This window comes from Streptomyces iakyrus, from assembly GCF_000717055.1.
GTDB lineage: Bacteria > Actinomycetota > Actinomycetes > Streptomycetales > Streptomycetaceae > Streptomyces > Streptomyces iakyrus.
On the sequence record NZ_JNXI01000005.1, the window covers coordinates 1 to 56,145 of the forward strand.

A 56,145-nucleotide genomic window follows, 5' to 3' on the forward strand; every position below is an offset into this window, starting at 1 on the left:
GGCGGGTGGGTGGGCAAAGCCTCCTAGACCCCCGCCGCGGCGAACGCCCCCCGGGCCATCCGGTGCAGCAGCTCCGCCGTGGCCCCCCGCCCGGGGAGCGACCCGCCCCTCCCCAGATGCGGCGTCGAGTTCAGCAGCCCGAACACCGAGTGCACGGCGGACCGGGCCGCCGGCTCACCGAGCCCCGGGTACACCTCCCGGACGACCCCGACCCACAGCTCCACGTACTGCCGCTGGAGCTGCCGCACCATCTTCCGGTCGCTGTCCCGCAGGCGGTCCAGCTCCCGGTCGTGCAGGGTGATCAGAGGCCGGTCATCGAGCGCGAAGTCGATATGCCCCTCGATCAGCGAGTCGAGCACCTGCTCAGCCCCACCCCCGTCCGCCTCCGCCAGCCTCCGCTTCGCCCCGGTCAGCAGCTGCCCGCTGATCCCCACCAGCAGCTCCGCGAGCATCGCGTCCTTGCCCGCGAAGTGCCGGTACAGCCCGGGCCCGCTGATCCCGACCGCGGCGCCTATCTCGTCGACCCCGACCCCGTGAAAGCCCCGTTCGGCGAACAGCCGCGCGGCCTCCTTGAGGATCTGCTCGCGGCGGGTGGGGGCGTCGGTTCTGGTGGCCATGAGAACGATTCTAGACAGGGAGGTTAGCGGTCGTTAACCTGAAGGAAATGCGTTAACGCTCATTAACAAGGTGAGGGGACCCGCAGGATGCACGAGGCACCGGAGCTCACGAGCGCGGCAGACCCCGCGTCGGAGGCCTTTCGGGCCAACGAGGAGGCGCACCACGCCCTCGTCGAGGAGCTGCGCACCAAGCTCGCCGCCGCCGCACAGGGCGGTGGCGAGAAGGCCCGTGCGCGCCACACCGCGCGCGGCAAGCTGCTCCCCCGCGACCGCGTGGACACCCTCCTCGACCCGGGCTCGCCGTTCCTGGAACTGGCCCCGCTCGCGGCCGACGGGATGTACGAGGGCCAGGCCCCGGCCGCCGGCGTCATCGCCGGCATCGGCCGGGTCAGCGGCCGCGAGACGGTGGTCATCGCCAACGACGCCACGGTCAAGGGCGGCACCTACTACCCGATGACGGTCAAGAAGCACCTCCGCGCCCAGGAGGTCGCCCTCGACAACCGCCTCCCCTGCGTCTACCTGGTGGACTCCGGCGGTGCCTTCCTCCCCATGCAGGACGAGGTCTTCCCCGACCGCGACCACTTCGGCCGCATCTTCTACAACCAGGCCCGCATGTCCGGCGCCGGCATCCCCCAGATCGCCGCCGTCCTCGGCTCGTGCACGGCCGGCGGGGCGTACGTCCCGGCGATGAGCGACGAGGCGGTGATCGTCCGCAACCAGGGCACGATCTTCCTCGGCGGCCCGCCCCTGGTGAAGGCGGCCACGGGCGAGGTCGTCACGGCGGAGGAGCTCGGCGGCGGCGAGGTCCACTCCCGCGTCTCGGGCGTCACCGACCACCTCGCGGAGAACGACGCGCACGCCCTGCGCATCGTCCGCACCATCGTCTCCACCCTCCCCGCGCGCGGGGCGCTCCCCTGGGAGGTCACGGAGGCGACGGAACCCAAGGTCGACCCGCACGGCCTGTACGGCGCGGTCCCGGTCGACTCCCGCACCCCCTACGACGTCCGCGAGATCATCGCCCGGGTCGTCGACGGCTCCCGCTTCGCCGAGTTCAAGTCCGAGTTCGGCCAGACGCTGGTCACGGGCTTCGCCCGGATCCACGGGCATCCGGTGGGCATCGTCGCCAACAACGGCATCCTGTTCTCCGAGTCCGCCCAGAAGGGCGCCCACTTCATCGAGCTGTGCGACCAGCGCGGCATCCCCCTCGTCTTCCTCCAGAACATCTCCGGCTTCATGGTCGGCAAGGACTACGAGGCGGGCGGCATCGCCAAACACGGCGCCAAGATGGTCACGGCGGTGGCGTGCACGCGCGTGCCGAAGCTGACGGTCGTGGTCGGGGGCTCGTACGGCGCGGGCAACTACTCCATGTGCGGCAGGGCGTACTCCCCCCGCTTCCTGTGGATGTGGCCGAACGCCAAGATCTCGGTCATGGGCGGCGAGCAGGCCGCCTCGGTCCTCGCGACCGTCAAGCGGGACCAGCTGGAGGGCCGCGGCGAGTCCTGGCCCGCGGAGGACGAGGACGCCTTCAAGGCCCCGATCCGCGCCCAGTACGAGCGCCAGGGCAACGCCTACTACGCGTCGGCCCGCCTCTGGGACGACGGTGTCATCGACCCGATGGACACCCGTCAGGTCCTGGGCCTGGCCCTGACCGCCTGCGCCAACGCGCCCCTGGGTGACCCCCAGTTCGGCGTCTTCCGGATGTGAGGGGACGGACGACGATGTTCGAGACAGTACTGGTGGCCAACCGCGGCGAGATCGCCGTCCGGGTGATCCGTACGCTGCGGTCGATGGGCGTGCGCTCGGTGGCCGTCTTCTCCGACGCGGACGCCGACGCCCGGCACGTCCGCGAGGCGGACACAGCGGTGCGGATCGGCCCGGCCCCCGCGTCCGAGAGCTACCTCTCGGTGGAGCGCCTGCTGGAGGCGGCGGCCCGCACGGGCGCGCAGGCCGTCCACCCCGGCTACGGCTTCCTCGCCGAGAACGCCGCGTTCGCGCGCGCCTGCGCCGAGGCCGGCCTGGTCTTCATCGGCCCTCCGGCCGACGCGATCGCGCTGATGGGCGACAAGATCCGCGCCAAGGAGACGGTCCGGGAGGCCGGGGTGCCGGTGGTGCCCGGCGGCCGTGACCCGGAGCTGGCCGAGGCGGCCCGCGACCTGGGCGCGCCCGTCCTGCTGAAGCCCAGCGCGGGCGGCGGCGGCAAGGGCATGCGCCTGGTGCGGGACCTCACCCGGCTGGAGGAGGAGATCGCCTCGGCCCGCCGGGAGGCCCGGGCGTCCTTCGGCGACGACACGCTCCTCGTCGAGCGCTGGATCGACCGCCCCCGCCACATCGAGATCCAGGTCCTGGCGGACGGCCACGGCAACGTGGTCCACCTCGGGGAGCGCGAGTGCTCCCTCCAGCGCCGCCACCAGAAGATCATCGAGGAGGCGCCGAGCGTGCTCCTCGACGAGGAGACGCGTTCCGCGATGGGCGAGGCGGCGGTCCAGGCGGCTCGCTCCTGCGGCTACCGGGGCGCGGGCACGGTGGAGTTCATCGTCCCCGGCAACGACCCCTCGTCGTACTACTTCATGGAGATGAACACCCGCCTCCAGGTGGAGCACCCGGTCACGGAGCTGGTCACCGGCCTGGACCTGGTGGAGTGGCAGCTGCGCGTGGCGGCCGGGGAGCCCCTGGCCTTCACCCAGGAGGACGTACGGCTGACCGGTCACGCGGTGGAGGCCCGCATCTGCGCCGAGGACCCCGCCCGCGGCTTCCTCCCCTCCGGCGGCACGGTCCTCAGGCTGCGCGAGCCGCAGGGCGACGGCGTCCGCACCGACTCGGGCCTCACCGAGGGCATGGAGGTCGGCAGCCTCTACGACCCGATGCTCTCCAAGGTCATCGCCTACGGCCCCGACCGTGCGACGGCCCTGCGCAAGCTCCGGGCGGCCCTGGCGGAGACGGTCACGCTCGGCGTGCAGACGAACGCCGGGTTCCTGCGCCGCCTGCTCGCCCACCCGTCGGTCGTCTCCGGCGACATGGACACGGGCCTGGTCGAGCGCGAGGTCGAGGGGCTGGTCCCCACGGACGTGCCGGAGGAGGTGTACGAGGCGGCGGCAGCCGTACGCTTGGAGGCCCTGAAGCCGGAGCCGGGCGGCTGGACGGACCCGTTCTCGGTGCCGAGCGGCTGGCGCCTGGGTGGCGAACCGAAGCCGGCCGCCTTCCACCTGCGGGTGCAGGAAGCCCTGGAGTACACCCCGCGGGGCACCGCCACGGTCACCGGCGACCGGGTGGCCGTGACCCTCGACGGCGTCCGCCACACCTTCCACCGCGCCGCCGACTGGCTCGGCCGCGACGGCGACGCCTGGCACGTCCGCGACCACGACCCGGTCGCCGCGTCCCTCACCCGCGCCGCCCACGCGGGCGCCGACTCGCTGACCGCGCCGATGCCGGGCACGGTGACGGTGGTGAAGGTCGCGGTCGGCGACGAGGTGAGCGCCGGTCAGAGCCTGCTGGTGGTGGAGGCGATGAAGATGGAGCACGTCATCGCCGCGCCGCATGCGGGCAAAGTCACCGAGCTGGACGTGGCCCCCGGCACCACGGTCGCCATGGACCAGGTGCTGGCGGTCATCGCACCGCACGAGGGGGCGGCGGAATGACCGTTCCAGGGCTCCCGATGGCCGTCCCGAGCAGGGACCTGCCCACGCGCGTCCGCATCCACGAGGTCGGCGCCCGCGACGGCCTGCAGAACGAGAAGGCGACGGTCCCCACGGAGGTCAAGGCCGAGTTCATCCGCCGGCTGGCCGAGGCCGGCCTGACCACGATCGAGGCGACGAGCTTCGTGCACCCCAAGTGGGTCCCCCAACTGGCGGACGCGGAGCAGCTGTTCCCGATGGTGCGCGACCTCCACGCCGCCCTCCCGGTCCTCGTCCCGAACGAACGCGGCCTGGACCGTGCCCTGGGGCTGGGCGCCCGGCGGGTGGCGGTCTTGGCCAGCGCGACGGAGTCCTTCGCCAAGGCCAACCTCAACCGCACGGTGGACGAGGCCCTGGCCATGTTCGAGCCGGTGGTGAGCCGCGCGAAGGCCGCTTCGGTCCACGTCCGGGGTTACCTCTCGATGTGCTTCGGCGACCCCTGGGAGGGCGCGGTCCCGATCCCCCAGGTGGTGAAGGTCTGCCGGGCCCTGCTGGACATGGGCTGCGACGAACTGAGCCTGGGCGACACGATCGGCGTGGCGACCCCGGGCCATGTGGTGGCGGTCCTCGCCGCCCTGGACGAGGCGGGCGTCCCGCCCACGGCCCTCGGCGTGCACTTCCACGACACCTACGGCCAGGCCCTCGCCAACACGCTCGCGGCGCTCCAGCAGGGCGTCACCACGGTCGACGCCTCGGCGGGCGGCCTGGGCGGCTGCCCGTACGCGAAGTCGGCCACCGGCAACCTCGCCACCGAAGACCTCGTGTGGATGCTGCGGGGCCTCGGCATCGACACCGGAATCGACCTCGGCCGTCTCGTCGCCACGAGCACCTGGATGGCCGCCCAGCTGGGCCGACCGAGCCCGTCCCGCACCGTCCGAGCCCTGTCCCACGAGGACACCGAGGAGCACTGATCACCATGGACTACCGTCTCTCCCCCGAGCTGGAGGAACTCCGCCGCACCGTCGAGGAGTTCGCACACGAGGTGGTCGCGCCGAAGATCGGCGACTTCTACGAGCGGCACGAGTTCCCGTACGAGATCGTCCGCGAGATGGGCCGCATGGGCCTGTTCGGGCTGCCGTTCCCCGAGGAGTACGGCGGCATGGGCGGCGACTACCTGGCCCTCGGCGTGGCCCTGGAGGAACTGGCGCGGGTCGACTCCTCGGTGGCGATCACCCTGGAGGCCGGCGTCTCGCTCGGCGCGATGCCGCTCCACCTCTACGGCACCGAGGCCCAGAAGCGCGAGTGGCTCCCCCGCCTCTGCTCGGGCGAACTCCTCGGCGCCTTCGGCCTGACGGAACCGGACGGCGGCAGCGACGCGGGGGCGACGCGCACGACGGCCCGTCTGGACTCCTCCACGAACGAATGGGTGATCAACGGCACGAAGTGCTTCATCACCAACTCGGGCACGGACATCACGGGCCTGGTCACGGTCACGGCGGTCACGGGCCGCAAGCCCGACGGCAGGCCGCACATCTCCTCGATCATCGTCCCGTCCGGCACCCCGGGCTTCACGGTCGCGGCCCCTTACTCCAAGGTCGGCTGGAACGCCTCGGACACCCGCGAGCTGTCCTTCACGGACGTCCGCGTCCCGGCAGCGAACCTCCTGGGCGAGGAGGGCCGCGGCTACGCTCAGTTCCTGCGCATCCTCGACGAGGGCCGCATCGCGATCGCGGCCCTGGCGACGGGTCTGGCACAGGGCTGCGTGGACGAATCCATCAAGTACGCCAAGGAACGCCACGCCTTCGGCAAGCCCATCGCCGCCAACCAGGCCATCCAGTTCAAGATCGCCGACATGGAGATGAAGGCCCACACGTCCCGCCTCGCCTGGCGCGACGCAGCGGCCCGCCTGGTCGCCGGCGAGCCCTTCAAGAAGGAAGCGGCCCTCGCCAAGCTCCACTCCTCCACGGTCGCGGTGGACAACGCCCGCGAGGCCACCCAGATCCACGGCGGCTACGGCTTCATGAACGAGTACCCGGTCGCCCGCATGTGGCGCGACTCCAAGATCCTGGAGATCGGCGAGGGCACGAGCGAGGTACAGCGGATGCTGATCGCGCGGGAGTTGGGGCTGGTGGGCTGAGAAACGAAACGGGGGCCGAAGACCCCCGGCCGTACGGGCGCAGTGACTCGGATCACTGCGCCCGTTCGCATTCCCCCGCCCCGCCCGGGCACACACCCGAGGGGCCCACTGGACATGATCTGAGGTTAGGCTAACCTAATCCTGATCTCAGCCAAGCGGCTTTCAGCCGTGCCCGCAGTGGCTCCGTACGCACGAAAGCAGACCCCGTCATGTCGAACGCCAGAACCGCCCGTTTCTCCCGTCGCGGCCTGCTCGCCGCCGGTGGTGCTCTCGGACTCGGCGCCCTCGTGACCGCGTGTGGCAGTGAAGACTCAAAGGACGGCGGCTCGGACGCGAAGGGCGCCGCCAAGTCCGGCCCCTGGTCCTTCAAGGACGACCGCGGCAAGACCGTGAGCCTGGACCAGGTTCCCACGAAGATTGTCGCGTTCACCGGCGTCGCCGCCGCCCTGTACGACTACGGCATCGAGGTCGAGGGCGTCTTCGGCCCGACCAAGACCAAGGACGGCAAGGCCGACGTCCAGGCCGGCGACATGGACGTCAGCAAGCTGACCGTCTTCGGCAACCGGTTCGACCAGTTCAACGTCGAGCAGTACGCGGCCTTCCAGCCCGAGGTGCTCATCACCACCACCTTCGACGACGCCGGCACCCTCTGGTACGTCCCGGAGGCGTCCAAGGACAAGATCGCCAAGCTCGCCCCGAGCGTGGCCCTCTCGGTCTTCGACCGTCAGATGCCGCAGCCGTTGCAGCGCATGGCGGAACTCGCCCAGTCGCTCGGCGCCGACCTGAAGGACGCGAAGGTCGTCGAGGCGAAGAAGCGCTTCGAGGCCGCCTCAGAGCGGCTGCGCAAGGCCGCCAAGTCCCGCCCCGAGATCAAGGTGCTGGCCGGTTCCGCCTCGGACGCCATCTTCTACGTCTCCGGCTCCAACTTCTCCATCGACCTGGAGTACTTCAAGGCCCTCGGCGTGAACCTCGTCGAGCCTCCGAAGAAGGCCATGGAGGCCAACGGCGGCTGGTTCGAGAACCTCAGCTGGGAGAACGTCGACAAGTACCCGGCCGACGTCATCATGATGGACGACCGCGCCTCGGGCATCCAGCCGGCCGACATCACCGAGGCGACCTGGAAGAAGCTGCCCGCGGTCAAGGCCGGCCAGGTCATCGCGCGTTCGCCCGAGCCGATCCTGTCGTACGACAAGTGCACGCCCTTGGTCGAGAACCTCGCGAAGGCGATCGAGAGCGCGAAGAAGGTCTCCTGACGCCCCCCGCGGGGCGTTTGAGGGGGTGTCGCGGGCGCGGGCCGGATGCGGCCGGTCGCGCCCGCGCGGCGGAGCCGCACGCCGACACGGCCCCGCGCCCCCCTGGGCGCCTCCACTCACCCCTGACGATGAATCAGGAGCCCCCATGACCACCGCCGTGGCCGCCCCGTTCCGATTCTTTTCCCTCCACGTCGTGCGGACGAGGCGGCTCGGGCCGTCCCTGGTCCGGGTCACCTTCGGAGGACCCGATCTGCACGCCTTCCACTCCGACGGGCACGACCAGTCCCTGTCCCTGTTCCTGCCGCACCCCGGGCAGCCCCAGCCGGTCGTCCCGCTCGAACTGGGGGACGGCTGGTGGCAGGGCTGGCGCGAACTCCCCGAGGACGTCCGGGCTGTGATGCGGTCGTACACCCTGCGCGGCCTGCGCCGGGATCCGGACGAGATCGACATCGACTTCGCCCTGCACGGCATCGGGCCGGGCGCCTCGGTCCAGGCCGGCCCCGCCTCCCGCTGGGCCGCCCGGGCCGCCGCCGGGGACCGGGTCCTGCTGCTCGGCCCGGCCGTGGCCGACAACCGGGCGATCCGCTTCCGGCCGCCGCAGGACACCGACCTCGTCGTCGTCTGGGGCGACGAGACCGCCGTCCCCGCCGCCTCGGCCATCGTCGAGGCACTGCCGGCCGGCACCCGCGCCCGGGTCATCCTGGAGGTCCCGCACGCCGGCGACATCCAGGACCTGGTGACCGAGGCCGACGCCGAGATCACCTGGCTCGTCAGGGAGGAACAGGGCGCCGAGGGGGCTCCCATGGCCCTCGACGCCCTCCGCGCCGCCCATCTGCCGCCCGCCGAGCGGCCGTACGTCTGGATTGCCGGCGAGTCCGGGTGCGTGAAGGAGCTGCGCCGGCACTTCGTGCGCGAGCGCGGCATCGACCGCCGCAGGGTGACGTTCGTCGGCTACTGGCGCCGCGGCGTGAGCGAGGAGCAGCTGCGGGCGGAGGCGTAGCCCGCAGCTCACCGGCCCTGTGGTGACACGAGTGACCACGGTCACGGCAGGGCCCGCCCTCACCCCGATCAAGTTAGGTTAGGCTTACCTAAGTTCTGGACGCCGGAGACCAGCCCATCCCGTCCCACACCGGACTGTCCCCACCGGAGGACCCCCACATGCGCTCGCACCTGCTCAACGACACCACCGCGGAGCTGTACCGCCGCTCCGTGACCGACGGAGTCGAGCGGGTGGCCGCCAAACTCGCCACCACCGACCGGCCGTTCACCGGCATCACCGTCGACGCCCTCTCCCCGCGCATCGACGAGATCGACCTCGACCAGCCGCTGCACGACACCACGGCGGTGCTCGACGAACTGGAGGACGTCTACCTCCGGGACGCGATCTACTTCCACCACCCCCGCTACCTGGCCCACCTCAACTGCCCGGTCGTCATCCCGGCCGTGCTCGGCGAGGCCGTCCTGTCCGCCCTCAACTCCTCGCTGGACACCTGGGACCAGTCGGCCGGCGGCACGCTCATCGAGCGGAAACTGATCGACTGGACGACCGACCGCATCGGCCTCGGACCCGCCGCCGACGGCGTGTTCACGTCCGGCGGCACCCAGTCCAACCTCCAGGCGCTGCTGCTGGCCCGCGAGGAAGCCAAGACCGACAGCCTCGCCGAACTGCGCATCTTCGCCTCCGAGGTCAGCCACTTCAGCGTGAAGAAGTCCGCGAAGCTGCTCGGCCTCGGGCAGGACGCCGTGGTCTCCATACCCGTCGACCACGACAAGCGCATGCAGACCGTCGCGCTCGCCCGCGAGCTGGAGCGCTGCGCGCAGGACGGCCTCGTCCCCATGGCCGTCGTCGCCACCGCCGGCACCACCGACTTCGGCTCCATCGACCCGCTGCCCGAGATCGCCGAGCTCTGCGAGCAGTTCGGCACCTGGATGCACGTCGACGCGGCGTACGGCTGCGGTCTGCTCGCCTCCCTGAAGCACCGGGACCGCATCAGCGGCATCGAGCGCGCCGACTCGGTCACCGTCGACTACCACAAGTCCTTCTTCCAGCCGGTGAGTTCCTCGGCCGTACTCGTGCGGGACGCCGCCACGCTGCGCCACGCCACCTACCACGCCGAGTACCTCAACCCGCGCCGCATGGTGGAGGAGCGCATCCCCAACCAGGTCGACAAGTCCCTGCAGACCACCCGCCGCTTCGACGCCCTCAAGCTGTGGATGACCCTGCGGACCATGGGCGCCGACGGCATCGGGCAGCTCTTCGACGAGGTGTGCGACCTGGCCCGGGAGGGTTGGAAACTGATCGCCGCCGACCCCCGTTTCGACGTCGTCGTCGAGCCGAGCCTGTCCACGCTGGTCTTCCGCTACATCCCGGCGGCCGTCACCGACCCCGCCGAGATCGACCGCGCCAACCTCTACGCCCGCAAGGCCCTGTTCGCCTCCGGTGACGCCATCGTCGCGGGCACCAAGGTCGGCGGCCGCCACTACCTGAAGTTCACCCTGCTCAACCCCGAGACGCAGGCGTCCGACATCGCCGCCGTCCTCGATCTGATCGCCGGCCACGCCGAGCAGTACCTGGGAGAGTCCCTTGACCGCGCGTCCTGACAACCCGACCAGAACCCATGACTTCGTGGGGATCGGGCTCGGCCCGTTCAACCTCGGCCTGGCCTGCCTGACCGAGCCGATCGACGAGCTCGACGGCGTCTTCCTAGAGACCAAGCCCGACTTCGAGTGGCACGCCGGCATGTTCCTGGACGGCGCCCACCTCCAGACCCCGTTCATGTCGGACCTGGTCACCCTCGCCGACCCGACGTCCCCGTACTCCTTCCTGAACTACCTGAAGGAGAAGGGCCGACTCTACTCGTTCTACATCCGCGAGAACTTCTACCCGCTGCGCGTCGAATACGACGACTACTGCCGCTGGGCCGCGAACAAACTGAGCAGCATCCGCTTCGGCACGACGGTGACCGAGGTGACGTACGAGGACGAGCTCTACGTCGTCAAGACCACAGCCGGTGACACCTACCGGGCCCGTCACCTGGTCCTCGGCACCGGCACCCCGCCCCACATACCCGAGGCCTGCCAGGGCCTGGGCGGCGACTTCCTGCACAACTCCCGTTACCTGGACAGCAAGGCGGAGCTGCAGAAGAAGGAGTCGATCACGCTGGTCGGCTCGGGCCAGTCGGCCGCCGAGATCTACTACGACCTGCTCAGCGAGATCGACGTCCACGGCTACCGGCTGAACTGGGTCACCCGCTCCCCGCGGTTCTTCCCTCTGGAGTACACCAAGCTCACGCTGGAGATGACGTCCCCCGAGTACGTCGACTACTTCCGCGAGTTGCCCGAGGCGACGCGCTACCGGCTCACGGCCGAGCAGAAGGGCCTGTTCAAGGGCATCGACGGCGACCTCATCAACGAGATCTTCGACCTGCTCTACCAGAAGAACCTCGGCGGCCCCGTCCCCACCCGGCTGCTCACCAACTCCGCCCTGACCAGCGCGCGTTACCAGAACGGCATGTACACGCTCGGCTTCCGCCAGGAGGAGCAGGGCAAGGAGTTCGAGCTGGACTCGCAGGGCCTGGTCCTGGCCACCGGCTACAAGTACGCCGAGCCGGAGTTCCTGGCCCCCGTCAAGGACCGCCTGGTCTACGACTCCCACGGCAACTTCGACGTCGCCCGCAACTACGCGATCGACGTCACCGGCCGGGGGATCTTCCTCCAGAACGCCGGCGTGCACACGCACAGCATCACCAGCCCGGACCTGGGCATGGGCCCGTACCGGAACGCGTACATCATCCGCGAGCTGCTCGGCAGCGAGTACTACCCGGTGGAGAAGACCATCGCGTTCCAGGAGTTCGCCGTATGAGCGCCACCACCGGCATCGGAACGCTCACCGTCCGCCCGCTCGACCCCCTGAGGGACGCCGAGCTGCTGCACTCCTGGGTCACCCACCCCAAGGCGGCCTACTGGATGATGCAGGACGCGAAGCTCCAGGACGTCGAGCGCGAGTACATGCGGATCGCCGCGCACGAGCACCACCACGCCTACCTCGGCCTGCACGAGGGCCGCCCGGCGTTCCTGATGGAGAAGTACGACCCCCGGTACGTCGAGCTGGAAGGCCTGTACGACCCGGAGCCCGGCGATGTCGGCATGCACTTCCTGGTCGCGCCGACCGACCGCCCGGTCCACGGTTTCACCAAGGCCGTCATCACCGCCGTGATGGACGAGCTGTTCGCCGACCCGCGCACCCGCCGGGTCGTGGTGGAGCCCGATGTGAGCAACAAGGCCGTCCACGCGCTCAACGAGGCCGTCGGCTTCGTGCCCGAGCGTGAGATCGACAAGCCGGAGAAGCGCGCGCTGCTGAGCTTCTGCACGCGCGCACAGTTCCTGGCCGCCCGAGGAGTAGCCGTATGACCCTGTCCGACGCCGTAGCGCATCTGTCCCCCCACCGCTGGGCGCGGGCCAACCGCCTCCTGATCCGCAAGGCCCTCGCCGAGTTCGCGCACGAGCGGCTGATCACCCCCGAGGAGGACGGCGGGCAGTACGTCGTCCGCAGCGACGACGGCCTGACGAACTACCGCTTCACGGCCACCCGCCGGGCCCTGGACCACTGGCAGGTGGACGCCGAGTCGATCACCCGCCACCGGAACGGCTCACAACTCCCGCTCGCCGCGCTGGACTTCTTCATCGAGCTGCAGAAGTCCCTCGGCCTGAGCGAGGACATCCTGCCGGTCTACCTGGAGGAGATCTCCTCCACCCTCTCCGGCACCTGCTACAAGCTCACCAAGCCGGACATCACGGCGGCCGAACTCGCCCGCGGTGACTTCCAGGCCATCGAGACCGGCATGACCGAGGGCCACCCCTGCTTCGTCGCCAACAACGGGCGGCTCGGCTTCGGCATCCACGAGTACCTGTCGTACGCGCCGGAGACGGCGAGCCCGGTCCGCCTGGTCTGGCTGGCCGCCCACCGCTCACGGGCGGCCTTCACGGCCGGGGTCGGCATCGAGTACGAGTCGTTCCTGCGCGAGGAGCTGGGCGCGGAGACCGTCGAGCGCTTCCACGGCGTCCTGCGCGAGCAGGACCTCGACCCGGCCGACTACCTGCTGATCCCGGTCCACCCCTGGCAGTGGTGGAACAAGCTCAGCGTCACCTTCGCCGCCGAGGTGGCCCGCAGGCACCTGGTGTGCCTGGGCGAGGGCGACGACGAGTACCTGGCCCAGCAGTCCATCCGGACCTTCTTCAACCGGACCAGCCCCGAGAAGCACTACGTCAAAACCGCCCTGTCGGTCATCAACATGGGCTTCATGCGCGGTCTGTCGGCCGCCTACATGGAGGCCACCCCGGCCATCAACGACTGGCTGGCCCAGCTCATCGAGGGCGACCCGGTACTGCGGTCCACGGGCCTGTCGATCATCCGGGAGCGGGCGGCCGTCGGCTACCGGCACCTGGAGTACGAGCAGGCGACGGACCGCTACTCGCCCTACCGCAAGATGCTCGCCGCGCTGTGGCGGGAGAGCCCGGTGCCGTCCCTCCAGGAGGGCGAGTCCCTGGCCACGATGGCGTCCCTGGTCCACGTCGACCACCAGGGCGCCTCGGTGGCGGGCGCACTGATCGAGCAGTCGGGCCTCACTCCGACGGAGTGGCTGCGCCGCTACCTCCAGGCGTACTTCACCCCTCTCCTCCACAGCTTCTACGCCTACGACCTGGTGTTCATGCCGCACGGGGAGAACGTCATCCTCGTGCTGAAGGACGGGGTCGTGCAACGGGCGATCTACAAGGACATCGCCGAGGAGATCGCAGTCATGGACCCGGACGCGGTGCTGCCCCCGACGGTGGAGCGGCTGCGCGTGGAGGTCCCGGACGACAAGAAGCTCCTGTCGATCTTCACGGACGTCTTCGACTGCTTCTTCCGCTTCCTCGCGGCGAACCTCGCCACGGAGGACATCCTGGAGGAGGACGACTTCTGGCGCACGGTCGCGGACGTCACCCGCGCCTATCAGGAGTCGAAGCCCGAACTCGCCGACAGGTTCAAGCAGTACGACATGTTCGCCCCCGAGTTCGCCCTCTCCTGCCTCAACCGCCTCCAGCTCCGCAACAACGAACAGATGGTCGACCTGTCCGACCCGTCGGGCGCCCTCCAGCTGGTGGGCAACCTGAGGAATCCGATCGCCCAGTTCTGACCCCCCGGACAGACGCGCACCCCGGAGTACGGTCCTCCGGGGTGCTCGTCATCTTGTGTGCAGGGGGCGCCCTTCAGGGGCGCGGGGAACTGCGCGACAAGCCCCCACCGGCCCGCAGACAGATCACTTGCCGGTACCGCCCCACGGCACTTGGGGCGACCGGTAGTAGTCGATCCCCAGCGCTTCCCACCGCTCAGCCTGCGCAGCAAGCCGAACCTTGTACCGCTCCCAGTCGAGAGAAGCCGCCGACGACCACCCCAACTCGGCAACCCCCGGCAACCGCGGAAAGGCCATGAACTCGATGTGCCCGGAGTTCTCCAGCGTCTCCGACCACATCGGCGCCTCGACCCCCCGCACCGCACTCTCCGGCACCCCCGGCAGATACGCCCCGGGATCCCAGTCGTACGACCGCTTCACCTCGACATACCCGGCCCAGGACAGTCCCAGCGGCGTCTCCTTCGTGTACTTCATGTCGAGGTACACCCGGTCCGCCGGGGACAGAATCACCCCGGTCCCGTTCCGCGCGGCCTCGGCGACCCGCTCCTTCTCCTCCGCACTGGTGCCGTCCAGCCCCCAGTACTGAGCGAGCGCCCCCTTCGCCGGGGTCGCCCCGGTCAGCTGGTGCCACCCGACCACGGTCTTGCCGTACTTCGCGACGATCGGCTGCACCCGGTCCATGAACGTCACGTAGTCCTCATGGCTGGTGGAGTGCGCCTCGTCGCCCCCGATGTGGAGGTACCTGCCCGGCGTGAGCGCGGCGAGTTCCCGGATCACGTCGTCCACGAAGTCGTACGTGATCTCCTTGCCGACGCACAGCGAGCTGAAGCCGACCTCCGTGCCGGTGTAGAGCGGCGGCGCCACGCCGTCGCAGTTCAGGTCGGCGTACGACGCCAGCGCCGCATTCGTGTGGCCGGGCATGTCGATCTCGGGCACGACCTCCAGGTAGCGGGAGGCGGCGTACCGCACGATCTCCTTGTAGTCGGCCTTGGTGTAGTAGCCGCCGGGGCCGCCGCCGACCTCCGTGGAACCGCCGTAGGCGGCCAGGCGCGGCCAGGAGTCGACGGCGATGCGCCAGCCCTGGTCGTCGCTGAGGTGCAGATGCAGCTTGTTGATCTTGTAGAGGGCGAGCTGGTCGATGTAGCGCTTGACCTGGTCGACGGTGAAGAAGTGCCGGGAGACGTCGAGCATGGCGCCGCGCCAGCCGTAGCGCGGGGTGTCCGTGATCGTGCCGCCCGCGACCAGCCACGGGCCGGGCTGGACGGAGTCCTTCTCGACGGCCGCGGGGAGCAGCTGGCGCAGGGTCTGCACGCCGTGGAAGAGGCCGGCGGGCCGGGCGGCGGTGATGGTGACGCCGTGGCGGCCGCTGTCGAGCCGGTAGCCCTCGGCGCCGAAGCGGCCCTCGGCCAGGCGCAGTCGGATCCCCCCGGCACCCTGGGCGGTGACGGGGAGGCGGTAGCCGGTCGAGGGGCGCAGGATCCTCGCGAGGTACTCGCCGACGCCCCGGGCCTCGCGGGAACCATCGACGCGGATGTGCGTGCCGCGGGTGATCCGGTACGGGGATCCGCCCGGGTCGGCCGAGGCGGGCGCGGGGACGACCCGGTCGAGCGGGGTCGGCGATGCCTGCGGCGTGGGGGCGGCCCCGGTGACCGAGGCGGCCATCGCGACCAGCAGCAGGGAACCGAGCAGGCGGAGCGTTCTGCGGTGCTGTCTCACACGGCCATCTCTCACAAGCGTGTCCCTTCACGAGCCGTTGAGCTCCAAGAGGTCTGGACCACTCTCTCGTGAGACGGGTGGAACAATCCACCCCATGGCGGAAATCATCCAGAAGGACGGCACATGGGCCTTCGACGGGGACGCACTGCGGCTGACTCCGGGACGGGACAAGAACGTCAGCCTGTTACGCAAGGAGCTGGGTGAACTGGTCGTGCCGCTGGGGGCGTTGGCCGGTGTCTCCCTGGAGCAGGGCAAGAAGGCGGGGCGGCTCAGGCTGCGGCTGCGCGACGGCGCCGACCCGCTGCTGCACGCCACGGGCGGCCGGCTCACCGAGCCCCACGACCCGTACCAGCTGATCGTGGAGTCCGACCGCTACGGCGTCGCCGAGTACTTCGTGGACGAGGTCCGCAACGCCCTGCTCCTCGACCAGGTCCCCGCCGGACCGGTCGACGCGTACCTGCTGCCGGGCCCCTCCGTCCCCCTGTCGGTCTCCGCCGGGGACGGCACCGCCGGTTTCGACGGCGAGCGCATACGCCTGGAGTGGAACTGGAAGACGGAGGACGCCAAGGCCGCCGCCGGCGCCCGCACGCTCGCGCTCGCCGACATCACGGGCGTCGAGTGGCACCCGGCGGCCGGCCTGGAGAACGGCCACCTGCGCTTCACCGTGCGGCACGCGCCCACCAAGATCCCGCCCAAGTACGACCCCAACGCCGTGGAGCTGTGGGGCTTCAAGAAGGACCCGCTGATGGCGCTGGTGGCGGCGGCGGTCCAGGCCAGGCTTCCGCACCCGGCCCGGGCCGCCGCCGGCGACCCGGTGGACGCGCGACCGGAAATGCCTTCTGCTCCGGTCGCGGCCTCCGAGGACGATCACGACGCCCTGTTGCGCCGCCTGCGCGAGCTCGGTGAACTGCACCGCTCGGGCGTGCTGACGGAAGAGGAGTTCGCCCTGGCCAAGCAGGCGGTCCTCAAGCGGATGTAGGAGGCGCGCCTACTTCGCCCGGCGGGCCACCGTGAAGTGGTCGACCTGGTCACCGTTCTCGGCGATGCCGCGCACCGTGAGCGTGGCCAGGCGCCCCTTCGGCGCGGGGGTGACATCGACGCGCAAGAAGGAGTAGTCGAGGTAGCGCACCCGTGACCAGGCGACGGTCTCGTTCTGCTTGCCGCCCTTGACGTTGACGAACGAGGCGACGGACTCCACGTCGTGCTCGTTGCCCTCGTACGACAGCGGGGCGCTGAAGGCGTAGAGGCTGCGGCCGGCCGCACCGGCCGTCACGTAGACCACGCCCTCGGTCTCGGGGTAGGCCGTGCCGCCGATCGGGAGCTTCTTGGTGACCTTGTCGCCCTTGATCACGTCGGTGCGCTCGTACTGGTGGTTGTGGCCGTTGATGACGAGGTCCACCGTGTACTTCTCGAACAGCGGCACCCACTCCTGCCGGACCCCGCCCTCGGAGGCGTGGGAGGTGGAGGTGCAGTAGGCGCAGTGGTGGAAGAACACGACGATGAAGTCGATGTCGCGCGCGGCCCGGTACTTCCTGAGCTGCGCCTCCAGCCATGTCGTCTGGGTGCCGCCGGAGATGCCGAGGTTGGCCGGGATCTCGAAGGAGATGTCGTTGGCGTCGAGCGAGATGACGGCCGTGTTGCCGTAGGCGAAGGAGTAGACGCCCGGCAGGTTCTTCTTGTCGGGGCCGTTGTCCGGGAGGGTCCAGCGGGCCTCCTCCCCGCCGTAGCCGTTGGGCGCGTACCAGGCCTCCATGTCGTGGTTGCCGTAGGCGGGCATCCACGGCACGGACTTGGCGACGGACTCCGTCTGGGCGAGGAACTGGTCCCAGATCCGCGAGTCGAAGCCGGTGTCGTCGGTCCTGCCCTGGCCGGCCGGGTCGCCGTACGCGATGTCGCCCGCGTGCAGGTGGAAGGCCGGGTTCTGGCCGAGGAGCAGGCTGTTGTTGGCGAGCGCGTGGTAGCTGACGCCCTCGTCGCCGAAGGCCGTGAAGGTGAACGGCTCCTTGTGCGCGGGGGCGGTGGTGAAGGTGCCGAGGGTGCCCAGCAGGTGGGGTGCGGCCGGGTCGAAACCCTGGTGGCCGACGCCGTAGTAGTACGTCCGGCCCGGGCGCAGGTGGGTCAGCCGGGCGTGGACGTAGTACTGGGTGTGGTTGCCGCTCGCGCCGACACCGGCGGGCGTGAAGAGGGTGCGGACCTCGGCGTCGATCTTGCGGGAGAGGTCCCAGGGGTGGGCGCCGATCCGGATGAACGGCTTCTTCACGGCGACCGGGACCTGCCAGGAGACGGTCATCTCCGTGCGCGGGTCGGTGCCGTAGGCGAGGTGACGGCCGAAGGGGGCCACGTGGGCGCCGTCGACGGTCTCGGTGGCGGGGGCGGTGCGGACGGTCGGTGCGGCCGCCTGTGCGGTGGCGCCGGGCACGAACGCGCCACCCGCGACGGCGCCGAGCGTGACGGCACCGCCTCTGATCATCGTGCGCCGGGAGAACCTGGCGCGCAGGTACTCGTGCTGCTCGGCCATGCTCATGCGCTCGGCGAGCCGCTCGGGTACGCCCATACGAGGAGTGTCCATGGCGTCCAAAAATCGACGCCTTGGGCAACGGGGTGCCGGACGTCCGGTGGACGCTTCACGAACAAGCCCTCATGACACGTTCAACGTTCCCCCAAAGAATCCCAACAGGCACCTGCCCGAAATCGGGCAGAATTCTTGCGAAAGCGGCGCCGGTACCCCAGGATCTAGCGAGTGCACGACGAACTCGTTGATCATCTGACGCGGTCCACCGCCCTCGGGCGGGGCGAGGCGCTGCGCGTGATCCAGGACGTGCTCGCCTACTTCGACGAGACGACCGAGGAGTACGTCCGTCGCCGCCACCGCGAGCTCCAGGCCCAGGGCCTGGTCAACGCGGCGATCTTCGAGCGGATCGAGGCGGACCTCAAGTACCGCGCGGTGGCCCCGCCGGAGCTCTCGCTCCGGCAGCTGCGGCGCATCGTCTACGGCTAGGAATACGTTTATATGTGCGGAATCGTCGGTTACATCGGGAAGCGTGACGTCGCGCCTCTCCTCCTGGAGGGCCTCCAGCGGCTGGAGTACCGCGGCTACGACTCCGCGGGCATCGTCGTCACGTCCCCGAAGACGTCCGGCCTGAAGATGGTCAAGGCCAAGGGCCGCGTCCGCGACCTGGAGGCCAAGGTCCCGGCCCGCTTCAAGGGCACGACCGGCATCGCCCACACCCGCTGGGCGACCCACGGCGCCCCGTCCGACGTCAACGCCCACCCGCACATGTCGGCCGACAACAAGGTCGCCGTCGTGCACAACGGCATCATCGACAACGCCTCCGACCTGCGCCGCAAGCTGGAGGCGGACGGCGTCGAGTTCCTCTCCGAGACCGACACCGAGGTCCTGACCCACCTCATCGCCCGCTCGCAGGCGACCAAGCTGGAGGACAAGGTCCGCGAGACCCTCCGGCTCGTCGAGGGCACGTACGGCATCGCCGTCATGCACGCCGACTTCCCCGACCGGATCGTCGTCGCCCGCAACGGCTCCCCGGTCGTCCTCGGCATCGGCGAGAAGGAGATGTTCGTCGCCTCGGACATCGCCGCCCTGGTCGCCCACACCCGCCAGATCGTCACCCTCGACGACGGCGAGATGGCCACCCTCAAGGCCGACGACTTCCGCACCTACACCACCGAGGGCACCCGCACCACCGCCGAACCCACCACCGTCGAGTGGGAGGCCGCCTCCTACGACATGGGCGGCCACGACACCTACATGCACAAGGAGATCCACGAGCAGGCCGACGCCGTGGACCGCGTGCTGCGCGGCCGCATCGACGACCGCTTCTCCACCGTGCACCTGGGCGGCCTGAACCTGGACGCCCGCGAGGCCCGGCGGATCCGCCGCGTGAAGATCCTCGGCTGCGGCACCTCGTACCACGCGGGCATGATCGGCGCCCAGATGATCGAGGAGCTGGCCCGCATCCCCGCCGACGCCGAGCCTGCCTCGGAGTTCCGCTACCGCAACGCGGTCGTCGACCCCGACACCCTCTACGTCGCGGTCTCCCAGTCCGGCGAGACCTACGACGTGCTGGCCGCCGTGCAGGAGCTGAAGCGCAAGGGCGCGCGCGTCCTGGGCGTGGTGAACGTGGTCGGCTCGGCGATCGCCCGCGAGGCGGACGGCGGCATCTACGTGCACGCCGGGCCCGAGGTCTGCGTCGTCTCCACCAAGTGCTTCACCAACACGACGGTCGCCTTCGCCCTGCTCGCCCTGCACCTCGGCCGCACCCGCGACCTCTCCGTCCGGGACGGCAAGCGGATCATCGAGGGCCTGCGCAAGCTGCCCGCGCAGATCGCCGAGATCATGGAGCAGGAGGAGGACGTCAAGAAGCTGGCCCAGCAGTTCGCCGAGGCCCGCTCGATGCTCTTCATCGGCCGCGTCCGGGGTTACCCGGTGGCCCGCGAGGCGTCCCTGAAGCTCAAGGAGGTCTCCTACATCCACGCCGAGGCCTACCCCGCCTCGGAGCTCAAGCACGGCCCGCTGGCCCTGATCGAGCCGGCCCTCCCGACGGTCGCGATCGTCCCCGACGACGATCTGCTGGAGAAGAACCGCGCCGCCATGGAGGAGATCAAGGCCCGCAGCGGCCAGATCCTCGCGGTCGCCCACCAGCACCAGGAGAAGGCCGACGAGACGATCGTCGTCCCGAAGAACGAGGACGAACTCGACCCCATCCTGATGGGCATCCCCCTCCAACTCCTCGCGTATCACACTGCGTTGGCCCTCGGCCGCGACATCGACAAGCCCCGCAACCTGGCCAAGTCGGTGACGGTGGAGTAAGCAACCCAGGGGCGCGGGGAACTGCGCGAACAGCCCCCACGCACCCGCACAGGCCACTCAAACGGGACGGACCCCCCACGTGCTGCCACCATGCACGGGGGGGTCCGTCTTCATCGCCGGGAAGCCGCCCAACTCCCCAGCCGGCGCAGCTAACCGGTGGCCGTCACGCCCCGGCCCGCAGCGCGTCGCGGAATCGCCGTGGGCCAGTGCGCCAGCGCCGCGGTGGCCGCGTACCAGGCCACCGCCCCCGCGGCGACGGCGAACCAGCCGCCCGCCTTCACGAGCCCCTCGTTGCCGGCGAAACTCGCGATCGCCATGAGCAACAGGGCGACGAAGAACAGCCCGTACATGCCCTGACCGAGCTGGTCCCCGCCCCCGAGCGTCAAGGACAGCGCGACGAGGGCGAACAACAGCAGGAACAGCCCCGCCTCGTTGCCGGAGGCACTGTCGGACACCGCCCAGGTGAACCACAGCGCCCCGAGCACCGAGAACGCCGTACCCCCGGCGGAGTCACCCTCGCGCAGGGCCACCAGCCCGGCGACGAAGAGCGCTACTCCGCCCACGTACTGGGCGATTGACCCGGCGTCAGCGGCTGACACACCGTCGATCACGGCGGTGTGCCCCAGCCCGAAGGCCAACAGGGTGATTCCGAGGGCGAGTCGACCGGCCACGGTCGTGATTCCGCTTCCCGCGGAGACGTCTTTGTCCACGGCGGGCTCCCTTCGTGCATGTGCAGTTGTGCGGTGTCCCGTATATGCCCTTCACAAGGGCACAAACACCTCTACGCGTGAGTAGATTTACGCACCGCACCAGGGGAGTTACTGCTCGGGGAACGTCAGGGGATGACGATGACGGGCCGCTGCGCCCGCTTGGCGAGCCGCCCCGCGACCGAGCCGAAGATGCGCCCCACGATGCCGTGGGTGGAGCCGACGACGATCGCGTCGGCCTCGTACTCCCGGCCGACCTCTTCGAGCTCGTGGCAGATGTCACCGCCGCGCTCGACCAGGATCCAGGGCACCTCGGCGAGGTAGTCCGCGCAGGCCAGTTCCAGACCGAGCACCTCGGTGCGGTGGTCCGGCACGTCCACGAACACAGGCGGCTCGCAGCCGGCCCACACGGTGGTCGGCAGCCGGTTGGCGACGTGCACGATGATCAGGCCCGATCCGGAGCGATGGGCCATGCCGATCGCGTACGCCAGGGCACGCTCGCTGGACGTGGAGCCGTCGAAGCCGACGACGACCCCGTGCTTGAAGGCGGGGTCGCAGGAGTGGCGTGGCTCTTCCGCCGCCAGGGGCTCGGCCGCCGTGGGATCGGCGACGGGCCGCTTGCGGTCCGCGGGTTCGAAGAATTCGTGACCGGCCATGGCTGTCTCGGCGTTGTGATCCTTATATGGGGGACAACAGTGTGCGGCGGAGCTGTGTCCGGGAATGGTCTTCCCACCCCCATACCCTCAAGGGTACGGCGGCACGCCTCCTTAGCCCAGATCCCGCTCACCGTGCGTGCGGGTTCCAGGGAGCATGCACGAGGCACCGCCCGTAACGCAATGGTTGCTGCCCTGTACAGGCGGTTTGCACAGGATTCAATGACCCGCGGAGGTGATCGGGACAGCCAGTGACCGACGCCGCCGCCACGCGTTGAACCCCGAGAGTCACGCCACAGGGAGCACGCATGTCCGGACCCCGCCCCGCCGCCGAGGCGGACCGCGCGGCCCCGCCGCCGCGGGACACCGCTACGGATGTGGTTCGCTGGGCCGCCTTCAGCTGCCTGCTCGTCCCGGTGGTGCTCCTCGGCTACGGCGCCTCTCTGGCCGGTGCCGCCGGCACGGCCCTCGGGCTGGCGGCCGTCACGGGCGCCTGCCGGGTCCTGCTGCGCCAGTCCGAGCGCGGCGCGGCCCGGCTCGCGGCCGAGGACCGGGCACCCCACCGGGGGCGGCACCACCGCACCGGAACCGGGTCCCACCGTGGCGGACGGCACACCGGAGGGGATACACCGGTCGGCTGACCGGTTTCCGCGCACGCACACGTCACTTTTCAGCCAACTTCACGCCCCTGTGCATCCTCCGCTCCCCCCACCCCCCAACCCCCGTTCGACCTGCACGGAAAGGGCCTCAGGGGGTCTGCGCACCCTACGTGGATTGGCCACTGCGACAAGGCGCACTTCCCTGCACGCCCCACGAGTGCAACGCTTCGTGATCGAATGCTTCACGCCAAGTTGCCAAGTCGACAATGTGCCGAGTGGTGAACCGGCCACTTCGGCACGGCGGCACACAGTAGATTCGATCTTGACTGTCTACGGCGGGGGACTCGTGCAGGACCAAGGGGAAACGTGCAGGAGCGACACAACCGAGGAGCCGCGACCACCGAGGGGGGCTTAGCAGTATGAGCCACGACTCCACTGCCGCGCCGGAAGCCGCGGCCCGGAAACTTTCCGGGCGACGCCGCAAGGAGATCGTCGCGGTGCTGCTGTTCAGCGGCGGCCCCATCTTCGAGAGTTCCATACCGCTGTCGGTGTTCGGGGTTGACCGCCAGGACGCCGGCGTACCGCGCTACCGACTGCTGGTGTGCGGGGGCGAGGACGGTCCGCTACGGACCACCGGGGGACTCGAACTCACCGCACCACATGGCCTGGAAGCGATCTCGCGTGCGGGCACGGTCGTCGTACCGGCCTGGCGTTCGATCACTTCTCCGCCACCGGAGGAGGCGCTCGACGCACTGCGCCGCGCCCATGAGGAGGGCGCCCGCATCGTCGGGCTGTGCACCGGCGCCTTCGTCCTCGCGGCGGCGGGCCTGCTGGACGGCCGCCCCGCGACGACACACTGGATGTACGCACCGACGCTGGCCAAGCGCTACCCGTCGGTGCACGTGGACCCGCGCGAGCTGTTCGTCGACGACGGCGACGTGCTGACGTCGGCGGGCACGGCCGCGGGCATCGACCTGTGCCTGCACATCGTGCGCACGGACCACGGCAACGAGGCGGCCGGGGCCCTGGCCAGGCGGCTCGTCGTGCCGCCGCGCCGCAGCGGCGGGCAGGAGCGCTACCTCGACAGGTCTTTACCGGAGGAGATCGGCGCCGACCCGCTCGCCGAGGTCGTCGCCTGGGCACTGGAGCACCTCCACGAACAGTTCGACGTGGAGACACTGGCGGCACGCGCGTACATGAGCCGCCGTACGTTCGACCGCCGCTTCCGCTCGCTGACCGGGAGTGCTCCGCTGCAGTGGCTGATCACGCAGCGGGTCCTCCAGGCGCAGCGCCTGCTGGAGACGTCGGACTACTCGGTGGACGAGGTGGCGGGGCGCTGCGGCTTCCGGTCGCCGGTCGCCCTGCGCGGGCACTTCCGCCGCCAGCTGGGCTCGTCCCCGGCCGCGTACCGGGCCGCCTACCGCGCCCGGCGCCCGCAGGGCGAGCGGCCCCAGGAGACCGAGAGCGCCCCGGGCGGCCCCGGGTCCGGCATGCCGGGCCATCCGGGCCACACCGGGCACCCGGGCCAGCCCGGCCAGGCACCGACCCCGCTCCACCCGGAGCACCCGGTGCCGCTGCAGTCCCGCCGTACGGCGGCGAGCGCGATGGGCCAGTCCCCGGCGCTGTCGGCCAGCCTGCCCGGGCAGCGCAGCGCGCCTTGATCCGGTAGCCGGGGCCCGCGAGGAGCACGTCTCCTCGCGGGCCCCTCGGCTTTCCCGGCACGGGCGGCCCGGCCGGTGGCGGCGGGCCGTAAGGTTAGACACATGAACGATCGCATGGTGTGGATCGACTGCGAGATGACCGGCCTCTCGCTGTCGGACGACGCGCTCATCGAGGTGGCCGCCCTCGTGACCGACTCCGAGCTGAACGTGCTCGGTGAGGGTGTGGACATCGTCATCCGGCCGCCGGAGCAGGCGCTGGAGACGATGCCGGACGTGGTGCGTCAGATGCACACCGCCTCCGGGCTGCTCGACGAGCTGGCCGCCGGAACCACCCTGAAGGACGCCGAGGACCAGGTCCTGACGTATGTGAGGGAGTTCGTCAAGGAGCCGGGCAAGGCGCCGCTGTGCGGGAACTCCGTCGGCACGGACCGCGGCTTCCTGCTGCGCGACATGCCGACCCTGGAGAACTACCTCCACTACCGGATCGTCGACGTGTCGTCGGTCAAGGAGCTGGCCCGCCGCTGGTACCCGCGGGCGTACTTCAACAGCCCGCAGAAGAGCGGCAACCACCGTGCGCTCGCCGACATCCGCGAATCGATCGCGGAGCTGCGGTACTACCGCGAGGCCGTGTTCGTCCCGCAGCCGGGGCCCGACTCGGACACCGCGAAGACGATCGCGGCGAAGCACGTTCTGCCTGCTCGGTAAGGCCACGCGGGGGCCCGTCGGGGGGCGCCGCGAAAGCCGGGCGCGAGCACCCCTTCGGACCCTGTACACTTTTTCTCGGCCGGTCAGGGAAGTCACTGACCTCCAACCCGGTCATGGTGGGTGTAGCTCAGCTGGTAGAGCACCTGGTTGTGGTCCAGGATGCCGCGGGTTCAAGTCCCGTCACTCACCCTGAGTAATCAGCCGGTGGCTTCGGAAGAAGCCACCGGCTGAAGCTTTTTGCGCGCCTCTCCGGGGCGGCGCGGCGCTCTGGCTACCGTCGGCGGCATGGACGGTCGACGCCCGGGATGGCGCGCGTGTGTGCTCAGCGGGGCGGTGTTCGCCGTCTGCATGGCCGGCACCACACTGCCGACGCCCCTCTACCCCCTCTACCAGGACGAGTTCGGCTTCTCCGAGCTGACGGTCACCGTGGTGTACGCCCTTTACGCCTTCGCCGTGATCGGTGTGCTGCTGCTGGTCGGCGACGCCTCGGACGCCGTGGGCAGGCGCCCGGTGCTGCTGTGCGGCCTGGGCTTCGCGGCGCTGAGCGCCGTCTGCTTCCTGTGCGCCACCGGGCTCGGCTGGCTCTACGCGGGGCGGCTGCTGTCGGGACTGTCCGCCGGGCTGTTCACCGGCGCCGCCACGGCGTACGTGATGGAGCTGGCCCCCGAGGGCGGCGCCTCCCGGGCCACGTTCGTGGCGACGGCCGCCAACATGGGCGGGCTGGGCTGCGGTCCCCTGCTCTCCGGGCTGCTCGCGCAGTACGCCGCATGGCCGCTGTACCTGCCGTTCGTCACCCATCTCGCCCTGGTGGCCGCCTCGGCCGCGGTGCTGCTGCGGCTCGCGGAGACGGTCAGGGAGCGGCAGCCGCTGCGCACCGTGCGCCCGCAGCGGCCCGCACTGCCCCCGCAGGTGCGCGCGGTGTTCGGCCCCGCCGCCACCGCCTCCTTCGTCGGGTTCGCCCTGTTCGGGGTGTTCACCTCGGTCAGCCCGGCCTTCCTCGCGGAGTCCCTGCACGTGAACGACCACGCCGTGAGCGGGCTGATCGTCGCACTGGCCTTCTTCTCCTCGACGGCCGGGCAACTGGCGGTCGGCAAAGTCGGCGTACGGCGCTCCCTGCCGCTGGGCTGCGCCGGGCTCCTCGCCGGTCTCGCGCTGCTCGCCGGCGCGCTGCGGTGGGACCAGATGTCGCTGCTGGTCGCCAGCGCGCTCGTCGGCGGGGTCGGCCAGGGGCTGGCGTTCCGGGGTGCGTTGTCCGACGTGGCCGAGGCCTCGCCCGCGCACCAGCGCGCGGCGGTGATCTCGACCCTGTTCGTGGTGGCCTACGCGGGCATCTCCCTGCCGGTGATCGGCGTCGGTCTGCTGACCGGTCCGATCGGCCTGGAGGGGGCTGGGCTGGTGTTCATCGCCTGCATGGCCGTCCTGGTCGTGACGGCGGCGGTGTACCTGCTGCGGCGCCCGGAACCGGCCCGGGTCTGAGCGCGTGCGATCGTGGGCCCATGCGTGAGCCGGTGGAACGGGTAGACGAGCAGGACCGGGTGTTCGGGGTGGTCGACCGGGGCGAGGCGATCCGTAACGGCTGGCCGCACCGGATCGCGACCACGGTGTGCCGTGATCCGCTGGGGCGGGTGCTGGTGCACCGCAGGCCGGAGCACGTGTCGCGGTTCCCGGGGCACTACGACTGGCTGATCGGCGGGGCCGTCGAGGTCGGCGAGTCCTACGAGGAGGCGGCTGCCCGGGAGCTGGCCGAGGAACTGGGCGTCGAGGCGCGGGTGCGGTTCGTCTTCAAGTTCCTCTGCCGAGGGGCGATCAGCCCCTACTGGCTCGGGGTGCACGAGGCCGTCGTCGCCGAGCCCCTCTCCCCCGACCCGTCCGCGATCGCTTGGCACGGCTGGGTGGGCGAGGCGGAGCTCGGAGAGGCGCTCCGGACGCGGCTGTTCGTGCCCGACGGAGTGGAGGCCCTGCGGCGCCACCCCGGCCTCAGCTCAGCGAGCGCCGCCACGCGGCAGTAAACTCCCCCACCCCCCTGAATCGTTCGGCCGGGACCGGGCCGTACGGCCCGGTCCACCGCAGCCAGTTGCTCCGCCGTGCCCGGCCAGACGCGTTCCTCGTCGCCCGCGTCCACGAGCTGGCGGATGGCGCGGCCCAGGGCATCTCGGTGGCGTCCAGGAGCGGGTGGGGTGTCACGACGACGACCGGGACACCAGCTCCGTGGCCAGGACCATCTGCCGGCGCTCCAGGCCCCGGGATGCGAGCGGGCGGCGGTCGGCGACCTCGGTGAGGAGGAGGTCTATCATCCGGCGGCCCATCTCCTCGATCGGCTGGCGGACGCTGGTCAGCGGCGGCTCCATGTGGCGGGCGATGGCGGAGTCGTCGTAGCCGACGAGCGCCACGTCCTGGGGGATGCGGCGGCCCGCGTCGAGCAGCGCCCGGCGGGCGCCGGCCGCCGTGACGTCGGAGGCGGCGAACACCGCGTCGATGTCGGAGTGACGCTCCAGCAGGGCCACCATCGCCCGGTACCCGCCCTCCTCGGTGAAGTCCCCCGCCTCGATCAGCCCCTCGTCCACCCCGTGGCCGGCGTCGCTCATGGCCTCGCGGTAGCCGTCGACGCGGCGCTGGGCGCCGTAGACGTCGAGGCGGCCGGTGATGTGGGCCACCCGGGTCCGGCCCCGGGACAGCAGGTGCTCGACGGCCTGGCGGGCTCCGCCGTAGTTGTCCGAGTCCACCGACGGCAGGGTCTCCGCCGACGAGCGCGGGCCGCTGATCACCGCCGGGATCTCCAGCTGGGCCAGCAGGTCGGGCAGCGGGTCGTCCGCGTGCACCGAGACCAGCAGGACGCCGTCCACACGGTGGGCCGCCAGGTACTGGGCGAGGCGGGCGCGTTCGCGCTCGTTGCCCGCGAAGATCAGCAGCAGCTGCATCTCCGTGTCGGCCAGCGCGGCACCGACGCCCTTCAGCATGTCCGAGAAGTACGGCTCCGCGAAGAACCGGGTCTCCGGCTCGGGCACGACCAGCGCGATCGCGTCCGTACGATTGGCGGCCAGCGCGCGGGCCGCGGTGTTGGGGACGTAACCGAGCTCCGCGACCGCAGCCTCGACGGCCGCGCGGGTCGCGTCGCTGACCCGGGGCGAGCCGTTGATCACGCGCGAGACGGTGCCGCGGCCGACACCGGCGCGGGCCGCCACCTCTTCGAGGGTGGGCCGGCCACCGCTTCGGCCCCGCGCTCCGTGGGTTGCCATGGGCTCCGCCTTCCCGTCCACGCCCGCACTCTGCGACTGGCCTGGAATTTAACAGGCTCGTCAGCCCTGTGATTGCCGCCGAGGGCTCACCGCCCCCGGCCTTCCGCTTCGGCCCGGGGAGCCGGTACGAGCGGCGCCCGGACCGGCTTGATATCGCTGTCCCGGGCCTCAATCGGGCCCGTTCCGGGTCCAGTTAACAGCCCTATAACTGAACGCATCTCTCTGTGTCCGGTCCCTTGACACCCCCGCCGCGACCGGGGACTCTTCAACACATCACCGGTGGGAGCGCTCCCACACTACCTGACACATACACAACCCGCACGTTCCCCGCCCGAGCCTTTTAGCGCGTAAAACGGTCCGACGATGCAGTTGGCCGGGGGGTCGGCACGTCAGGGCAACAGGAGGACGACATGCGAGCACGCATCCGAACCGCCCGCAAGGCGATGGTCGTCGCGGCCGTCGCGTCGCTGGGCGCCGGGCTGCTGGCCGGCTGTGCGGACGACGGCGGAAACGGCGGCTCCGACTCGTCGGACGGCGACAGCGGTGGCAAGACCACGATCTCGGTGGGCCTCTTCGGCACCATGGGCTTCAAGGAAGCCGGTCTCTACGCCGAGTACGAGAAGCTCAACCCGAAGATCAAAATCGAGCAGAACGTCGTCGAGCGCAACGAGAACTACTACCCCGCGCTGCTGAACCACCTGACCACCAACAGCGGCCTGCTGGACGTCCAGGCCGTCGAAGTCGCCAACATCGCCGAGGTGACGGCCACCCAGGCGGACAAGCTCGAGGACATGTCCAAGGCTCCGGGCGTGGACAAGAGCAAGTGGCTGCCCTGGAAGTGGCAGCAGGCCACCACCAAGGACGGCAAGACGATCGGCCTCGGCACCGACGTCGGCCCGATGGCGATCTGCTACCGCACGGACCTCTTCAAGCAGGCCGGTCTGCCCTCCGACCCGGCCGAGGTCGGCAAGCTGTGGGCCGGTGACTGGGCCAAGCTCGTCGAGGTCGGCGAGCAGTACAAGGCGAAGGCCCCCAAGGGCACCTTCTTCATGGATTCCCCCGGCGGCCTGATCCAGGCGATCCTCGGCAGCGAGAAGGAGAAGTTCTACGACTCCTCCGGCGAGGTCATCTACAAGACGAACCCAGCCGTGAAGGCCGCCTTCAACCTGACCGCGGATGCGGCCAAGAAGGGCCTCGTCCAGTCGCAGACCCAGTTCCAGCCGTCCTGGAACTCCACGATCGCCAACAACAAGTTCGCCGCGATCGCCTGCCCGCCGTGGATGCTGGGCACGATCAAGGGCAACTCCAAGCCCGACGCCGCCGGCAAGTGGGCCGTGGCCGTCGCGCCCAAGGGCGGCAACTGGGGTGGCACCTTCCTCACCGTGCCGAAGAGCGGCAAGAACGTGAAGGAAGCCCAGAAGTTCGTGACCTGGCTGACGGCGCCGGAGCAGCAGGCGAAGCTGTTCAAGGTGCAGGCCAGCTTCCCGAGCGCCCCGTCCACGTACACCATGCCCGAAGTGACCGGCGCGACGAACGAGATGACCGGTGACCAGAAGATCGGCCCGATCTTCGCCGAGGCCGCCAAGGCCGCCCCGGTCCAGGTGATCGGCCCGAAGGACCAGATCATCATGCAGGGCCTGACGGACAACGGCGTCATCCTCGCCACGAAGGGCAAGTCCGCCAAGGACGCCTGGGAGTCCGCGATCAAGACCATCGACAACAAGCTGGACCAGTGACCCGAATGGCCACCCGCAACGACACCGCCGCGCTCCCCGTGAAGGGGGGCGCGGCCCCGGGCCGCCCGCCCGAGGACGCCGCCGCGGAGAAGGAGCGGCGTCGCCGGGACCGGCTGTCCCGGCGCTGGCAGCGGGACATCCGCTGGAGCCCGTACGCATTCGTGTCCCCGTTCTTCCTGCTGTTCATCGCGTTCGGCCTGTTCCCGCTGATCTACACGGGCTGGGCCTCGCTGCACCAGGTGGAGCTGACGGCGCCGACCGACATGAACTGGGTCGGGCTGCGCAACTACACCCGGATCTTCGACGACGACTTCTTCTGGAACGCGGCGAAGAACACCCTGACCATCGGCATCATCTCCACCGTTCCGCAGCTGCTGATGGCGATGGGCATCGCCCACATCCTCAACTACAAGCTGCGGGCGTCGACGTTCTTCCGGGTCGCGATGCTGGCGCCGTACGCGACGTCGATCGCCGCCGCCTCGCTGGTGTTCGTGCTGCTCTTCGGCCGTGACTACGGCATGATCAACTGGGCGCTCGACGCGGTCGGCATCAACCCGGTCGACTGGCAGAACGACAAGTGGCCCTCGCAGATCGCCGTCTCGTCGATCATCATCTGGCGCTGGACCGGCTACAACGCGCTGATCTACCTCGCCGCGATGCAGGCGATCCCGCACGACCTCTACGAGTCGGCCGCCCTGGACGGGGCCAACCGCTGGCAGCAGTTCATCCATGTGACGCTGCCGGCGCTGCGTCCGACGATCCTGTTCACCTGTGTCGTCTCGACGATCGGGGCGAGCCAGGTCTTCGGCGAGCCGCTGCTGTTCGACGCCAACAAGGGCACCTCCGGCGGCGCGGAGCACCAGTTCCAGACGCTGGGCCTGTATCTGTACGAGCAGGGCTGGGTCGCCCAGCACCTGGGCCGGGCCTCGGCGATCGCGTGGACGATGTTCCTGATCCTGATCGTCATCGGCATCGTCAACTACGTCATCTCGCGCCGGCTGCGCGCCAGTAGTTAGGAGTGTGGCCGTGACGACGACTGTGACGCCCCCGGAGACCAAGCCCGTCGAGAAGACCAAGCGTCCCCGGCTGCCGAAGTCCGCGCGGGCGGGCGGGCAGCTGCACGGTGGACCGATCGCGTACGCGATCCTCATCGTGTTCACGCTCGTGTCGCTGTTCCCGCTGGTGTGGACGGCGATCGCCGCCTCGCGTGACAACCAGCGGCTCGCGCAGACGCCGCCGCCGTTCTGGTTCGGCTCGGGTCTGTTCGACAAGCTGGAGATCGCCTGGAAGGACGCCAACCTGGGTGAGGCGTTCTTCAACACCACGATCGTGGCGGGCACTTCGGCTCTGACCATCGTCTTCATGTCGACGATCGCCGGTTTCGCCTTCGCCAAGCTGCGGTTCAGGGGCCGCGGCGCCCTGATGCTGATCGTGATCGGCACGATGATGGTGCCGCCGCAGCTGAGTGTGATCCCGCTGTACATGATGGTCGCCAAGCTCGACTGGACCGACCAGTTGCAGGCGGTGATCCTGCCGTCGCTGGTGAGCGCGTTCGGTGTGTTCTTCATGCGCCAGTACCTGATCCAGGCGCTGCCGGACGAGATCATCGAGGCGGCCCGGGTGGACGGTGCGAGCAGCTGGCGGGTGGTGTGGCACGTGGTGTTCCCGGCGGCCCGGCCCGCGATGGCCGTGCTCGGGATGCTGACGTTCGTGCAGACCTGGAACGACTTCATGTGGCCCTTCCTGGTGCTGACCCAGATGGGCAACCCGACCGTGCAGGTAGCGGTCGCGGGCCTGGGCCGCGGCTACACCCCCGACCAGTCCCTGATCATGGCCGGCGCGCTGCTGGGCACGCTGCCGCTGCTGCTGGTCTTCGCGATCTTCGGCAAGCAGATCGTGGGCGGCATCATGCAGGGCGCCGTCAAGGGCTGATCCTTCCGCCCGGGGGCCGGGCCAGCGCCGCTCCGGCCCCTCTTCTCTCCTCCCCTCCCCCTCCGACATCGGTCTCCTCGACCCCCTTTGGGAGCGCTTCCATGCCTGACTCCGAGAACCCGGCCACCGCGGTGACCTTCCCGCCCGCCTTCCTGTGGGGCGCGGCGACGTCCGCGTACCAGATCGAGGGCGCGGTGCGGGAGGACGGCCGTACGCCGTCGATCTGGGACACCTTCAGCCATACACCGGGCAAGACGGCCGGTGGTGAGACCGGTGACATCGCTGTCGACCACTACCACCGCTACCGCGAGGACGTGGCGCTGATGGCGGAGCTGGGCCTGGGCGCCTACCGCTTCTCCATCTCGTGGTCGCGGGTACAGCCGACCGGCCGGGGCCCGGCCGTGCAGAAGGGCCTGGACTTCTACCGGCGGCTGGTGGACGAGCTGCTGTCCAAGGGCATCAAGCCGGCCGTCACCCTCTACCACTGGGACCTGCCGCAGGAGCTGGAGGACGCGGGCGGGTGGCCCGAGCGTGACACGGCGTACCGGTTCGCGGAGTACGCGCAGATCGTCGGCGAGGCGCTGGGCGACCGGGTGGAGCAGTGGATCACGCTCAACGAGCCGTGGTGCAGCGCGTTCCTGGGTTATGCCTCCGGGGTGCACGCCCCGGGCCGTACGGACCCGGTGGCCTCGCTGCGCGCCGCGCACCACCTGAACCTGGCGCACGGGCTGGGGGCGTCCGCGCTGCGGTCGGTGATGCCGGCCCGCAACACGGTCGCGGTCAGCCTCAACTCCTCGGTGGTGCGGCCGCTTTCGCAGGATCCGGCGGATCTGGCGGCGGCCCGGAGGATCGACGACCTGGCCAACGGCGTGTTCCACGGGCCGATGCTGCACGGCGCCTACCCGGAGTCGCTGTATGTGGCGACGGCGTCCCTCACGGACTGGGACTACGTCCTCGACGGCGACCTGGAGCTGATCAACCAGCCGCTGGACGCGCTGGGCCTCAACTACTACACGCCCGCGCTGGTCTCGGCGGCGGACGCGTCGGCGAAGGCGCCGCGCGCCGACGGCCACGGGGCGAGCGACCACTCGCCGTGGCCGGCCGCGGACGACGTCGCCTTCCATCAGACGCCCGGCGACCGCACCGAGATGGGCTGGACGATCGACCCGACCGGCCTGCACGAGCTGATCATGCGCTATACCAGGGAGGCACCGGGCCTGCCGCTGTACATCACGGAGAACGGCGCGGCCTACGACGACAAGATCGACTCCGACGGCCGGGTGCACGACCCGGAGCGGGTGGCCTATCTCCACGGCCACCTCTCGGCGGTCCGCCGGGCGATCGCCGACGGCGCGGACGTCCGCGGCTACTACCTGTGGTCCCTGCTGGACAACTTCGAGTGGTCCTACGGCTACGGCAAGCGCTTCGGCGCGGTGTACGTGGACTACGCGACGCTGGAGCGCACGCCGAAGACGAGCGCCCGGTGGTACGGCCGGGCGGCACGGACCGGGGCGCTGCCGGAGGCCGAGGCGGTCTGACCGACGGGGGACGGGCGGCGGGGCGCGGCACGATTAGGGGAGTGCCGCGCCCCTCGGGCCTGCCGGGTGGTCAGAGGGTGCCAGGAGCGGCGAGCCACTGGGTCGGCTGCCCGGTGACCGAGGCGATGGTCTCGAAGTCGTTGTCGTAGTGCAGGAGGGTGAGTCCCTGAAGCTCGGCGGTCGCAGCGACGAGCAGGTCCACGGCTCCGGCGGAACGATGCTTTCCCTTCTCGGTGAGTTCTCGCTGCACATCCCACCCGCGTGTCATCGCTCGATCATCGAGGGGAGCCCAGCCGAACAGCGCGTCCAGGTCCTCGACGAGCTCGGCCCGGTCCTCGGCGTTCCTGGCGCTGTACAGAAACTCGACCTCGGTCAGCGGACACCGTGCGATCACCCCTTCCTTCAGGGGCTTCTCCCAGAGCCCCCGGGCGGGCTGCTTCAGGATGCGGACCAGGGCGCTGGTGTCAATGAGGTAGGTCGCCGCGCTCATCGACGATAGGTCTCTTTCTCCAGCAACTCGTCAAAGTCACCGGCGTCCGCCCGTGCCGCGAGTCTGGCCAGCGCGAGGGCCCGCTTCTTGCGCTCGACACCTTCTCTGAGAGCGGCGTTGACCGTGTCCTTCTTGGTCTTGGTCCCGAAGACTATGGCCGCCTCGGCCAGCAACTCCTCGTCGATGTCGATCAGCGTCTTGGTCATGACGGACCTCCGGGATATCCAATCGGGATCACAGTATATCCGTAGCGGGTCAGTACGCGCGGGATGCCGGGGCCGGGTTCAGCCCTTGTTGGCGCCGAGGGTGAGGCCGCTGACGAACTGGCGCTGGAGCGCGAAGTAGACGATCAGGGTGGGGATCGCGGTGAGCAGGGCGCCGGCGGCGACCAGGTTGGGGTCGGTGAAGTACTGGCCGGAGAGGTTGCTCAGCGCCGAGGTGATCGGCATGTTCTCGCCGGTGGAGATCAGGACGATGGCCCAGAAGAAGTCGTTGTAGATCCAGATCGACAGCAGGGTGGCCAGGGCGGCCATCGCCGGCTTGCACAGCGGCAGCACGATCTGCCAGTACAGCCGCCACACCGAGGCCCCGTCGACCAGCGCGGCCTCGGTCAGCTCGTGCGGCAGGGAGCGCATGTAGTTGCTCAGCACGAACGCGCAGAACCCGGACTGGAACGCCACGTGGATCAGCACCAGACCGAGCGCGGAGTCGTAGAGCTTGCCGCTCATGGTGATGCCGGGCAGGTCGATCAGCAGGTACAGCCGGTACAGCGGGGTGATGATGACCTGCTGGGGCAGCAGGTTGCCGGCGGTGAACACCAGCAGCAGGAACAGGTTGAGCCGGAAGTCGAAGCGGCTGACGTAGAAGGCGACCATCGACGACAGCAGCAGCGTCAGCAGCACCGCCGGGACCGCGATCAGCAGCGTGTTCCCGAAGTAGTGCAGCATGTCCGACTGCTGGAAAGCGTTCGTGAAGTTGTCGAAGGTGAGCTTGTCGGGCCAGGAGACATAGCCCTTGGTGCTGGTCTCCGCGTACGGGCGCATCGCCGCGTACATCGCCCACAGCAGGGGCGCCAGCCAGGCCAGTGCCGTGACGACGAGGAAGGTGTGCAGCAGGATCCGGGCGGGGCGGATCGGGGTGCGCTGCTTTCCGAGCGCGCTCGCGGTGCTCATGCGCGCCGCTCCTTCCGGAAGGTGGCGATCAGGTAGGGGATGATCACCGCGAGCGAGATCACCAGCAGGACGACGGCGATCGCGGAGCCGTATCCGATCCGGCTGGACTCGCCGATGATGTTGTTGGTCACCAGGATCGACAGCAGTTCGGTGCCCTGGGCGCCCTTGTTGAAGACGAAGACCAGGTCGAAGGCGCGCAGCGCCTCGATGATCGTGACGACCAGCACGACGGTGTTGGTCGGGCGCAGGGTCGGGAAGACGACGTTCTTGAACGTCTGCCACTCGTTCGCCCCGTCCAGGGCGGAGGCCTCGCGCAGGGCCGGGTCGACGCTCTTCAGGCCGGCCAGGTAGAGGATCATCATGTAGCCGGCGTGCCGCCAGGACGCGGCGATGAGGATCGCCCACAGGTTGAGGTCCGGGTCGCCGATCCAGTCGATGTAGTGGCCGGGCTTGTTGGCTCCGATGATGCTGTTGATCAGGCCGGTGTCGGGGTTGTAGATCAGCTGCCAGACGAACCCGATGACCGCCAGCGACATCACGACCGGCAGGAAGAACGCGGTCTGGTAGACGCGGCTGAAGCGGATCTTCTTGTCCAGCTGCACGGCCAGGAACAGGCCGAAGGGCGTGGGCAGCACGATGAGCACCACGAACCAGATCACGTTGTGCTCGACGGCCGGCCAGAACTGCGGGTTGCTGGTGAACAGCTCCCTGAAGTTGTCCAGACCGACCCATGTGATGGAGTCGAAGCCGATGCCGTCCCAGGTGGTGAAGGCCAACGCGATCGAGGCGAGAGCGGTGAGCCAGACGAGCAGAACGTGCAGGATCGTCGGCACCCCGGCCATCAGGCCGAGCGTGAGGCGGTCGCGGCGGGTGAGCAGACGCCGGTGGCCGTGGGGCGTCTTGGCGGGCGGGGACGTGGGGGCGGGCCCCGGAGCCGGCGGGGCGGCCGGCTCCGGAGCCTTCGCGGGGGTGGCAGTCATGTCTTGGTCCGAGTCGTCGGGTCTCCGTTCGGTCAGGAGGAGGCGAAGATCGTCTTCTTCTGGCGTTCGATCGACGAGAGGATGCTGTCGACGTTCTTCGGGTTGCGGATGAAGTTCTGCAGCGCGGGCTGCATCACCGTGGACGTGAAGTCCGGGCGGGAGTCGCGGTCCATGAACTGGGTGAGGCTCTTCGCGCCGGAGATCATCTCGTAGGACTTCTTCTGCAGCGCGGTGTAGGAGGAGGTGTCGGCCTTGGTGGAGGCGGCCACCACGCTGGAGTCGGCCTTGAGGTAGATCTGCTCGGCCTCGGGGGTGCCGAGGTACTCCAGGAGCTTGACGGCGCCGTCGCGGTTCTTCGGGGCCTTGGAGAGCATGAAGCCGTCGGTCGGCGCCTCGACGGTGTCCTGCCCGAACTGCGGGTCGATCTCCGGGAAGGCGAAGAAGTCGAGGTCGTCCAGGTCGGCCTTGTTCGTGAACTGCTGCCCGACGAAGGTGCCCAGGAGGTACATGCCGGCCTTCTTGGCCACCAGGGTCTGCGCCGCGTCCTGCCAGGTGCGGCCCACCGCGCCCTCCTGGTGGTAGGGCAGGAGCTCCGTCCAGTGGTCGAAGACCTTGCGCACCTTGGGGTCGGTCCAGGAGGCCTTGCCCGCCATCAGCTCGACGTGGAAGTCGTAGCCGTTGGTGCGGAAGTTGATCTGGTCGAAGGTGCCCATCGCGGGCCAGGCGTCCTTGTCACCGAAGGCGATCGGGACCAGCCCGTCCTTCTGCATCCGCTTGCACAGGGCGACGAAGTCGTCCCAGGTGGTGGGGACCTCGTAGCCGCGCTGCGCGAAAACGCTCTTGCGGTAGAACACCGCCCACGGGTACGTGTACAGCGGCACGAAGTAGTACTTGCCGTCCTCGCCCTTGCTGAGCTTCTGCATCGCCTCGGGGAAGTTGCCGCCGATCTTCTGCCACACGTCGTCGATCGGCGTGGCCAGCTTCTTCGAGGCGAAGAACTGCATGCGGTAACCGGCGAACCAGGTGAACACGTCGTCCGGCGTGCCCTGCAGGTAGGAGTTGATCTGCTCCTGGAACGTGTTGTGGTCCTTGGTGTTCACGTCGACCTTGATGCCGGACTTCTTGGTGAAGGCGGCGTAGATCTCCGCGAACGCCTTCTTCGGCACGGCGTCGGACGAGTTCGAGCCGAGACTGACCGTCTTCGGGTCGGCGGCCGAGCCGCTGCCGCCGCAGGCGCTCAGCAGGGGTATGCCGGCGCCGAGCAGGGCCGCGCCGCCCACGCCGCGCAGGAGGGTGCGGCGGCTGGGAGCGGGGAGGGAGGATCCGATGGGAGAGAGGTCGTGCATGGACGGCTCCTGAGGGCAGGGTTCGGCCACGAGGGTGTGGCGTGAAATCCAGTCGTAATCGACCAGAAATCAACTTGACCGAACACGGTGGCGCAATGACAGCCGCATGTCCGGTCATGCGTCAAGAGTCGTTCCCTTCATTTGTCGAAACGTGACCGTCCCGTGAAGGCGCTCGCCGGGAGCGCTCAGCGGGACCGGGAGCTCTCAGCGGGACCGCGAGCGGTGGTATACGGCCGCGAGCCGGCCGGGGCGGCGGCGCCGCGGCTGCCGGTGCCCTCCGGTCGCCGGTGCGCGGCCGTCCAGCTGGATCCAGATGCGCACCTCCGTGCCGCCGAGCACCGAGGAGCCGATCCGTACGTCCCCGCCGGTGGACTCCGCCAGCCGGCGCACGATGTCCAGGCCGAGCCCGGTCGAGCCGTCGCTGCCGGAGCCGCGGCCCCGCGCCATCGCGGCCTCGGGGTCGGGTATGCCGGGGCCCGCGTCGGAGACGAGGACGATCACCGCGTCCTCGCCGTTGTGGACGTCGACGGCGAAGGCGGTGCCCTCCGCCGTGTGCCGGAAGACGTTGCCGAGCAGCGCGTCGAGCGCGGCGGCCAGGTCGGCGCGGGCCACGGGTATGCGCACCGGCCGGTCGGCTCCGGCCACCCGCCACTTGCGGCCCTCGTCCTCGGCGAGCGCCGACCAGAACGCCATCCGCTCCCGGACCACCTCGGCCGCGTCGCATCCGGCGCCCGGACCGGCCGCGGCCGTCTGCGGCTTGGCCTCCCGGGCCGTACGGATGATGGTGTCGACCTCCCGCTCCAGCTGCTCCACCGCGGTGCGGGTCTGGTCGGCGGCCGGTCCCTCGCCGAGCGAGGCGGTGTTGAGCCGCAGCACGGTGAGGGGCGTGCGCAGCCGGTGGGACAGATCCGCCGCCAGCTCCCGCTCGTTCGCCAGGAGCTGGACGACCTGGTCGGCCATGGAGTTGAACGCGACCGCCGCGAGCCGCAGTTCGGTCGGGCCCTCCTCGGGGACGCGGGCCCCGAGCCGCCCCTCCCCCAGGTCGTGCGCCCCCTCGACCAGGCGCTGCGCCGGCCGGACCATGCGGACGCCCAGCCGGTCGGCGACCGCGACCGAGCCGAGGATCAGCGCCACCCCGACCGCGGCGAGCACCGCCCAGGCCGTGCCCACGCCGTTGGTGACCTCGGACTCCGGCACGTACACCTCGACGACCGCGATCTTGCCGGTGCTGAGGGCGACCGGCTGGAGCAGCGTCGAGCCGCCCGTGACACCGGTGGTGGAGGCGCGGCCGAGCTTCCGCACGGCCGCGATGTCGGCTTCGGCGGCGCGCCGGCGCCCCAGTTCGAGGGCCTCCTGGCCATCGCCCGCCGGGAGGTGCACGGCCATCCCGGCGTCGGAACCGGCGGAGGCGACGACCCGCTCCAGCTGGTCGCGGTCGGTGGTGATGGACAGGGCGGGGGCGACGGCCGCGGCCTCCCGCTCGGCGTTGGAGAAGGCGCGGTCGCGGGCCAGCTCGCGGATGACGAGTCCGAGCGGCACCGCGAAGGCGACCACGACCATGGTGGTCACCGCCAGCGACACCTTGACCAGGGCCCACCTCATCGGGGAGCACCCGCCCCCGGTGGTTCGAGCTTCACACCGACGCCCCGGAGGGTGTGCAGATAGCGCGGGCTTGCCGCCGTCTCGCCCAGTTTCCTGCGCAGCCAGGACAGATGGACGTCGATGGTCTGGTCGTCGCCGTAGGACTGCTGCCACACCTCGGCCAGCAGCTCCTTGCGCGGGACGACGACGCCGGGCCTGCGCGCCAGGAAGGCGAGCAGGTCGAACTCACGGCGGGTGAGGTCGAGTCGGGCGCCGTCCAGCTCGGCCTGACGGCGCAGCGGGTCGACGGTCAGGCCGCCGACCCGGATCACGGGGGACGGCTCCCCTTCGGCGGCGCCGGAGCGGGCGCGGCGCAGCACGGCCGCCATGCGGGCCGAGAGGTGCTCGACCGAGAAGGGCTTGGTCAGGTAGTCGTCCGCCCCGGCGTTCAGCAGCCGGACGATCTCCGTCTCGTCGTCCCGGGCTGTGGCGACGATCACCGGCACGTCGGTGATCCCGCGCAGCATCTTCAGGGCCTCGGACCCGTCGAGATCGGGCAGTCCGAGGTCCAGGATTACCACGTCGAAACGGAGATGGGCGACCTCGCGCAGCGCCTCCAGTGCCGTCCCGACGCTGCGCACGGTGTGCGAGGCGTCGGTCAGGTGCCGGATCAGCGCCGAGCGTACGAACTGGTCGTCCTCGACCACGAGCACACTTGCCATGCGCCGCACCGTACGCCATCTCGAACAGCCGGGTGCGGGCCTGTGGACAACTCCCCGGCTGGGGACAACGGACCACCGCACGGCCCCTTTTGCAGACATTGCGAGGGGCAGGTGTGGTGCGTGAGGCAGTATGGCCCGCGATGCGCAGAGGACTCGTACACGGACTGGCATGGCTGCTCGCCACGGGCGCGGCGGTCACGCTGTCGTGGTGGGGCGTCCACACGGTGATGGCGGGGACGGCCTACGATCCGCCGCGCGCGCTGCCCGTCAAGGCCGCCGACGCCGCCACGCGGGAGCCGAAGGCGCCGGCCACGCCGCCGGAGCGGACGCCTCCGCCGAAGCGGCGGCAGCCGAGCACGCCCCCCGCGTCCACGGCCGGGAGCCCGAGCCCCGCTCCCACGCCCTCGGCCCGCACCGCCCCGGCCGACTCGGGCCGGGTGAAGAGCTACGACACCGACGGCGGCCGGGCGGTCTTCGATCTCGGCAAGACCTCCGCCTCGCTCGTCTCGGCGACGCCGGGGGCGGGCTGGTCGATGCAGGTGTGGAAGACGGAGTCGTGGATCCGCGTGGAGTTCTCCTCGGGCGCGGACCGGGTGTCGGTGTTCTGCACGTGGCACGACGGGCCGCCGCGGGTGGAGATCGGGACCTACTGAGTGCCGCGGGCGGCTATCGGCGCCCCTTTGGGGCGAGCGCCGTGGCCGGTCATCTGAAGACCGACGCCGGTGGGGCCGGCGACGCCACCGCCGCGATGTCCGTGACCGGTGCGGCCCCGCCGGTGAAGTCCGTGAGCGTCCTGCCGTGCTCGACCCGGGCGGGATGCGGGTCGGAGGCGGCGAGGCGGGTCAGTTCGGCTGTCGGCAGCGGGTGGTCGGAGGCGACCAGGACGGCGTTCCCGAAGCGCTTGCCGCGCAGCACCGCCGGGTCCGCGACCAGCGCGAGCCGCTCGAAACGGGCGGCGGCGGTGGCGATCTGGCCGCGCAGGTGCGCGAGCGGCGGTCCGTCGGCGAGGTTGGCGGCGTAGACACCGCCGGGCTTGAGTGCCCTGCGCACGTCGTCCAGGAATTCGGTCGAGGTGAGGTGGGCCGGTGTCCGGGCCCCGCTGAACACGTCGGTGATGACGAGGTCGGCCCAGCCGTCCGGCACCTTGGCGAGGCCCTCGCGGGCGTCGGTGGAGCGCACCCGTATGCGTGCGTTCGGATCCAGCGGCAGCTCGCGGCGGACCAGTTGGACGAGGGGGCCGTCCCGTTCGACGACCTGCTGGGTGGAGCGGGGCCGGGTGGCGGCCACGTAGCGGGCGAGGGTGAGGGCGCCGCCGCCGAGGTGCACGGCGTGCACGGGCCGGCCGGGCGGGGCGACGAGGTCGATCACGTGCCCGAGGCGGCGCTGGTACTCGAAGGACAGGTACGCCGGGTCGTCCAGGTCGACGTGCGACTGCGGGGCTCCGTCGATCACCAGGCTCCAGGCCCTGGGCCGCTCGCGGTCGGGGATCAGCTCGGCGAGCCCGCCGTCGACGCTCTCGACGACGGCCTCCGCACCGGCCTGTCTGCGCCGGCCGCCCTTGGACTTTCCCATGGGGTCATTATCGGGGTGGCCTGTTAAGCGAGGTGTACGCTCCCGCGGCCCGGCGTCCGGGGCGCCTCAGCGGCAGCTGTCGGCCGCCTTGATCATCCGGGCGGCCTCCCCCAGGGCCTCGCGCAGCACCGCGGGATCGGTCGCGAGGTCGGCCTCGCCGGGCGGCAGCAGCCAGTCCGAACCCGCCCCGGGGGGTTCGGGTGCCAGGGGCAGTCCGCGGCCGTCGGTCTCCGTGCAGGTGCTCCCCGGCACGTCCCACGCGGCGGCCGTCCCCGGCGGCACCAGGAAACCGAGGGTGCCGCCGCCGCCGTCGTGCAGCACGGGTCCCACCGCGTCCCCTGGTCCGCGCCGCAGGATGTCGACCGCCTCCAGCCCCTGCCGCGCCGGCACCGTCACCACATCGCAGCCGGCCGCCGGTCTGCCCGGCGGCGTACGAGGATCGTTGATCCGGCTGGTCTCCATCCGGCCTCCACCACGAAAAGCCCTGCTTGGACGAGCGGTCGGGAGTCGGGGGCCTCCCGGTCCGCAGAGTTCAACGCGGCAGACCGTCAAGGGCTACGGCGGAAGTTGGCCGCAAAGGATGGCACTTCATGGCAGATCACGGATGAGATATCCGGTTTGTAGCCAAACCCAGCGTGGTGGCTCCATCACAGCAGGTACGTTCTTGCTCGCCGGACACGGGGTAGACGTTGCAGGCGTACCGCAACAAGTCGACCTGTTTCCGGCATGGTTCGACGGTTCGCACGGGAGGACCCGGCCATGGCGTCGTCATCGTTGACCTCGTCTCAACCCCACCGGCCGCCACGGCCGAACCTCGTCTTCCGGCGACTGCGCGGACAGCGCTCACCGGCCGAGTTCGCCGCGGCGATCCGCCGGGCCGGGCTCGAGATCGGCGAGCAGGTCAGCTGTGACGCGCGGTACATCGGCCGGGTCGAGGCGGGCGAGATCCGCTGCCCCAACTACGCGTACGAACGGGTGTTCCTGCACATGTTCCCAGGCCGCACGCTCACAGACCTGGGGTTCGCGCCCCGCTCGTCGGTACGCGGACGCCGGGCGCGCGAAACCGATGGCGCGCCCCTGACGCGCACCGCGAACCCGGCGAACGCCACGAGTGAGACCAGCGGGGCGGGCGAGCCGTATGAAACGCAGAACCCGTACGACCCGCACCACCCGCACGACACCTACGAGGAGAGCGACGTGCTACGTCGCGCGTTCATGACCGGCGGAGGCGCCACGGTGGCCGCCGCCTCACTGGGGCCTGTCGGCCTCGCCCTCGACGCCGCGGCGGCGCAGCGCCCCGTGCACCGCGCCGGGGCGAGCGACGCGGGCGCCCTGGAAGAAGCCGTCCGACGGATCCGGCTGCTGGACGACCGGCACGGGGCCGACGGCCTCTACCGGCGCGCCGCCGCCCCGCTGCGCGCGGCCTACGCCCTGCTGGACGCCGGCACGACCCGGCAGACGACGGCGGACCGGCTCTACTCGGGCGCCGGTGAACTGGCCATCTCGGTGGGCTGGCTGGCCCATGACTCGGGGCGCTTCGACGACGCCCGCTCGCACTACGCGGAGGCCCTCGCGACCGCCCGGATGACCGGTGACGCGGGCCTGGAGGCGCACGCCTTCTGCAACACGGCGTTCCTGGCGCGCGACGCGGGCCGGCCGCGCGAGGCGGTCCGGGCGGCCCAGGCCGCGCAGCGCGTCGCCCGGCCGGTGGGCTCGGCCCGGCTGATGTCGCTGCTCGCGCTGCGCGAGGCGGGCGGCTGGGCGGGGCTCGCCGACCGCGTCGGCTGCGAACAGGCACTGGTCCGGGCGCAGGCCTTCTTCGACCGGGGCCCCTCGGACGCCGACCCGGAGTGGATGAGCTTCTACGGGGAGGCCGAACTGGAGGGCCTTGAGGCGCAGTGCTGGTCCACGCTCGGCGACTGGCCCCGGGCGGCGCGGCACGCGCGCCGGGCCGCCGGGCTGCAGGATCCGCACTTCACCCGGAACATCGCCCTCTACACGGCGGAGCTGGCGGACGACCTCGCGCGCGGGGGCCGGCCGGACGAGGCCGCGGTGGCGGGGATGCGGGTGCTGGACCTGCTGGAAGAGGTCCAGTCGTCCCGGGTGCAGACGATGCTGGCGGCGACGGCGCGCGTGCTGCTGCCGCACCGCAGGGCCTCCGGGGTGTCGGCGTTCCTGGAGAGGCACGCCTCGTCCCCGCGCACGACCTGAGGGGCTGTTGCGAACGTCACGCCTGCCGCGCGACGCCCGGCACGTCCTGGGCGAGGTGCCCCAGGTCGTTCCAGCTCTCTATCGCCGGCTCTCCGTAGGCCCAGCCCAGCACCGACAGCGATGTGGGATTCAGCCGGATCCGGGCGGCGAAGTCGATCGGGAGGCCCAGCCACCGCGCCCCGATGGAGCGCAGGATGTGCCCGTGGGCGAAGACCAGGACGTCGCGGTCCTCGGAGCGGGCCCAGGAGACCACTTCGTCGGCCCGGGCCGTGACCTCGGCCAGCGACTCACCGCCCGGCACACCGTCGCGCCAGATCAGCCAGCCGGGCCGGACGGCCTGGATGTCCGCGGGGGTCATGCCCTCGTACGCCCCGTAGTCCCACTCCAGCAACGCGTCCCAGGTGCGCGCGCGGTCGCCGAAGCCGGCCAGTTCGCAGGTCTCACGCGCGCGTGCCAGCGGGCTGGTGCGGATCTCGACGCCGGCCAGACCGTCGTACGGCGCCCGGTGCAGGCGCTCGCCCAGTCTCTCCGCGCCGCGCCGGCCCTCCTCCAGGAGTGGCACGTCCGTCCTGCCCGTGTGCTTGCCGGACAGGGACCACTCGGTCTGTCCGTGGCGGGCCAGCAGGATGCGCGCGGGCATGGGGCACCTTTCCGGAAGAACAACGCGAGGAGAACGGCGTAAGGGGAACTCCTCCATCATCGCGCACGCCCCCCGCGGGCAACCCGGGGGGCGATCTCTGCGTCTTTGAGGGCCGAAGGCGCCCCCCGGGGCGCGGGTCCACACCGTAAAGTGGCACGGCCGACCGGGCTACGCGTGATGACGAAGGGGGAGGACGATCGGATGCAGCACACCGAGACACCGGGCACCGAGGCGGCGGCCCCCGCGCCCAGGCTGCGCTGGTGGACCGAGCTGCCGCTGATCCTTCTGGTGTACGGGTTCTACTCGGCCGGCCGGCTCCTCGCCCGCGGCGACGTCTCCGGCGCCGTCGACCACGGTCTGACGATCCTGCGCTTCGAGAAGGCGCTGTACCTCAATTTCGAGCACCCGCTCAACCGCCTCTTCACGCGCGAGGCGTGGATAGGCATACCCGCCGACTTCTGGTACGCGTCACTGCACTACCTGGTCACACCGGTGGTCCTGGTGTGGCTCTTCCGCTCCCGGGCCGTGCGCTACCGCGCCGCGCGCACCTGGCTCATGACGTCCACCCTCATCGGCCTGGTCGGCTTCACCCTGCTGCCGACCTGCCCGCCCCGGCTCCTCGACGCGAGCCACGGCTTCGTGGACACGATGGCGCAGTACAGCTCGTACGGCTGGTGGGGCGGCGCCGCGAGCGCGCCGCGCGGCATGGGGGACATGACCAACCAGTACGCGGCCATGCCGAGTCTGCACGTGGGCTGGGCCCTGTGGTGCGGGGTGATGCTGTGGCGCTTCGGCGGTACGCGCGCGGCGAAGGCGGCCGGTGTCGCCTACCCGCTGATCACGACGATCGTGGTCATGGGCACCGCCAACCACTACTTCCTCGACGCGGTCGCGGGCGCGGCCGTCATGGGCGTCGGACTGCTGCTGGCCCCCGCCGTGATGCGCACCTCGGACCGGGTCAAGGCACGGTTCGTGCCGCGTGTCGCACCGGTCGCGGCGGACTCTTCCGCCGCAGGTTCCTCGATTGTCAGTGCCGGATGCCAGACTTCCGCGGGTGAGCGAATTCCACGGCAGCGCGAGTCGCGGTTCGAAGACGGAGCCGAGCCGGGTGCCTCTCCCAAGGACGCGGGGGACGGCGCTCCGGCAGCAGCTCGCTGAGCTGCGCGGCCCCGACGTACCCGCCAAGGCACTGGACGCGCGCGCCCTGGCGGCGCTGGCCGCCAACCCCGGTTGTGCGCGGCGCGCGATCCTCGACGGCGCCGGGGTGAACAAGACGGCCCTGGCGAGCGCGCTGGGTTCGCCGTCGGCGTTCGGGCAGTCGCAGTTCGCGCTCACCCGAGGCAACGCCTTCGAGGCGAAGGTCAAGGCCGACGGCGGCGCGGAGCTGCTGCGGCTGGTGCACGAGAAGCTCGACCGGTCCGCCGAGCCGCCCGCCGACGCGCGCGTGCCGGACCTGACGGCGTCCGGCCCCCAGGGGCGCACGGCCCGTACGGAGCTGGAGCTGCGGGAGGCCGCCACGCGTCCGGGCGTGTGGACGCTGCTCGACCATCCGATGCTCGCGCTGGACGTCGCGGGCTCCCCCGCGTTCCTGGAGCCGGACGCGGTGGTGGTCCATCCGGACGGGACCTGGACGGTCGTGGAGATCAAGTCCTTCCCGCTGCTGGACGGTTCGGCGGACCCGGCGAAGGTAGGGGCGGCGGCCCGGCAGGCGGCGGTGTACGTGCTGGCCCTGGAGGAGGTCGCGGCCCGTCTCGCGTCGGAAGAGTCCCCGGCCCCGCGGGTGCGGCACCGGGTCCTGCTCGTGTGCCCCCGGGACTTCTCCAACCTGCCGGCCGCGTCCGCCGTCGACATCCGCAAGCAGCGGGCGGTCACGGCCCGTCAGCTGGCCCGGCTGACCCGCATCGAGGACATCGCCGACGCGCTTCCCGAGGGCACCTGCTTCTCGCCGGAGCTGCCCGTCGAGGAGCTGACGGCGGCCGTGGAGTCGGTCCCGGCGACGTACGCGCCCGAGTGCCTGTCCGCGTGTGAGCTGGCCTTCCACTGCCGGGCCCGGTCCCGCGAGGAGGGCGCGGTGACCACGCTCGGGCGTCCGGTCCGGGCGGAGCTGGGCGGTCTGACGACCGTGGAGGAGGTCCTCGCGGCCGCGCGCGGCGAGGCGGGCGACCCCGGCGATCCGGCCGTGGCCGCCCTGCGGCGGGCCGCCGCCCTGCGTGCCGAGGCACTGGAGGCGGCGTGTCGCTGATCTCCACCCTGGCCCGCCTCGAAGCCGTCAGCACGGGCCGCGCCCAGCCCGCCGCCACCGTCCGGCACCGTCATCTCGGCGACCGCCCGCTGGTGTTGGTGCCGCTGATCACCGCCGGTGAGGCCGGCGCCCCGCTCGGCGCACTGGTCGGCACCGACCGGGACGCGCCGCGTCTGCTGGCCGTCCCGCAGCCCCGCGACCGCGACCTGAGGTTCGCGTTCCTGGCCGAACTGGCCGGCGTCGTGCTGCCGTACGTCGACTCCTACGCCGAGTCGGTGGAGGCCGCCGAGCGCACCGAGACCGACCCGGAGACCGGCAAGCGCGTCAAGGTCGAGGTCGATCTGTGTGCGGACGCGCCGCAGCTGATCGTGCCGAGCCGCGCGGGCATCGACCTGGTGCGGCTGCTCGGGCGCTCGATGCGGTTCCGGCGCACGGCGGAGCAGGATCCGGAGGCTCCCTACCCGGCGCCGCCCCGGGTGCCGCTGCTCGGGCGGTGGCTGACGCACTTCGGGGAGCGGGCCCGGGTGCCCGGCTCCTCGCTGCTGCTGGCGATGACCGATCTCCTGGGCCGGCACTGGGTGACCGGGCAGTCCACCCTGGAGGACCAGCACCTGGGGGCCCTGCTGGCCTGGATCGACCCGCCGGAGGGCGTCACCGGCGCCGAGGCCGCGCTGCGGGCCGAGCTGGAGCGGGACGAGCAGGGCCAGCTGCTGTGCCCGCCGGCCGGTCCGGCCACGGACCCGGCGTTCGACAACAAGCTGCTCGCCCCGGCCATCGAGCGCTACGACCGGGCCCGCACCGCCCTCGCCGCCGCGGAGGACGGCCTGGAGGCGGACGACCGGCTCGGGGCGCTGACCGCCGCCGAGCGGGAGATCCGCGACCTGGTTCTCAGCCGCACCCGGCCCACCTGGGACGCGGTCTGGCGGGGCCTGGACCTGCTGCGGGAACTGCCCGAGGGGGCTCGGGTCGAGGAGCGGTGGACCCGCGACCGCTGGTCGTTCACCGGCCACCGCGACCGGTTGCTGGCCGGGGAGCCCCCGCAGCCGCGCCGCGACGACGCGGTCACCGCGGCGAACAAACTCGCCACGCGCGAGCGCGAGCAGGCCCGGCTGGAGGCGCAGGAGGCCCTCGACGACCCGCTGGTGATGGCGGGCCGACGGCTCTCCGGGGAGGCGTTCGCGGGTGAGGTCACCGATGTCGTGATGGCGTACAGCGACGGCAAGCGGCCCAGCCCGCGCCCCCTGGTCACGGTGCGCACGGATGACCGGCCGCAGCTAGGTGAGCGGACGAAGGTGTACCGGTCGCTGGGCGGGAAGCCGCAGGCGGCGGAGTTCGTGGCGGACGAGGAGGACGGCGCGTACGTCGTGCTGCGGGTCCTCGACAAGATGGGCCGCGGCAAGGAGCCCGAGCCGGGTTCGGTGCCGGAGAAGGGCGACCGGGTCTGCTTCACGCTCTTCGAGCACGAGCAGCGGGGCGGCGCGAAGCTGCCCGACCCGGAGGAGACGCCGTGGACGCACGGCGGGCCGCCCGGTGAGGCGGCCCTGGAGCCGGCCGACCCGGTGACCGAGGAGGATGTGCTGTGACCACGGTGTTCGACCCCTCGGCCGCCGCCGGGCAGGCCACCGACGCGATCCTGCGCGACACGCTGCACGGCACCGCGCGCGGGGTCGTCGTGGACTCCCCGCCGGGCGCGGGCAAGTCAACGCTGGTGGTCCGCGCGGCGCTGGAACTGGCGGAGGCGGGCCACCCCTTGATGGTGGTCGCGCAGACCAACGCCCAGGTCGACGACCTGGTCCTGCGGCTCGCCGAGAAGAATCCCGAGCTGCCGGTGGGCCGGCTGCACAGCAGCGACTCCGACCCGTACGACAAGGCGCTCGACGGCCTGGAGAACGTACGGAAGTCGGCCAAGGCGGCCGACCTCGCCGGGCTGGCCGTGGTGATCTCGACGGCGGCGAAGTGGGCGCACGTCAAGGTCGACGAGCCGTGGCGGCACGCGATCGTCGACGAGGCGTACCAGATGCGGTCCGACTCGCTGCTCGCGGTGGCCGGGCTGTTCGAGCGGGCGCTGTTCGTGGGCGACCCGGGGCAGCTGGACCCGTTCGCGATCGTGGGCAGCGAGCAGTGGGCGGGTCTGGCGTACGACCCGTCGGCCTCGGCGGTGACGACCCTGCTCGCGCACAACCCGGACCTGCCCCAGCACCGTCTGCCGGTCTCCTGGCGGCTTCCGGCCTCGGCGGCGCCCCTGGTCTCGGACGCGTTCTACCCGTACACCCCGTTCCGCAGCGGCACCGGCCCCGGCGACCGGACCCTGGCCTTCGGCGTGCCCTCGGACGGCTCGGGCCCCGACCGGGTGATCGACGAAGCGGCCGCGTCGGGCTGGGGCCTGCTGGAGCTGCCCGCCCGGCACACTCCGCGCACGGACCCGGAAGCGGTCGGCGCGGTGGCCACCGTCGTACGGCGTCTGCTGGACCGGGCGGGCGCGGCCACCTCGGAACGCGCCCCGGCCCCTGCCCCCCTCACCGCCGACCGGATCGCCGTCGGCACCGCCCACCGGGACCAGGCGGCCGCGGTCCGGGCGGCATTGGCCGGCCTCGGCGTCACCGACGTGGTCGTGGACACGGCGAACCGGCTGCAGGGCCGGGAGTACGACGTCACCGTGGTCCTCCACCCCCTCTCCGGCCGCCCCGACGCCACGGCCTTCCACCTGGAGACGGGCCGCCTCTGCGTCCTGGCCTCCCGCCACCGGCACGCCTGCATCGTGGTCTGCCGAGCGGGGGTGACCGACCTGCTGGACGACTATCCGTCGACCGAGCCGGTGCAACTGGGGACGGTGGTGAAGTTCCCGGACGGCTGGGAGGCGAACCACGCGGTGCTGGCACACCTGGCGGAACACCGCGTGACCTGGCGCCCCTGACGACACCACCGGCCAGACCCTCCCCACCGCCGGCCGGAGGCCACCGGCCAGACCCCTCCGGCCGTGATCTGGCCGGAACACGGCGCCTGCCGGAAGCCGTGGCGAACATCGGGTGGTGGGGCCGCCGTACCCACCACCGCGATGCCCACTTGCGCGCCCGCGAGACAATGGACGGTGGCCCACTCCACCTGGGAGTCCCCCGCCCGCGGGGGAGGGCCAGCGCGACGTACGAGGAGGAGAAGACATGGCGGAGCCCACGCCGCGTCGGAACGAACCGCGGCTACGCCCCGCGCCCCTGCTCTTCGAGCCCGCGGAGGCGGCCTCCGACCCTGAGCACTTCTTCGACCTCGAGTCGATCGACGACCCCCGGGCCCTGCTGGCCCGGGCGACGGAGCTGACGCTGGCGTTCCGGGCCGCGGCGGACCGGGCGGTGGAGTTCCAGGCGATGGCCGCGGCCCAGCTGGCCGATCCGCGGAGGTTCGACCGGCTGACGACGGCGGACATCGCCGAGCGGGCCGAGTGGACTGAGGACTACGCCAAGAAGATGGTCGAGTTCGGGCGGGATCTGATGCGGGGCGACGCAGAGGGCCGGGGGCCCGGCGAGACCGTGTAGAACAAGCCCTTCCCGATCACCTGGCATATGCCAGGCGGGCAAGATACTCCCTCCCACCCCCTCCTGTCCCGATTTCCCGCAACCCTCGGGAACCGGGCGCTCACGGCGGGTAGACCTGGATGCCATGAGCAGCGCATGGAACGCCTCCGATGTCACCCCGGACGGGGCCGCCTGGCTCGCCTCGGCAGGAACGTATCCGCGAAGCACGCTCGCCCTCTGGGAGGAGCGGCCGGACGCACCGGTCGTGCTGCCCTGCGGTGCGGTCTTCGATGTCGTCAGCGCGCCCTCGATGTTCGGCCGGCGGATGCTCGACCGGCTGTGGGACGACGGCCCGGGCTCGGGCCCGGTCGCGGAGTTCCGGGGGCGGATCCTGCTGTTCGCCGCCCCGGGGACGGCGCACCGGCTCCCCGCCCTGCTGGAGTGGGAGGAGTGGGGCACGCGGGACGGCCGGGAGACCAACCGCACGGACGCGGTGCCGCCGCTGCTCTGCCACGGCACCGGCGACGCCGTGACCGTCCCGGCGCCGTCGGAGAGCACCTCTCCCGCCCGCCGTTCCGCGTCCCGCTGGCTCGTCGCCCCCGACACCCGTCAGCCCTGGCTTCCCGGCCCCGAGGTACTGCTCTGGGCGGCCGTCCGGGCGGCCCGCTCAGCGGTGCGGATTTCGATTTTTCCTCCCGCCGACCAGGATGCTAAGGTCTACGACGTCAGCAGGCGCCGCTAGCTCAGTTGGTTAGAGCAGCTGACTCTTAATCAGCGGGTCCGGGGTTCGAGTCCCTGGCGGCGCACGTTGTCGGTGGCGGCTTGTGTTCGCGGAAAGCGCGAACACAAGCCGCCACCGTTATTTCTGCGCGGCTTCGCCGCGCGTCGTGGGGGCTGCGCCACCCACACCCCCGCCACTCGGCGTTCCACCGCCGCCCGCTTCAACGCCCCACCGCGATCTTCACCGTCCACGCCCCCGAAACCGTGCGTCCCTCCACCTTCACCCGCACGCCCTCCCCCGGCACCGTGAAGCTCTCCCCGATGCCGATCGGCGCGTCCGCCAGGGGCGGGTAGACGGAGTCCTCCCAGCACGCGTCCGTGCGCGGATGGGCGTCGATCACCTCGATGGGCCCGCCCCCGGACTGCGCCCCGCCCCGCACCCGGTACACGAGCACCCCTTGCCGGCACGCGGCCACGTCGTTGCCCACCGGCCCGCGCGCCTCCAAGGCGAGCACACTGTCGGGCCCGGTCCGCACCACGGCGAGCTTGGTGCCCCGCCCGAGACCGAAGGCCGGAGCGCCCGCGGTTCCCGCCGTCGGCACCCCCGGCCCCACCGCCAGCGGCTCCAGGGTCAGCCGGGCGGGCGCGGCGTCCTGCACGCACCGCACCTGCCGCGGATCCAGCCAGCCCAGCTTCCACTTGTGCCAGGCGAAAAGGTCCGGGGCGAGTCCGAACTGGCTGCCCATCAGGTCCCAGTCGCCGACGTGCGTGTCCCAGTCGCCCTTGCCGTCCACGGGCCGGTGGTACAGGTCGGGCAGGTCGAACACGTGCCCGGTCTCGTGGGCGAGGACGAGCCGGTCCGGCGGGTGCTGCTCGAACACCGTGACGATCCGGCGCAGGTCGGTGCCGTCGGCCCGCAGCGGGCTCGACAGGTTCACCACCTTGGTGGCGTCGGAGTCCACGCCGGGCGCGTCCGGGTCGGCGACGAAGTACACGACGTCATAGCGCGAGAAGTCCACCTGCGGGTCGGCCACGGAGAGGGCGTCGCGCAGGTAGGCGGCGCGGCGCCCGGGGCTCCAGTCGCGCTGTATGTCGTACGCGGTGGACGGGTGCGGCATCCGGATCCAGTGCCGCAGCGCGTGCGGGCGCAGGGTGAAACGGCCATAGGAAGCACGTTCGAAGAAGCGGGTGGTCGCCGGGAAGTGGTCGGCGGTCAGCTCCTGCGGCGTGGTCAGCGGGTGGGAGTCCGGGAAGGACAGGAAGACCATCACCGCGTCCAGGGAGCGGGACGGGCGCGGATAGGCGGCGTTCCAGGTGTCCAGGCCCTCCGAGTGGTGGGCGTCGGTCCGGGTCAGGGCGCAGGGCGCGGCCGAGTCGGACTCGGCGGCCGAGGGGCCGGCGCCGAGGGAAGTGGCGGCGAGCGCCGACATGGTGGTGAACACGGCCGCGGTGCTGCGCAGTCGGGCGCGCGGAAACGGACGCGGCACGGGTACCTCCGGGTACGGATCGCGGGACACCGCACCCAGCCTGTGATGATTTGTCGTACTGCGTCCTGTTTGCCTGCACCGGTCGGGTGAAGGGGGCGAAAAATCGCGGAAGCCGACACCCCCGAAGCACTCACAGAACGTCACAACTGGTCGGCGGCCTGAAGAAGGCGTCCAGGCGCGCGCAGAAACGATCTGGCAGAAGGGCCGGTTGGCCGGGAAGACTGGACACCGGCTGGAAGGCCCTCGGGCCAGCCTCTATGATCGGCACACTTTCCTGACCTTTCCTGCACGGACAGAGATCGAATACATGCGGGAGCGAGCGGTGAGTGGAACCTCCGAAGGGCCGGCGCCCGCGGCAGACCTGGAGCGGCCGGTCGTCACAGAGAGTGAGATCGATACGTCTCCCCGTACCGAGCCGCCGTCCGGGCTGCCCTACCGCTCCGTCTTCGCGGCCGCCCCGCTCGCCATGGCCGTCGTGGACCGCGAGGGCACGGTCGTCAGCGCCAACGACTCCCTCGCCGCGCTCCTCGGCGGCAGCCCGGACGGGCTCGCCGGGGCGGTCGCCGCCGACCTGGTCGACCTCACCTCCGACGCGCGCACCTGGCACGCCTACCGCGAGGTGCTGCGCGGACGGCAGTCCCGGCTGCGCTGCACGCGCCGGCTCAAGCACCCCGACGGGCGCTCGCTGTGGGTGCAGGTGACGGTCGCCCCGCTGGCCGCCGAGGACGACGGCGTGCTGCTGTCCGTCACCGACATCAGTGCCCGCCGGGAACTCCAGGCGCGGCTGCGGCACTTGCAGATGCACGACCCGGTGACCCGGCTGCCCAACCGCACCCTGTTCTTCGAGCGGCTTTCGGCCGCGCTGGAGGCGGAGTCCTACGAGCAGAGCGGCACGGGCCGGATCGGGCTGTGCTACCTGGACCTGGACGGCTTCAAGGCCATCAACGACACCCTCGGCCACCGCGTCGGCGACCGGCTGCTGGCCGCCGTCGCCGAGCGCCTCACGCGCTGCGCGGACGAGGCCGGCCACGCACGCACCAGCATCCCGCTGGTCGCCCGGCTCGGCGGGGACGAGTTCGCGCTGCTCGTCGAGGACTCCACCGGCACCGAACAGCTGGCCGAACTGGCCGAATCGGCGCTGCGGGCGATCCAGGACCCGTTCGACATCTCCGGCCAGCGGCTTTCGGTCTCGGCGTCGATCGGCGTCGTGGAGCGGCACGCGGCCGGCACCACCCCCACAGCGCTGATGCAGGCGGCGGACACGACGCTGTACTGGGCGAAGACGGACGGGAAGGCCCGCTGGACCCTGTTCGACCCGGAGCGCAACGCGCACCGCATGACGCGCCAGGCCCTCGCCTCCACGCTCCGGCCGGCCATCGAGCGGGGCGAGTTCCAACTGGAGTACCAGCCGCTGGTCGGCATGGAGGACGACCGGCTGCACGGCGTCGAGGCGCTCATCCGCTGGAACCACCCGCAGTTCGGCGTACTGACGCCGAATCGGTTCATCGGACTGGCGGAGGAGGACGGTTCGATCGTCCCGCTGGGCCGCTGGGTGCTGCGCACGGCCTGTGAACAGGCCCGTCGCTGGCAGCTTGACCACCCCGACGAGCCGCCGATCTTCGTCAGCGTGAACGTGGCGGTACGTCAGGTCTGGGACTCCGACCTGGTGGCGGACGTGGCGGAGACCCTGGCCGGGACGGGTCTGGCGCCGCATCTGCTTCAGCTGGAGCTGACCGAGTCGGCGGTGATGGGCTCGGCGGGCCGTCCGCTGCAGACCCTGAAGGCGCTCAGCGACATGGGCGTGCGCATCGCCATCGACGACTTCGGCACCGGCTACTCGAACCTCGCGTATCTGAGCCGGCTGCCGGTGTCGGTGCTGAAGCTGGACGGATCGTTCGTGCGCGGCTTCCAGTACGACGACCGGGAGGCGGCCGCCCGTGCCAACCCGGCCGACGAGGTGGTCGTCGAGGCGATGATCCAGCTGGCGCACCGGCTCGGGCTGACCGTCACGGCCGAGTGCGTGGAGACCTCGGCCCAGGCGACCCGGCTGCGCAGCATCGGCTGCGACACCGGACAGGGCTGGCTCTACTCCCGTCCGGTGCCGCCGGACCGCATTTCAGAACTGTTGGGCACGCCGGACGTTCAGGCGGAGGCGGGTGTCGGCAACCCGTAGGCGTCGGCGATGAGTTCGTAAGAGCGGAGCCGGACGTCACCGCCGTGCGCGTTGGCCGTGATCATCAGCTCGTCGGCGCCGGTGCGCTTGGCGAGGTCGTCCAGGCCCGAGCGGACCTCGTCGGAGGTGCCGTGGATGACGTTGGCGTTCCAGGAGTCGACGAAGTCGCGCTCCATGGGGCTGAACTCGTAGGCCTCCGCCTCCTCGGGGCTGGGCACGAGGCCCGGGCGGCCGGTGCGCAGCCGGACCATGCTGAGGGCGGCGGCCAGCACCTGCCGGCGGGCCTCCTTCTCCTCGTCGGCGGCGAGCGCGGAGACGCCGATGAGGGCGTACGGCTCGTCGAGCACGGCGGACGGCCGGAAGGACTCCCGGTACAGGTCCAGGGCCGGGACGGTGTTCTGCGCGGAGAAGTGGTGGGCGAAGGCGAAGGGCAGCCCCAGGGTCCCTGCGAGGCGGGCGCTGAAGCCGGAGGAGCCGAGCAGCCAGATCGGCGGGCGGTGCGGGGACTGGACGCCGCCGGGGGACGTGGCCTGGACGGGGCCCGGTACGGCGTGGATGCGGCGGTAGGGGTGCCCGTCGGGGAAGTCGTCGTCGAGGAAGCGGGTCAGCTCGGCGAGCTGCTGGGGGAAGTCGTCGGCGCCCTCGTTCAGGCGATCTGTGCGGCGCAGGGCGGCGGCCGTAGCGCCGTCCGTGCCGGGGGCGCGGCCGAGGCCGAGGTCGATCCGGCCCGGAGCCATGGCCTCCAGCGTCCCGAACTGCTCGGCGATCACGAGCGGGGCGTGGTTGGGCAGCATCACACCGCCCGAGCCGAGCCGGATGCGGTCGGTGTGGGCGGCGAGGTGGGCCAGGATCACGGCCGGGGAGGAGGACGCGACACCCGGCATGGAGTGGTGCTCGGCGACCCAGTAGCGGTGGAAGCCGCGGCGCTCCGCGAGGCGCGCCAGGCCGACGCTGGTGCGCAGGGCGTCGGAGGCGGTGCGGCCGGCCCCCACGGTGACCAGGTCCAGTACGGAGAGGGGGACGGGGGCGTCGCCCTGTGCCGCGCCGCGTATCTCGTCCGCCGCGCCGTGTGTCTCGTCTGCCGCCACGGTGGGGTGCCTCCTGCTGTTGACCGTGTGCTGTCGTTCCGGCTCTAACAGGGGACAGTCTCCGGTTATTCCCGGTCACGCACCGGGGGCCGTCAGGCGGCCTGCTCCCAGTCGCTCCGGGCGTCGCTCTGCGGGGGCGGCCGGTCGGCCTTCTCGCGGGCCCGCAGGACGGCCCATGCGAGGGCGGTCGCGCAGGCGAGCCACCAGGGCAGGAGCCACACGACACCCCACCATGCGGGGGCCGGATGGAGGAGGGCGTCCACGGCGGCGGCGCCCATGGCCGCGGCCAGGCACCAGCACAGCAGGCGCCCGGACAGCTGGACAGCGCTTGCGGGGGATCTGAACGGGCCCGGTTCGGCCATCGGAGAGTCCTTCACGGCACGACTGGCTGCGGACGTGGTCAGTGTGCACGGAATGGACAACTGGAGGGGAACGCGCTTTCGGTCAACCCAAGAGCCGGGTGATGCGACGGAGTTGAGCATTCCTCAGCTTCGGGTGGGACATTGGAGCGACTTTGCCCCGCTCTGCCCCGAAGAAGGGGTAGGACCGATTCCGGCCCCCATGGAAGGTGCATTCGAGGGCACGGCACCTTCCCTCGACCGGCCCGGGGCACTCGGAGCTCCATGACGACCGAGGCGTACCGGGTGGCGCGAGCGGCCACCCGGCTCAAGGCGGCGTTCACGGTGGCCGTCGGCATGAATCTGGTCGAATCCCTCTGGGACCCGAGTGGACTCGTCTGGACGGCAGCCCGACGGGCAGCCACCGCGCTCTTCACCGTCGCCCTCGTCGCGTACGTCGCGCTGCGTCTGCTTCGGTGGCGCCGGACGAGGAGCGAACGTCCATGAGATTCCTCGCCACCCGCGACGGGTGCCGCGGGGGCGAGGGGCAGGTCTCGCGCCTCACACCTGGACGATCGGCTCCCTCGTGAACAGCGCCCCCAGTTCCGGCGCGTTCACGCGTCGGTCCGCCAGGCGCAGGCCCTCCCAGACCGTGACCTGGTTGGCGGTGAGGACCGGCTTGCCGAGTTCCTTCTCCAGGGCCGGGATGTGGGCCGCCGTGTGGAGGGCCGTGTCGGGCAGGAGGAGCGCCTCGGCGTCGGGGTGGTCGGAGTTC

The 56,145-nt window shown here is 71.1% G+C and carries 52 protein-coding genes and 2 tRNA genes (1 of these 54 only partly in view); 34 read left to right on the forward strand and 20 right to left on the reverse strand.

Annotated elements, in window-relative coordinates:
- Nucleotides 1-23 precede the first annotated feature (23 nt).
- Nucleotides 24-617, reverse strand: coding sequence for an SACE_7040 family transcriptional regulator (locus OO68_RS10715; protein WP_033308041.1), 594 nt, complete (start codon nt 615-617; stop codon nt 24-26).
- Between the two features lie 87 nt (nt 618-704).
- Here OO68_RS10715 and OO68_RS10720 point away from each other — a divergent pair, with 87 nt between their 5' ends.
- The 10 genes from OO68_RS10720 to OO68_RS10765 all read left to right on the forward strand — a co-directional run bounded on the left by OO68_RS10720 (nt 705) and on the right by OO68_RS10765 (nt 13,794).
- Nucleotides 705-2,321, forward strand: coding sequence for a carboxyl transferase domain-containing protein (locus tag OO68_RS10720; protein ID WP_033308042.1), 1,617 nt, complete (start codon nt 705-707; stop codon nt 2,319-2,321).
- Nucleotides 2,322-2,335: 14 nt separating this feature from the next.
- Nucleotides 2,336-4,252 carry an ATP-binding protein gene (locus tag OO68_RS10725; protein ID WP_033308043.1) on the forward strand — a complete coding sequence of 639 codons (1,917 nt, stop codon included), beginning with the start codon at nt 2,336-2,338 and terminating at the stop codon, nt 4,250-4,252.
- A complete protein-coding gene (locus OO68_RS10730; RefSeq protein WP_033308044.1) occupies nt 4,249-5,199 on the forward strand; it encodes a hydroxymethylglutaryl-CoA lyase in 951 nt (316 codons plus the stop codon). Before OO68_RS10725 ends, OO68_RS10730 begins: the two co-directional genes overlap by 4 nt.
- Nucleotides 5,200-5,204: 5 nt before the next feature.
- On the forward strand, nt 5,205-6,365 hold the full coding sequence (locus tag OO68_RS10735; RefSeq protein WP_033308045.1) for an acyl-CoA dehydrogenase family protein: 1,161 nt from the start codon (nt 5,205-5,207) through the stop codon (nt 6,363-6,365).
- Between the two features lie 209 nt (nt 6,366-6,574).
- A complete protein-coding gene (locus OO68_RS10740) occupies nt 6,575-7,618 on the forward strand; it encodes an ABC transporter substrate-binding protein (RefSeq protein WP_033308046.1) in 1,044 nt (347 codons plus the stop codon).
- A gap of 145 nt (nt 7,619-7,763) precedes the next feature.
- Nucleotides 7,764-8,618 carry a siderophore-interacting protein gene (locus OO68_RS10745; protein WP_033308047.1) on the forward strand — a complete coding sequence of 285 codons (855 nt, stop codon included), beginning with the start codon at nt 7,764-7,766 and terminating at the stop codon, nt 8,616-8,618.
- 158 nt (nt 8,619-8,776) lie between these two features.
- Complete coding sequence (desA, locus tag OO68_RS10750) at nt 8,777-10,219, forward strand: lysine decarboxylase DesA (protein ID WP_033308048.1); 1,443 nt, start codon at nt 8,777-8,779, stop codon at nt 10,217-10,219.
- Nucleotides 10,203-11,480, forward strand: a complete 1,278-nt coding sequence (locus tag OO68_RS10755; RefSeq protein ID WP_033308049.1) for a lysine N(6)-hydroxylase/L-ornithine N(5)-oxygenase family protein — start codon at nt 10,203-10,205, stop codon at nt 11,478-11,480. The genes desA and OO68_RS10755 overlap by 17 nt, the downstream gene beginning before the upstream one ends.
- Complete coding sequence (locus tag OO68_RS10760; RefSeq protein ID WP_033308050.1) at nt 11,477-12,028, forward strand: GNAT family N-acetyltransferase; 552 nt, start codon at nt 11,477-11,479, stop codon at nt 12,026-12,028. The genes OO68_RS10755 and OO68_RS10760 overlap by 4 nt, the downstream gene beginning before the upstream one ends.
- On the forward strand, nt 12,025-13,794 hold the full coding sequence (locus OO68_RS10765) for an IucA/IucC family protein (RefSeq protein WP_033308051.1): 1,770 nt from the start codon (nt 12,025-12,027) through the stop codon (nt 13,792-13,794). Before OO68_RS10760 ends, OO68_RS10765 begins: the two co-directional genes overlap by 4 nt.
- A 123-nt stretch (nt 13,795-13,917) precedes the next feature.
- Here OO68_RS10765 and OO68_RS10770 read toward each other — a convergent pair whose 3' ends face one another.
- Nucleotides 13,918-15,453, reverse strand: coding sequence for a beta-N-acetylhexosaminidase (locus tag OO68_RS10770; RefSeq protein ID WP_106974322.1), 1,536 nt, complete (start codon nt 15,451-15,453; stop codon nt 13,918-13,920).
- Between the two features lie 148 nt (nt 15,454-15,601).
- Here OO68_RS10770 and OO68_RS10775 point away from each other — a divergent pair, with 148 nt between their 5' ends.
- Entirely contained in the window at nt 15,602-16,486 is an 885-nt protein-coding gene (locus OO68_RS10775; RefSeq protein ID WP_033308053.1) for a DUF4429 domain-containing protein, read from the forward strand.
- 9 nt (nt 16,487-16,495) lie between these two features.
- On the opposite strand, the gene OO68_RS10780 is transcribed toward OO68_RS10775, so the two are convergent.
- Nucleotides 16,496-18,061 carry a purple acid phosphatase family protein gene (locus tag OO68_RS10780; RefSeq protein ID WP_209442566.1) on the reverse strand — a complete coding sequence of 522 codons (1,566 nt, stop codon included), beginning with the start codon at nt 18,059-18,061 and terminating at the stop codon, nt 16,496-16,498.
- A gap of 186 nt (nt 18,062-18,247) precedes the next feature.
- Here OO68_RS10780 and OO68_RS10785 point away from each other — a divergent pair, with 186 nt between their 5' ends.
- Entirely contained in the window at nt 18,248-18,505 is a 258-nt protein-coding gene (locus OO68_RS10785; RefSeq protein ID WP_030838058.1) for a hypothetical protein, read from the forward strand.
- A gap of 12 nt (nt 18,506-18,517) precedes the next feature.
- Nucleotides 18,518-20,335: a glutamine--fructose-6-phosphate transaminase (isomerizing) gene (gene glmS / locus OO68_RS10790; RefSeq protein WP_033308055.1), complete on the forward strand. Its 1,818-nt coding sequence runs from the start codon at nt 18,518-18,520 to the stop codon at nt 20,333-20,335.
- A gap of 149 nt (nt 20,336-20,484) precedes the next feature.
- Here glmS and OO68_RS10795 read toward each other — a convergent pair whose 3' ends face one another.
- Together OO68_RS10795 and OO68_RS10800 are read right to left on the reverse strand one after the other, a co-directional pair.
- On the reverse strand, nt 20,485-21,045 hold the full coding sequence (locus OO68_RS10795; protein WP_033308056.1) for a GPR1/FUN34/YaaH family transporter: 561 nt from the start codon (nt 21,043-21,045) through the stop codon (nt 20,485-20,487).
- Nucleotides 21,046-21,170: 125 nt separating this feature from the next.
- A complete protein-coding gene (locus tag OO68_RS10800) occupies nt 21,171-21,698 on the reverse strand; it encodes a universal stress protein (RefSeq protein ID WP_010047889.1) in 528 nt (175 codons plus the stop codon).
- Between the two features lie 305 nt (nt 21,699-22,003).
- Between OO68_RS10800 and OO68_RS10805 the strand changes: the two genes are divergently transcribed.
- The 6 genes from OO68_RS10805 (at nt 22,004) to OO68_RS10830 (ending at nt 26,669) form a co-directional block, all read left to right on the forward strand.
- On the forward strand, nt 22,004-22,336 hold the full coding sequence (locus tag OO68_RS10805) for a hypothetical protein (RefSeq protein ID WP_033308057.1): 333 nt from the start codon (nt 22,004-22,006) through the stop codon (nt 22,334-22,336).
- Nucleotides 22,337-22,713: 377 nt separating this feature from the next.
- Nucleotides 22,714-23,955 carry a helix-turn-helix domain-containing protein gene (locus OO68_RS10810; protein WP_033308058.1) on the forward strand — a complete coding sequence of 414 codons (1,242 nt, stop codon included), beginning with the start codon at nt 22,714-22,716 and terminating at the stop codon, nt 23,953-23,955.
- A gap of 102 nt (nt 23,956-24,057) precedes the next feature.
- The gene (gene orn, locus OO68_RS10815; protein WP_033308059.1) at nt 24,058-24,660 is read left to right on the forward strand and encodes an oligoribonuclease; all 603 of its coding nucleotides are present in this window, start codon (nt 24,058-24,060) and stop codon (nt 24,658-24,660) included.
- A 116-nt stretch (nt 24,661-24,776) separates the two neighbouring features.
- Nucleotides 24,777-24,849, forward strand: a tRNA-His gene (locus tag OO68_RS10820).
- 96 nt (nt 24,850-24,945) lie between these two features.
- On the forward strand, nt 24,946-26,136 hold the full coding sequence (locus tag OO68_RS10825; RefSeq protein ID WP_033308060.1) for an MFS transporter: 1,191 nt from the start codon (nt 24,946-24,948) through the stop codon (nt 26,134-26,136).
- 20 nt (nt 26,137-26,156) lie between these two features.
- Nucleotides 26,157-26,669 (forward strand): NUDIX hydrolase, encoded by a 513-nt coding sequence (locus OO68_RS10830; protein ID WP_033308061.1) that lies wholly within the window; start codon nt 26,157-26,159, stop codon nt 26,667-26,669.
- Between the two features lie 171 nt (nt 26,670-26,840).
- Here OO68_RS10830 and OO68_RS10835 read toward each other — a convergent pair whose 3' ends face one another.
- Complete coding sequence (locus OO68_RS10835; RefSeq protein WP_033308062.1) at nt 26,841-27,896, reverse strand: LacI family DNA-binding transcriptional regulator; 1,056 nt, start codon at nt 27,894-27,896, stop codon at nt 26,841-26,843.
- A 410-nt stretch (nt 27,897-28,306) separates the two neighbouring features.
- On the opposite strand from OO68_RS10835, the gene OO68_RS10840 reads away from it, so the two are divergent.
- The 4 genes from OO68_RS10840 (at nt 28,307) to OO68_RS10855 (ending at nt 33,102) form a co-directional block, all read left to right on the forward strand.
- Entirely contained in the window at nt 28,307-29,632 is a 1,326-nt protein-coding gene (locus tag OO68_RS10840) for an ABC transporter substrate-binding protein (RefSeq protein WP_033308063.1), read from the forward strand.
- A gap of 5 nt (nt 29,633-29,637) precedes the next feature.
- Nucleotides 29,638-30,648, forward strand: a complete 1,011-nt coding sequence (locus tag OO68_RS10845) for a carbohydrate ABC transporter permease (RefSeq protein ID WP_033308064.1) — start codon at nt 29,638-29,640, stop codon at nt 30,646-30,648.
- Between the two features lie 10 nt (nt 30,649-30,658).
- A complete protein-coding gene (locus tag OO68_RS10850; protein WP_033308065.1) occupies nt 30,659-31,564 on the forward strand; it encodes a carbohydrate ABC transporter permease in 906 nt (301 codons plus the stop codon).
- 101 nt (nt 31,565-31,665) lie between these two features.
- Nucleotides 31,666-33,102 (forward strand): GH1 family beta-glucosidase, encoded by a 1,437-nt coding sequence (locus OO68_RS10855; RefSeq protein ID WP_033308066.1) that lies wholly within the window; start codon nt 31,666-31,668, stop codon nt 33,100-33,102.
- A 70-nt stretch (nt 33,103-33,172) separates the two neighbouring features.
- Here OO68_RS10855 and OO68_RS10860 read toward each other — a convergent pair whose 3' ends face one another.
- From OO68_RS10860 to OO68_RS10890, 7 genes are all read right to left on the reverse strand, one after another.
- Nucleotides 33,173-33,592 carry a PIN domain nuclease gene (locus OO68_RS10860; protein ID WP_033308067.1) on the reverse strand — a complete coding sequence of 140 codons (420 nt, stop codon included), beginning with the start codon at nt 33,590-33,592 and terminating at the stop codon, nt 33,173-33,175.
- Nucleotides 33,589-33,798, reverse strand: a complete 210-nt coding sequence (locus OO68_RS10865; RefSeq protein ID WP_033308068.1) for a type II toxin-antitoxin system VapB family antitoxin — start codon at nt 33,796-33,798, stop codon at nt 33,589-33,591. The genes OO68_RS10860 and OO68_RS10865 overlap by 4 nt, the downstream gene beginning before the upstream one ends.
- A 78-nt stretch (nt 33,799-33,876) precedes the next feature.
- Nucleotides 33,877-34,764 carry a carbohydrate ABC transporter permease gene (locus OO68_RS10870; protein ID WP_033308069.1) on the reverse strand — a complete coding sequence of 296 codons (888 nt, stop codon included), beginning with the start codon at nt 34,762-34,764 and terminating at the stop codon, nt 33,877-33,879.
- Nucleotides 34,761-35,744: a carbohydrate ABC transporter permease gene (locus OO68_RS10875; RefSeq protein ID WP_033308070.1), complete on the reverse strand. Its 984-nt coding sequence runs from the start codon at nt 35,742-35,744 to the stop codon at nt 34,761-34,763. The genes OO68_RS10870 and OO68_RS10875 overlap by 4 nt, the downstream gene beginning before the upstream one ends.
- 32 nt (nt 35,745-35,776) lie before the next feature.
- Nucleotides 35,777-37,090, reverse strand: a complete 1,314-nt coding sequence (locus OO68_RS10880) for an ABC transporter substrate-binding protein (protein WP_033308071.1) — start codon at nt 37,088-37,090, stop codon at nt 35,777-35,779.
- Nucleotides 37,091-37,294: 204 nt separating this feature from the next.
- On the reverse strand, nt 37,295-38,692 hold the full coding sequence (locus OO68_RS10885; RefSeq protein ID WP_033308072.1) for a sensor histidine kinase: 1,398 nt from the start codon (nt 38,690-38,692) through the stop codon (nt 37,295-37,297).
- Entirely contained in the window at nt 38,689-39,393 is a 705-nt protein-coding gene (locus tag OO68_RS10890) for a response regulator transcription factor (protein WP_033308073.1), read from the reverse strand. Before OO68_RS10890 ends, OO68_RS10885 begins: the two co-directional genes overlap by 4 nt.
- Before the next feature lie 140 nt (nt 39,394-39,533).
- On the opposite strand from OO68_RS10890, the gene OO68_RS10895 reads away from it, so the two are divergent.
- Nucleotides 39,534-40,046, forward strand: a complete 513-nt coding sequence (locus tag OO68_RS10895) for a hypothetical protein (protein ID WP_033308074.1) — start codon at nt 39,534-39,536, stop codon at nt 40,044-40,046.
- Nucleotides 40,047-40,095: 49 nt separating this feature from the next.
- Here OO68_RS10895 and OO68_RS10900 read toward each other — a convergent pair whose 3' ends face one another.
- Nucleotides 40,096-40,965 (reverse strand): spermidine synthase, encoded by an 870-nt coding sequence (locus OO68_RS10900; protein WP_033308075.1) that lies wholly within the window; start codon nt 40,963-40,965, stop codon nt 40,096-40,098.
- A 66-nt stretch (nt 40,966-41,031) separates the two neighbouring features.
- A complete protein-coding gene (locus tag OO68_RS10905) occupies nt 41,032-41,427 on the reverse strand; it encodes a hypothetical protein (RefSeq protein WP_033308076.1) in 396 nt (131 codons plus the stop codon).
- Nucleotides 41,428-41,724: 297 nt separating this feature from the next.
- Here OO68_RS10905 and OO68_RS10910 point away from each other — a divergent pair, with 297 nt between their 5' ends.
- The gene (locus tag OO68_RS10910) at nt 41,725-43,176 is read left to right on the forward strand and encodes an NsdA family TPR-like regulatory protein (protein ID WP_033308077.1); all 1,452 of its coding nucleotides are present in this window, start codon (nt 41,725-41,727) and stop codon (nt 43,174-43,176) included.
- 16 nt (nt 43,177-43,192) lie between these two features.
- Here OO68_RS10910 and OO68_RS10915 read toward each other — a convergent pair whose 3' ends face one another.
- The gene (locus OO68_RS10915; protein ID WP_033308078.1) at nt 43,193-43,816 is read right to left on the reverse strand and encodes a histidine phosphatase family protein; all 624 of its coding nucleotides are present in this window, start codon (nt 43,814-43,816) and stop codon (nt 43,193-43,195) included.
- Between the two features lie 201 nt (nt 43,817-44,017).
- On the opposite strand from OO68_RS10915, the gene OO68_RS10920 reads away from it, so the two are divergent.
- From OO68_RS10920 to OO68_RS10945, 7 genes are all read left to right on the forward strand, one after another.
- Complete coding sequence (locus tag OO68_RS10920) at nt 44,018-44,974, forward strand: phosphatase PAP2 family protein (RefSeq protein ID WP_033308079.1); 957 nt, start codon at nt 44,018-44,020, stop codon at nt 44,972-44,974.
- Complete coding sequence (locus tag OO68_RS10925) at nt 44,925-46,058, forward strand: hypothetical protein (RefSeq protein WP_033308080.1); 1,134 nt, start codon at nt 44,925-44,927, stop codon at nt 46,056-46,058. Before OO68_RS10920 ends, OO68_RS10925 begins: the two co-directional genes overlap by 50 nt.
- Nucleotides 46,049-47,641 (forward strand): hypothetical protein, encoded by a 1,593-nt coding sequence (locus OO68_RS10930; protein ID WP_033308081.1) that lies wholly within the window; start codon nt 46,049-46,051, stop codon nt 47,639-47,641. The genes OO68_RS10925 and OO68_RS10930 overlap by 10 nt, the downstream gene beginning before the upstream one ends.
- Nucleotides 47,638-48,972 (forward strand): AAA family ATPase, encoded by a 1,335-nt coding sequence (locus OO68_RS10935; protein WP_033308082.1) that lies wholly within the window; start codon nt 47,638-47,640, stop codon nt 48,970-48,972. The genes OO68_RS10930 and OO68_RS10935 overlap by 4 nt, the downstream gene beginning before the upstream one ends.
- A gap of 244 nt (nt 48,973-49,216) precedes the next feature.
- On the forward strand, nt 49,217-49,585 hold the full coding sequence (locus tag OO68_RS10940) for a DUF8844 domain-containing protein (protein WP_033308083.1): 369 nt from the start codon (nt 49,217-49,219) through the stop codon (nt 49,583-49,585).
- Between the two features lie 124 nt (nt 49,586-49,709).
- On the forward strand, nt 49,710-50,306 hold the full coding sequence (locus OO68_RS43445; protein WP_063739309.1) for a bifunctional DNA primase/polymerase: 597 nt from the start codon (nt 49,710-49,712) through the stop codon (nt 50,304-50,306).
- Nucleotides 50,297-50,370, forward strand: a tRNA-Lys gene (locus OO68_RS10945). Before OO68_RS43445 ends, OO68_RS10945 begins: the two co-directional genes overlap by 10 nt.
- Before the next feature lie 135 nt (nt 50,371-50,505).
- Here OO68_RS10945 and OO68_RS10950 read toward each other — a convergent pair.
- Nucleotides 50,506-51,771 (reverse strand): M6 family metalloprotease domain-containing protein, encoded by a 1,266-nt coding sequence (locus OO68_RS10950; protein WP_033308253.1) that lies wholly within the window; start codon nt 51,769-51,771, stop codon nt 50,506-50,508.
- Between the two features lie 307 nt (nt 51,772-52,078).
- On the opposite strand from OO68_RS10950, the gene OO68_RS10955 reads away from it, so the two are divergent.
- The gene (locus OO68_RS10955; protein WP_051814585.1) at nt 52,079-53,944 is read left to right on the forward strand and encodes a putative bifunctional diguanylate cyclase/phosphodiesterase; all 1,866 of its coding nucleotides are present in this window, start codon (nt 52,079-52,081) and stop codon (nt 53,942-53,944) included.
- On the opposite strand, the gene OO68_RS10960 is transcribed toward OO68_RS10955, so the two are convergent.
- Together OO68_RS10960 and OO68_RS10965 are read right to left on the reverse strand one after the other, a co-directional pair.
- A complete protein-coding gene (locus OO68_RS10960) occupies nt 53,914-55,032 on the reverse strand; it encodes an LLM class flavin-dependent oxidoreductase (RefSeq protein WP_033308085.1) in 1,119 nt (372 codons plus the stop codon). The two genes, OO68_RS10955 and OO68_RS10960, sit on opposite strands and share 31 nt — an antisense overlap.
- 92 nt (nt 55,033-55,124) lie before the next feature.
- Nucleotides 55,125-55,394 carry a hypothetical protein gene (locus OO68_RS10965; protein WP_033308086.1) on the reverse strand — a complete coding sequence of 90 codons (270 nt, stop codon included), beginning with the start codon at nt 55,392-55,394 and terminating at the stop codon, nt 55,125-55,127.
- A 261-nt stretch (nt 55,395-55,655) separates the two neighbouring features.
- On the opposite strand from OO68_RS10965, the gene OO68_RS10970 reads away from it, so the two are divergent.
- Complete coding sequence (locus OO68_RS10970; RefSeq protein ID WP_033308087.1) at nt 55,656-55,877, forward strand: hypothetical protein; 222 nt, start codon at nt 55,656-55,658, stop codon at nt 55,875-55,877.
- Nucleotides 55,878-55,931: 54 nt separating this feature from the next.
- On the opposite strand, the gene OO68_RS10975 is transcribed toward OO68_RS10970, so the two are convergent.
- Nucleotides 55,932-56,145, reverse strand: partial view of a maleate cis-trans isomerase family protein gene (locus OO68_RS10975; RefSeq protein ID WP_033308088.1) — the 3' end only. Its footprint extends 518 nt past the window's final position; only the last 214 of its 732 coding nucleotides appear in the window; its start codon lies beyond the right edge, outside the window — the gene reads right to left on this strand; the stop codon is at nt 55,932-55,934.

Excerpts from the sequence above, each read along its gene's own strand:
- OO68_RS10715 (WP_033308041.1), bottom strand. The coding sequence starts at position 617 with ATGGCCACCAGAACCGACGCCCCCACCCGCCGCGAGCAGATCCTCAAG.
- OO68_RS10720 (WP_033308042.1), top strand. The coding sequence starts at position 705 with ATGCACGAGGCACCGGAGCTCACGAGCGCGGCAGACCCCGCGTCGGAG.
- OO68_RS10725 (WP_033308043.1), top strand. The coding sequence starts at position 2,336 with ATGTTCGAGACAGTACTGGTGGCCAACCGCGGCGAGATCGCCGTCCGG.
- OO68_RS10730 (WP_033308044.1), top strand. The coding sequence starts at position 4,249 with ATGACCGTTCCAGGGCTCCCGATGGCCGTCCCGAGCAGGGACCTGCCC.
- OO68_RS10735 (WP_033308045.1), top strand. The coding sequence starts at position 5,205 with ATGGACTACCGTCTCTCCCCCGAGCTGGAGGAACTCCGCCGCACCGTC.
- OO68_RS10740 (WP_033308046.1), top strand. The coding sequence starts at position 6,575 with ATGTCGAACGCCAGAACCGCCCGTTTCTCCCGTCGCGGCCTGCTCGCC.
- OO68_RS10745 (WP_033308047.1), top strand. The coding sequence starts at position 7,764 with ATGACCACCGCCGTGGCCGCCCCGTTCCGATTCTTTTCCCTCCACGTC.
- desA (WP_033308048.1), top strand. The coding sequence starts at position 8,777 with ATGCGCTCGCACCTGCTCAACGACACCACCGCGGAGCTGTACCGCCGC.
- OO68_RS10760 (WP_033308050.1), top strand. The coding sequence starts at position 11,477 with ATGAGCGCCACCACCGGCATCGGAACGCTCACCGTCCGCCCGCTCGAC.
- OO68_RS10765 (WP_033308051.1), top strand. The coding sequence starts at position 12,025 with ATGACCCTGTCCGACGCCGTAGCGCATCTGTCCCCCCACCGCTGGGCG.
- OO68_RS10770 (WP_106974322.1), bottom strand. The coding sequence starts at position 15,453 with ATGGCCGCCTCGGTCACCGGGGCCGCCCCCACGCCGCAGGCATCGCCG.
- OO68_RS10775 (WP_033308053.1), top strand. The coding sequence starts at position 15,602 with ATGGCGGAAATCATCCAGAAGGACGGCACATGGGCCTTCGACGGGGAC.
- OO68_RS10780 (WP_209442566.1), bottom strand. The coding sequence starts at position 18,061 with ATGGGCGTACCCGAGCGGCTCGCCGAGCGCATGAGCATGGCCGAGCAG.
- glmS (WP_033308055.1), top strand. The coding sequence starts at position 18,518 with ATGTGCGGAATCGTCGGTTACATCGGGAAGCGTGACGTCGCGCCTCTC.
- OO68_RS10800 (WP_010047889.1), bottom strand. The coding sequence starts at position 21,698 with ATGGCCGGTCACGAATTCTTCGAACCCGCGGACCGCAAGCGGCCCGTC.
- OO68_RS10805 (WP_033308057.1), top strand. The coding sequence starts at position 22,004 with ATGTCCGGACCCCGCCCCGCCGCCGAGGCGGACCGCGCGGCCCCGCCG.
- OO68_RS10810 (WP_033308058.1), top strand. The coding sequence starts at position 22,714 with ATGAGCCACGACTCCACTGCCGCGCCGGAAGCCGCGGCCCGGAAACTT.
- orn (WP_033308059.1), top strand. The coding sequence starts at position 24,058 with ATGAACGATCGCATGGTGTGGATCGACTGCGAGATGACCGGCCTCTCG.
- OO68_RS10825 (WP_033308060.1), top strand. The coding sequence starts at position 24,946 with ATGGACGGTCGACGCCCGGGATGGCGCGCGTGTGTGCTCAGCGGGGCG.
- OO68_RS10830 (WP_033308061.1), top strand. The coding sequence starts at position 26,157 with ATGCGTGAGCCGGTGGAACGGGTAGACGAGCAGGACCGGGTGTTCGGG.
- OO68_RS10835 (WP_033308062.1), bottom strand. The coding sequence starts at position 27,896 with ATGGCAACCCACGGAGCGCGGGGCCGAAGCGGTGGCCGGCCCACCCTC.
- OO68_RS10840 (WP_033308063.1), top strand. The coding sequence starts at position 28,307 with ATGCGAGCACGCATCCGAACCGCCCGCAAGGCGATGGTCGTCGCGGCC.
- OO68_RS10845 (WP_033308064.1), top strand. The coding sequence starts at position 29,638 with ATGGCCACCCGCAACGACACCGCCGCGCTCCCCGTGAAGGGGGGCGCG.
- OO68_RS10855 (WP_033308066.1), top strand. The coding sequence starts at position 31,666 with ATGCCTGACTCCGAGAACCCGGCCACCGCGGTGACCTTCCCGCCCGCC.
- OO68_RS10860 (WP_033308067.1), bottom strand. The coding sequence starts at position 33,592 with ATGAGCGCGGCGACCTACCTCATTGACACCAGCGCCCTGGTCCGCATC.
- OO68_RS10865 (WP_033308068.1), bottom strand. The coding sequence starts at position 33,798 with ATGACCAAGACGCTGATCGACATCGACGAGGAGTTGCTGGCCGAGGCG.
- OO68_RS10870 (WP_033308069.1), bottom strand. The coding sequence starts at position 34,764 with ATGAGCACCGCGAGCGCGCTCGGAAAGCAGCGCACCCCGATCCGCCCC.
- OO68_RS10875 (WP_033308070.1), bottom strand. The coding sequence starts at position 35,744 with ATGACTGCCACCCCCGCGAAGGCTCCGGAGCCGGCCGCCCCGCCGGCT.
- OO68_RS10880 (WP_033308071.1), bottom strand. The coding sequence starts at position 37,090 with ATGCACGACCTCTCTCCCATCGGATCCTCCCTCCCCGCTCCCAGCCGC.
- OO68_RS10885 (WP_033308072.1), bottom strand. The coding sequence starts at position 38,692 with ATGAGGTGGGCCCTGGTCAAGGTGTCGCTGGCGGTGACCACCATGGTC.
- OO68_RS10890 (WP_033308073.1), bottom strand. The coding sequence starts at position 39,393 with ATGGCAAGTGTGCTCGTGGTCGAGGACGACCAGTTCGTACGCTCGGCG.
- OO68_RS10895 (WP_033308074.1), top strand. The coding sequence starts at position 39,534 with ATGCGCAGAGGACTCGTACACGGACTGGCATGGCTGCTCGCCACGGGC.
- OO68_RS10900 (WP_033308075.1), bottom strand. The coding sequence starts at position 40,965 with ATGGGAAAGTCCAAGGGCGGCCGGCGCAGACAGGCCGGTGCGGAGGCC.
- OO68_RS10905 (WP_033308076.1), bottom strand. The coding sequence starts at position 41,427 with ATGGAGACCAGCCGGATCAACGATCCTCGTACGCCGCCGGGCAGACCG.
- OO68_RS10910 (WP_033308077.1), top strand. The coding sequence starts at position 41,725 with ATGGCGTCGTCATCGTTGACCTCGTCTCAACCCCACCGGCCGCCACGG.
- OO68_RS10915 (WP_033308078.1), bottom strand. The coding sequence starts at position 43,816 with ATGCCCGCGCGCATCCTGCTGGCCCGCCACGGACAGACCGAGTGGTCC.
- OO68_RS10920 (WP_033308079.1), top strand. The coding sequence starts at position 44,018 with ATGCAGCACACCGAGACACCGGGCACCGAGGCGGCGGCCCCCGCGCCC.
- OO68_RS10940 (WP_033308083.1), top strand. The coding sequence starts at position 49,217 with ATGGCGGAGCCCACGCCGCGTCGGAACGAACCGCGGCTACGCCCCGCG.
- OO68_RS43445 (WP_063739309.1), top strand. The coding sequence starts at position 49,710 with ATGAGCAGCGCATGGAACGCCTCCGATGTCACCCCGGACGGGGCCGCC.
- OO68_RS10955 (WP_051814585.1), top strand. The coding sequence starts at position 52,079 with ATGCGGGAGCGAGCGGTGAGTGGAACCTCCGAAGGGCCGGCGCCCGCG.
- OO68_RS10965 (WP_033308086.1), bottom strand. The coding sequence starts at position 55,394 with ATGGCCGAACCGGGCCCGTTCAGATCCCCCGCAAGCGCTGTCCAGCTG.
- OO68_RS10970 (WP_033308087.1), top strand. The coding sequence starts at position 55,656 with ATGACGACCGAGGCGTACCGGGTGGCGCGAGCGGCCACCCGGCTCAAG.